This window comes from Evansella sp. AB-P1 (assembly GCF_029688925.1).
Lineage (GTDB): Bacteria > Bacillota > Bacilli > Bacillales > Salisediminibacteriaceae > Evansella.
On record NZ_JARUKY010000009.1, the window covers coordinates 1 to 57438 of the forward strand.

The 57438-nt window shown below is 36.1% G+C and carries 60 protein-coding genes, 11 tRNA genes and 1 pseudogene (1 of these 72 only partly in view); 19 read left to right on the forward strand and 53 right to left on the reverse strand.

Going from position 1 to position 57438, the window contains the following annotated elements; translation table 11 throughout:
• Window positions 1-6: 6 nt before the first annotated feature.
• From QA612_RS10505 to QA612_RS10560, 12 genes are all read right to left on the reverse strand, one after another.
• A tRNA-Ile gene (locus QA612_RS10505) sits at window positions 7-83 on the reverse strand.
• A 56-nt stretch (window positions 84-139) separates the two neighbouring features.
• Window positions 140-213: transfer RNA gene (locus tag QA612_RS10510), tRNA-Gly, on the reverse strand.
• Window positions 214-220: 7 nt separating this feature from the next.
• A tRNA-Pro gene (locus QA612_RS10515) sits at window positions 221-297 on the reverse strand.
• Window positions 298-396: 99 nt separating this feature from the next.
• A tRNA-Arg gene (locus tag QA612_RS10520) sits at window positions 397-473 on the reverse strand.
• A 27-nt stretch (window positions 474-500) separates the two neighbouring features.
• Window positions 501-587: transfer RNA gene (locus tag QA612_RS10525), tRNA-Leu, on the reverse strand.
• 131 nt (window positions 588-718) lie between these two features.
• Window positions 719-803 (reverse strand) — tRNA-Leu (locus QA612_RS10530).
• A 10-nt stretch (window positions 804-813) separates the two neighbouring features.
• Window positions 814-889: transfer RNA gene (locus QA612_RS10535), tRNA-Asp, on the reverse strand.
• A 54-nt stretch (window positions 890-943) separates the two neighbouring features.
• Window positions 944-1019, reverse strand: a tRNA-Val gene (locus tag QA612_RS10540).
• A 79-nt stretch (window positions 1020-1098) separates the two neighbouring features.
• A tRNA-Glu gene (locus tag QA612_RS10545) sits at window positions 1099-1173 on the reverse strand.
• A gap of 19 nt (window positions 1174-1192) precedes the next feature.
• Window positions 1193-1283 (reverse strand) — tRNA-Ser (locus QA612_RS10550).
• A 5-nt stretch (window positions 1284-1288) separates the two neighbouring features.
• Window positions 1289-1364: transfer RNA gene (locus tag QA612_RS10555), tRNA-Asn, on the reverse strand.
• A 145-nt stretch (window positions 1365-1509) separates the two neighbouring features.
• The gene (locus QA612_RS10560; RefSeq protein ID WP_278283778.1) at window positions 1510-1971 is read right to left on the reverse strand and encodes a SprT family protein; all 462 of its coding nucleotides are present in this window, start codon (window positions 1969-1971) and stop codon (window positions 1510-1512) included.
• Window positions 1972-2236: 265 nt separating this feature from the next.
• Here QA612_RS10560 and cmpA point away from each other — a divergent pair, with 265 nt between their 5' ends.
• A complete protein-coding gene (gene cmpA, locus QA612_RS10565; RefSeq protein ID WP_278283779.1) occupies window positions 2237-2368 on the forward strand; it encodes a cortex morphogenetic protein CmpA in 132 nt (43 codons plus the stop codon).
• 426 nt (window positions 2369-2794) lie between these two features.
• Here the strand turns inward: cmpA and QA612_RS10570 are convergent, their stop codons facing one another.
• The 10 genes from QA612_RS10570 to QA612_RS10615 form a co-directional block, all read right to left on the reverse strand.
• A complete protein-coding gene (locus tag QA612_RS10570) occupies window positions 2795-4984 on the reverse strand; it encodes a Tex family protein (protein WP_278283780.1) in 2190 nt (729 codons plus the stop codon).
• Window positions 4985-5200: 216 nt separating this feature from the next.
• Window positions 5201-5806, reverse strand: coding sequence for a SpoIIE family protein phosphatase (locus QA612_RS10575; RefSeq protein WP_278283781.1), 606 nt, complete (start codon window positions 5804-5806; stop codon window positions 5201-5203).
• A gap of 2 nt (window positions 5807-5808) precedes the next feature.
• Window positions 5809-6597 carry an RNA polymerase sigma factor SigB gene (gene sigB, locus QA612_RS10580; protein WP_278283782.1) on the reverse strand — a complete coding sequence of 263 codons (789 nt, stop codon included), beginning with the start codon at window positions 6595-6597 and terminating at the stop codon, window positions 5809-5811.
• Entirely contained in the window at window positions 6560-7051 is a 492-nt protein-coding gene (gene rsbW, locus QA612_RS10585; RefSeq protein ID WP_278283783.1) for an anti-sigma B factor RsbW, read from the reverse strand. Before rsbW ends, sigB begins: the two co-directional genes overlap by 38 nt.
• Before the next feature lie 2 nt (window positions 7052-7053).
• Window positions 7054-7383: an STAS domain-containing protein gene (locus tag QA612_RS10590; protein ID WP_278283784.1), complete on the reverse strand. Its 330-nt coding sequence runs from the start codon at window positions 7381-7383 to the stop codon at window positions 7054-7056.
• Window positions 7384-7440: 57 nt separating this feature from the next.
• A complete protein-coding gene (locus tag QA612_RS10595) occupies window positions 7441-8454 on the reverse strand; it encodes a PP2C family protein-serine/threonine phosphatase (RefSeq protein WP_278283785.1) in 1014 nt (337 codons plus the stop codon).
• A 15-nt stretch (window positions 8455-8469) separates the two neighbouring features.
• Window positions 8470-8871 (reverse strand): anti-sigma regulatory factor, encoded by a 402-nt coding sequence (locus tag QA612_RS10600; RefSeq protein WP_278283786.1) that lies wholly within the window; start codon window positions 8869-8871, stop codon window positions 8470-8472.
• A gap of 2 nt (window positions 8872-8873) precedes the next feature.
• The gene (locus QA612_RS10605) at window positions 8874-9230 is read right to left on the reverse strand and encodes an STAS domain-containing protein (protein WP_278283787.1); all 357 of its coding nucleotides are present in this window, start codon (window positions 9228-9230) and stop codon (window positions 8874-8876) included.
• Between the two features lie 15 nt (window positions 9231-9245).
• The gene (locus QA612_RS10610; protein WP_278283788.1) at window positions 9246-10070 is read right to left on the reverse strand and encodes an RsbT co-antagonist protein RsbRA; all 825 of its coding nucleotides are present in this window, start codon (window positions 10068-10070) and stop codon (window positions 9246-9248) included.
• A 186-nt stretch (window positions 10071-10256) separates the two neighbouring features.
• Window positions 10257-10526 (reverse strand): hypothetical protein, encoded by a 270-nt coding sequence (locus tag QA612_RS10615; RefSeq protein WP_278283789.1) that lies wholly within the window; start codon window positions 10524-10526, stop codon window positions 10257-10259.
• Between the two features lie 27 nt (window positions 10527-10553).
• On the opposite strand from QA612_RS10615, the gene QA612_RS10620 reads away from it, so the two are divergent.
• Window positions 10554-10856 carry a hypothetical protein gene (locus tag QA612_RS10620; protein WP_278283790.1) on the forward strand — a complete coding sequence of 101 codons (303 nt, stop codon included), beginning with the start codon at window positions 10554-10556 and terminating at the stop codon, window positions 10854-10856.
• Window positions 10857-11084: 228 nt separating this feature from the next.
• On the opposite strand, the gene QA612_RS10625 is transcribed toward QA612_RS10620, so the two are convergent.
• The 6 genes and pseudogenes from QA612_RS10625 to acpS all read right to left on the reverse strand — a co-directional run bounded on the left by QA612_RS10625 (window position 11085) and on the right by acpS (window position 16267).
• Entirely contained in the window at window positions 11085-11435 is a 351-nt protein-coding gene (locus QA612_RS10625) for a type II toxin-antitoxin system PemK/MazF family toxin (RefSeq protein WP_278283791.1), read from the reverse strand.
• 4 nt (window positions 11436-11439) lie between these two features.
• A pseudogene (locus tag QA612_RS10630) lies at window positions 11440-11586 on the reverse strand (antitoxin); the annotation flags it as partial.
• Window positions 11587-11752: 166 nt separating this feature from the next.
• Window positions 11753-12934 (reverse strand): alanine racemase, encoded by a 1182-nt coding sequence (gene alr / locus QA612_RS10635; protein ID WP_278283792.1) that lies wholly within the window; start codon window positions 12932-12934, stop codon window positions 11753-11755.
• Window positions 12935-13180: 246 nt separating this feature from the next.
• Complete coding sequence (locus QA612_RS10640; RefSeq protein ID WP_278283793.1) at window positions 13181-14236, reverse strand: LolA family protein; 1056 nt, start codon at window positions 14234-14236, stop codon at window positions 13181-13183.
• 49 nt (window positions 14237-14285) lie between these two features.
• Window positions 14286-15818, reverse strand: coding sequence for an NAD(P)H-hydrate dehydratase (locus tag QA612_RS10645; protein ID WP_278283794.1), 1533 nt, complete (start codon window positions 15816-15818; stop codon window positions 14286-14288).
• 92 nt (window positions 15819-15910) lie between these two features.
• Window positions 15911-16267: a holo-ACP synthase gene (gene acpS / locus QA612_RS10650; RefSeq protein WP_278283795.1), complete on the reverse strand. Its 357-nt coding sequence runs from the start codon at window positions 16265-16267 to the stop codon at window positions 15911-15913.
• A gap of 316 nt (window positions 16268-16583) precedes the next feature.
• On the opposite strand from acpS, the gene QA612_RS10655 reads away from it, so the two are divergent.
• A complete protein-coding gene (locus QA612_RS10655; RefSeq protein WP_278283796.1) occupies window positions 16584-17333 on the forward strand; it encodes a rhomboid family intramembrane serine protease in 750 nt (249 codons plus the stop codon).
• A gap of 112 nt (window positions 17334-17445) precedes the next feature.
• Here the strand turns inward: QA612_RS10655 and QA612_RS10660 are convergent, their stop codons facing one another.
• Window positions 17446-18504 carry an ABC transporter ATP-binding protein gene (locus tag QA612_RS10660; protein ID WP_278283797.1) on the reverse strand — a complete coding sequence of 353 codons (1059 nt, stop codon included), beginning with the start codon at window positions 18502-18504 and terminating at the stop codon, window positions 17446-17448.
• Window positions 18505-18971: 467 nt separating this feature from the next.
• Between QA612_RS10660 and QA612_RS10665 the strand changes: the two genes are divergently transcribed.
• The 4 genes from QA612_RS10665 to mgtE all read left to right on the forward strand — a co-directional run bounded on the left by QA612_RS10665 (window position 18972) and on the right by mgtE (window position 23052).
• Entirely contained in the window at window positions 18972-19127 is a 156-nt protein-coding gene (locus tag QA612_RS10665; RefSeq protein WP_278283798.1) for a cytochrome c oxidase subunit 2A, read from the forward strand.
• A gap of 24 nt (window positions 19128-19151) precedes the next feature.
• Complete coding sequence (locus QA612_RS10670; protein WP_278283799.1) at window positions 19152-19625, forward strand: cytochrome c oxidase subunit II; 474 nt, start codon at window positions 19152-19154, stop codon at window positions 19623-19625.
• Complete coding sequence (locus QA612_RS10675; RefSeq protein WP_278283800.1) at window positions 19622-21328, forward strand: b(o/a)3-type cytochrome-c oxidase subunit 1; 1707 nt, start codon at window positions 19622-19624, stop codon at window positions 21326-21328. Before QA612_RS10670 ends, QA612_RS10675 begins: the two co-directional genes overlap by 4 nt.
• Before the next feature lie 377 nt (window positions 21329-21705).
• The gene (mgtE, locus tag QA612_RS10680) at window positions 21706-23052 is read left to right on the forward strand and encodes a magnesium transporter (RefSeq protein WP_278283801.1); all 1347 of its coding nucleotides are present in this window, start codon (window positions 21706-21708) and stop codon (window positions 23050-23052) included.
• Between the two features lie 418 nt (window positions 23053-23470).
• Here the strand turns inward: mgtE and rocF are convergent, their stop codons facing one another.
• The 4 genes from rocF to pruA all read right to left on the reverse strand — a co-directional run bounded on the left by rocF (window position 23471) and on the right by pruA (window position 28257).
• Window positions 23471-24373, reverse strand: a complete 903-nt coding sequence (rocF, locus tag QA612_RS10685; RefSeq protein WP_278283802.1) for an arginase — start codon at window positions 24371-24373, stop codon at window positions 23471-23473.
• Window positions 24374-24400: 27 nt separating this feature from the next.
• Window positions 24401-25306, reverse strand: a complete 906-nt coding sequence (locus tag QA612_RS10690; RefSeq protein ID WP_278283803.1) for a proline dehydrogenase family protein — start codon at window positions 25304-25306, stop codon at window positions 24401-24403.
• Between the two features lie 126 nt (window positions 25307-25432).
• On the reverse strand, window positions 25433-26623 hold the full coding sequence (locus QA612_RS10695; protein WP_278283992.1) for an ornithine--oxo-acid transaminase: 1191 nt from the start codon (window positions 26621-26623) through the stop codon (window positions 25433-25435).
• Between the two features lie 83 nt (window positions 26624-26706).
• Window positions 26707-28257 carry an L-glutamate gamma-semialdehyde dehydrogenase gene (gene pruA, locus QA612_RS10700; RefSeq protein WP_278283804.1) on the reverse strand — a complete coding sequence of 517 codons (1551 nt, stop codon included), beginning with the start codon at window positions 28255-28257 and terminating at the stop codon, window positions 26707-26709.
• Between the two features lie 262 nt (window positions 28258-28519).
• Here pruA and QA612_RS10705 point away from each other — a divergent pair, with 262 nt between their 5' ends.
• A complete protein-coding gene (locus QA612_RS10705; protein WP_278283805.1) occupies window positions 28520-29926 on the forward strand; it encodes a sigma-54 interaction domain-containing protein in 1407 nt (468 codons plus the stop codon).
• Between the two features lie 76 nt (window positions 29927-30002).
• Here the strand turns inward: QA612_RS10705 and QA612_RS10710 are convergent, their stop codons facing one another.
• Together QA612_RS10710 and QA612_RS10715 are read right to left on the reverse strand one after the other, a co-directional pair.
• Window positions 30003-30224 (reverse strand): hypothetical protein, encoded by a 222-nt coding sequence (locus QA612_RS10710; protein WP_278283806.1) that lies wholly within the window; start codon window positions 30222-30224, stop codon window positions 30003-30005.
• A 9-nt stretch (window positions 30225-30233) separates the two neighbouring features.
• On the reverse strand, window positions 30234-30551 hold the full coding sequence (locus QA612_RS10715) for a hypothetical protein (RefSeq protein ID WP_278283807.1): 318 nt from the start codon (window positions 30549-30551) through the stop codon (window positions 30234-30236).
• Window positions 30552-31041: 490 nt separating this feature from the next.
• Here QA612_RS10715 and QA612_RS10720 point away from each other — a divergent pair, with 490 nt between their 5' ends.
• On the forward strand, window positions 31042-31236 hold the full coding sequence (locus QA612_RS10720; protein WP_278283808.1) for a hypothetical protein: 195 nt from the start codon (window positions 31042-31044) through the stop codon (window positions 31234-31236).
• Window positions 31237-31505: 269 nt separating this feature from the next.
• On the opposite strand, the gene QA612_RS10725 is transcribed toward QA612_RS10720, so the two are convergent.
• Together QA612_RS10725 and sigX are read right to left on the reverse strand one after the other, a co-directional pair.
• A complete protein-coding gene (locus QA612_RS10725) occupies window positions 31506-32726 on the reverse strand; it encodes a hypothetical protein (protein WP_278283809.1) in 1221 nt (406 codons plus the stop codon).
• The gene (sigX, locus tag QA612_RS10730; RefSeq protein ID WP_278283810.1) at window positions 32723-33271 is read right to left on the reverse strand and encodes an RNA polymerase sigma factor SigX; all 549 of its coding nucleotides are present in this window, start codon (window positions 33269-33271) and stop codon (window positions 32723-32725) included. The genes QA612_RS10725 and sigX overlap by 4 nt, the downstream gene beginning before the upstream one ends.
• Before the next feature lie 513 nt (window positions 33272-33784).
• On the opposite strand from sigX, the gene QA612_RS10735 reads away from it, so the two are divergent.
• A complete protein-coding gene (locus QA612_RS10735; RefSeq protein WP_278283811.1) occupies window positions 33785-34321 on the forward strand; it encodes a hypothetical protein in 537 nt (178 codons plus the stop codon).
• Between the two features lie 399 nt (window positions 34322-34720).
• On the opposite strand, the gene QA612_RS10740 is transcribed toward QA612_RS10735, so the two are convergent.
• The gene (locus QA612_RS10740; RefSeq protein WP_278283812.1) at window positions 34721-35278 is read right to left on the reverse strand and encodes a GbsR/MarR family transcriptional regulator; all 558 of its coding nucleotides are present in this window, start codon (window positions 35276-35278) and stop codon (window positions 34721-34723) included.
• Between the two features lie 321 nt (window positions 35279-35599).
• On the opposite strand from QA612_RS10740, the gene QA612_RS10745 reads away from it, so the two are divergent.
• From QA612_RS10745 to QA612_RS10755, 3 genes are all read left to right on the forward strand, one after another.
• Window positions 35600-36799, forward strand: coding sequence for a quaternary amine ABC transporter ATP-binding protein (locus QA612_RS10745; RefSeq protein ID WP_278283813.1), 1200 nt, complete (start codon window positions 35600-35602; stop codon window positions 36797-36799).
• Window positions 36792-37670 carry an ABC transporter permease gene (locus tag QA612_RS10750; protein ID WP_278283814.1) on the forward strand — a complete coding sequence of 293 codons (879 nt, stop codon included), beginning with the start codon at window positions 36792-36794 and terminating at the stop codon, window positions 37668-37670. The genes QA612_RS10745 and QA612_RS10750 overlap by 8 nt, the downstream gene beginning before the upstream one ends.
• Before the next feature lie 95 nt (window positions 37671-37765).
• Window positions 37766-38626 carry a glycine betaine ABC transporter substrate-binding protein gene (locus tag QA612_RS10755; RefSeq protein ID WP_278283815.1) on the forward strand — a complete coding sequence of 287 codons (861 nt, stop codon included), beginning with the start codon at window positions 37766-37768 and terminating at the stop codon, window positions 38624-38626.
• Between the two features lie 214 nt (window positions 38627-38840).
• On the opposite strand, the gene QA612_RS10760 is transcribed toward QA612_RS10755, so the two are convergent.
• A complete protein-coding gene (locus QA612_RS10760; protein WP_278283816.1) occupies window positions 38841-39959 on the reverse strand; it encodes a DUF4097 family beta strand repeat-containing protein in 1119 nt (372 codons plus the stop codon).
• A 25-nt stretch (window positions 39960-39984) separates the two neighbouring features.
• Entirely contained in the window at window positions 39985-40635 is a 651-nt protein-coding gene (locus QA612_RS10765) for a hypothetical protein (protein WP_278283817.1), read from the reverse strand.
• A 206-nt stretch (window positions 40636-40841) separates the two neighbouring features.
• On the opposite strand from QA612_RS10765, the gene QA612_RS10770 reads away from it, so the two are divergent.
• A complete protein-coding gene (locus tag QA612_RS10770) occupies window positions 40842-41405 on the forward strand; it encodes a flavin reductase family protein (RefSeq protein WP_278283818.1) in 564 nt (187 codons plus the stop codon).
• A gap of 331 nt (window positions 41406-41736) precedes the next feature.
• Entirely contained in the window at window positions 41737-42294 is a 558-nt protein-coding gene (locus QA612_RS10775) for a hypothetical protein (protein ID WP_278283819.1), read from the forward strand.
• A 46-nt stretch (window positions 42295-42340) separates the two neighbouring features.
• On the opposite strand, the gene QA612_RS10780 is transcribed toward QA612_RS10775, so the two are convergent.
• The 5 genes from QA612_RS10780 to QA612_RS10800 all read right to left on the reverse strand — a co-directional run bounded on the left by QA612_RS10780 (window position 42341) and on the right by QA612_RS10800 (window position 48306).
• On the reverse strand, window positions 42341-42958 hold the full coding sequence (locus QA612_RS10780) for a class I SAM-dependent methyltransferase (RefSeq protein WP_278283820.1): 618 nt from the start codon (window positions 42956-42958) through the stop codon (window positions 42341-42343).
• Entirely contained in the window at window positions 42951-44390 is a 1440-nt protein-coding gene (locus QA612_RS10785) for a HAMP domain-containing sensor histidine kinase (protein ID WP_278283821.1), read from the reverse strand. The genes QA612_RS10780 and QA612_RS10785 overlap by 8 nt, the downstream gene beginning before the upstream one ends.
• A 74-nt stretch (window positions 44391-44464) precedes the next feature.
• The gene (locus QA612_RS10790; RefSeq protein WP_278283822.1) at window positions 44465-45157 is read right to left on the reverse strand and encodes a response regulator transcription factor; all 693 of its coding nucleotides are present in this window, start codon (window positions 45155-45157) and stop codon (window positions 44465-44467) included.
• Between the two features lie 32 nt (window positions 45158-45189).
• Entirely contained in the window at window positions 45190-47433 is a 2244-nt protein-coding gene (locus tag QA612_RS10795; protein WP_278283823.1) for a heavy metal translocating P-type ATPase, read from the reverse strand.
• 267 nt (window positions 47434-47700) lie between these two features.
• Window positions 47701-48306, reverse strand: coding sequence for a hypothetical protein (locus tag QA612_RS10800; protein WP_278283824.1), 606 nt, complete (start codon window positions 48304-48306; stop codon window positions 47701-47703).
• Window positions 48307-48460: 154 nt separating this feature from the next.
• Here QA612_RS10800 and QA612_RS10805 point away from each other — a divergent pair, with 154 nt between their 5' ends.
• The gene (locus QA612_RS10805; protein WP_278283825.1) at window positions 48461-49369 is read left to right on the forward strand and encodes a DUF2628 domain-containing protein; all 909 of its coding nucleotides are present in this window, start codon (window positions 48461-48463) and stop codon (window positions 49367-49369) included.
• A 66-nt stretch (window positions 49370-49435) separates the two neighbouring features.
• On the opposite strand, the gene csaA is transcribed toward QA612_RS10805, so the two are convergent.
• A complete protein-coding gene (csaA, locus tag QA612_RS10810) occupies window positions 49436-49768 on the reverse strand; it encodes a chaperone CsaA (protein ID WP_278283826.1) in 333 nt (110 codons plus the stop codon).
• Window positions 49769-49985: 217 nt separating this feature from the next.
• On the opposite strand from csaA, the gene QA612_RS10815 reads away from it, so the two are divergent.
• On the forward strand, window positions 49986-50564 hold the full coding sequence (locus QA612_RS10815) for an NADPH-dependent FMN reductase (protein ID WP_278283827.1): 579 nt from the start codon (window positions 49986-49988) through the stop codon (window positions 50562-50564).
• Window positions 50565-50758: 194 nt separating this feature from the next.
• Entirely contained in the window at window positions 50759-52354 is a 1596-nt protein-coding gene (locus tag QA612_RS10820; protein ID WP_278283828.1) for a BCCT family transporter, read from the forward strand.
• A 544-nt stretch (window positions 52355-52898) separates the two neighbouring features.
• On the opposite strand, the gene QA612_RS10825 is transcribed toward QA612_RS10820, so the two are convergent.
• From QA612_RS10825 to QA612_RS10835, 3 genes are read right to left on the reverse strand one after another with little or no spacing between them, the layout of a single operon-like run.
• On the reverse strand, window positions 52899-53162 hold the full coding sequence (locus QA612_RS10825) for a hypothetical protein (protein ID WP_278283829.1): 264 nt from the start codon (window positions 53160-53162) through the stop codon (window positions 52899-52901).
• The gene (locus QA612_RS10830; RefSeq protein ID WP_278283830.1) at window positions 53159-53512 is read right to left on the reverse strand and encodes a hypothetical protein; all 354 of its coding nucleotides are present in this window, start codon (window positions 53510-53512) and stop codon (window positions 53159-53161) included. The genes QA612_RS10825 and QA612_RS10830 overlap by 4 nt, the downstream gene beginning before the upstream one ends.
• On the reverse strand, window positions 53499-53822 hold the full coding sequence (locus tag QA612_RS10835) for a hypothetical protein (RefSeq protein ID WP_278283831.1): 324 nt from the start codon (window positions 53820-53822) through the stop codon (window positions 53499-53501). The genes QA612_RS10830 and QA612_RS10835 overlap by 14 nt, the downstream gene beginning before the upstream one ends.
• 278 nt (window positions 53823-54100) lie before the next feature.
• Between QA612_RS10835 and QA612_RS10840 the strand changes: the two genes are divergently transcribed.
• Window positions 54101-55915 (forward strand): BCCT family transporter, encoded by a 1815-nt coding sequence (locus tag QA612_RS10840; RefSeq protein ID WP_278283832.1) that lies wholly within the window; start codon window positions 54101-54103, stop codon window positions 55913-55915.
• A 48-nt stretch (window positions 55916-55963) separates the two neighbouring features.
• Here the strand turns inward: QA612_RS10840 and crcB are convergent, their stop codons facing one another.
• The 4 genes from crcB to QA612_RS10860 all read right to left on the reverse strand — a co-directional run.
• The gene (gene crcB, locus QA612_RS10845) at window positions 55964-56344 is read right to left on the reverse strand and encodes a fluoride efflux transporter CrcB (protein WP_278283833.1); all 381 of its coding nucleotides are present in this window, start codon (window positions 56342-56344) and stop codon (window positions 55964-55966) included.
• Window positions 56341-56748 carry a fluoride efflux transporter FluC gene (locus tag QA612_RS10850; RefSeq protein ID WP_278283834.1) on the reverse strand — a complete coding sequence of 136 codons (408 nt, stop codon included), beginning with the start codon at window positions 56746-56748 and terminating at the stop codon, window positions 56341-56343. Before QA612_RS10850 ends, crcB begins: the two co-directional genes overlap by 4 nt.
• Window positions 56749-56932: 184 nt before the next feature.
• Window positions 56933-57130, reverse strand: coding sequence for a cold-shock protein CspD (gene cspD / locus QA612_RS10855; protein WP_278283835.1), 198 nt, complete (start codon window positions 57128-57130; stop codon window positions 56933-56935).
• Between the two features lie 270 nt (window positions 57131-57400).
• Window positions 57401-57438: the 3' portion of a hypothetical protein gene (locus QA612_RS10860; protein WP_278283836.1), read on the reverse strand. It continues 400 nt past the right edge of the window; 38 of the gene's 438 nt are visible here — the last part of the coding sequence; its start codon lies beyond the right edge, outside the window; it ends in the stop codon at window positions 57401-57403.

Below are 57438 nucleotides of genomic sequence, written 5' to 3' on the forward strand. Positions count from 1 at the left end.
ATATTATGGTGGGCCTGAGTGGACTCGAACCACCGACCTCACGCTTATCAGGCGTGCGCTCTAACCAGCTGAGCTACAGGCCCTCAAGCAACATTTACAACTATACTACTATTAGTTACAAGATGCAAGAGGTAATTATTGGAGCGGGTGATGAGAATCGAACTCACGACATCAGCTTGGAAGGCTGAGGTTTTACCACTAAACTACACCCGCATATAAATGGTCGGGAAGACAGGATTTGAACCTGCGACCCCCTGGTCCCAAACCAGGTGCTCTACCAAGCTGAGCCACTTCCCGTTCTTGTTTAAAACAACCTACGAATCTCTTCGTCAGATGCTCTCTTTCATTTCCTCACGTACATTTGCACATTCTGGCAGTCTTTTTCTAATATAATAATGGCGCGCCCGAGAGGAGTCGAACCCCTAACCTTTTGATCCGTAGTCAAACGCTCTATCCAATTGAGCTACGGGCGCATTTGAAATTAAAATTCTTATTTTGAATGGTGCGGTCGAGAGGATTTGAACCTCCACGGGGTTATCCCCCACTAGGCCCTCAACCTAGCGCGTCTGCCGTTCCGCCACGACCGCGACATTATAAGCTTCATCGCCATTAATAACGACAGGTTTATTATTTTAACATAACAATACATCGTCTGTCAATAACTTGTTATTTAATTTCTCCCTACAGAAAGGAAGCGTATACAAAGCTATAGTCTTACTGGTGCGGGTGAAGGGAGTCGAACCCCCACGCCCGAAGGCACTAGATCCTAAGTCTAGCGCGTCTGCCAATTCCGCCACACCCGCACATATATAATGGCGGTCCCGACGGGAATCGAACCCGCGATCTCCTGCGTGACAGGCAGGCATGTTAACCGCTACACCACGGGACCATAAAGTATTTAAGAAACAAACAAACGCCACATAGAAAGAAGCGTTCGATAGAATGGTGGAGGATGACGGGTTCGAACCGCCGACCCCTTGCTTGTAAGGCAAGTGCTCTCCCAGCTGAGCTAATCCTCCATTCTAGAGGTGAGAGGTTGGATGTTAGATATTTATTTCCATTTCTAACTTCACAATTCTAACTTCTAATATCTAAAATTGGTGACCCGTACGGGATTCGAACCCGTGTTACCGCCGTGAAAGGGCGGTGTCTTAACCACTTGACCAACGGGCCAATTCCGAAAAATCTAAACTGGCGGAGAAGGAGGGATTTGAACCCTCGCGCCGCTTACGCGACCTACACCCTTAGCAGGGGCGCCCCTTCAGCCACTTGGGTACTTCTCCAAATATGGCTCCACAGGTAGGACTCGAACCTACGACCGATCGGTTAACAGCCGATTGCTCTACCAACTGAGCTACTGTGGAATAGGAAAATTAAAAGGACTTTTTCTATTTTAATGATCGTACACAATGATGTCAATAGTATTTCAAAATTATTTGAAACCAACGTGACTTGTCTCATTAGCGACTTTTATAATGTATCATAATCTATTTTTATCGTCAATATCTTTTAAAAAATTGTTTCTACCTTTTTTATCCTCCCCTTGCACCTTCCACATACATATTTTTTCGTATCGAATTGACGTTTTCGTTTAAATTGCACACTACACTGTTTACATTCGTATATATGTATTTTTGTAGCTTGTTTTTTCTTCCCAGGAATTGTTTGACAAAAACGAGACCCTCCTACTTTTTTTAAAAGAACTTTAAAGTCACTATCCTTATGCATGTAACCTTTCTTTTCAAGATGAAGGTGATAATGACACAATTCATGCTTAATTATTTTTATTAATTCCTCCATTCCAAAGTGTTCATATTGTTTTGGATTTATTTCAATATGATGATCTGAAAGGGAATAGCGCCCCCCTGTAGTTCTAAGTCTTGGATTAAAAAAAGCTTTATGCTTAAATTTTTTACCAAATGATTCTTTCGATACAGATTCAACTAGCTCTTGCAAATCAAAATCATTCACCCAGCATTCACCCTTACATTTTTCTCTATCAATTATCCTCTCAATAACTGTATTACAGCATACCCCAACATTTGTCCACTATTCTTTCTACATCTAGCTTCAGTTTAAGACAAAGGAGATAGCTTATCAAAAGAGAAGAGCACAATTTTATTTAGATAAAATTCCTGTTCTTTAAAAGAAAGGATAACATAGACATACCTTTATTCATATAAATAATTATCACTACAATACGTTTGATTTGTGTAAGTTGAAAGGAGGGAATAAGATGCCTTCTTGGCTTCAACGGCAAATGCAGGAGGCCTATCAACAAAAAGACTTAAGGAGGATTCGACTGTTGAACCAGTGCTGGTTTTATTATAAAAAAACCTTGCCGCTTTCAACATCCGCGAAAGTTTAAAAAATATTTTAATTAGATTTCTAATTCTAATATATAGTTTTCATACTTTAACCGCTTTACTTGTATGTTCCTAAATCATCACTATATTTTTTCAATAACTAACACTACACCTTAAAATGAAGTTACATTTTCTATAAAAAATTGTATCTAATGTTCCAATTATTAAACAGGTACAGACGAAAAACTAAAATACAAGAAAGTAATTGGAATATACATGCAATTTAAATTTAACTCACCTTTTTTAATGCTGAGTTAATGGAAAGTTATGATTGAAAGGAATCAAACATAATGGATAAAAGTAAACACCATGCATAATAATTTTTGCCGCATCACGGAATAGAGCCAGTTTATTTCAAATTCCAACGAAAAAAGCACCCTTTAAAAGGGCGCTTTTCCTTTTTTCTATAACTAGTCTAAGCTTTTTTGTTAATTGGATACCGTTTGATTTGCTGGCTGAAGCATCGTTAAAGCAATTCTTCCCTTTTTCTCATCAACATCATCCACCCAAACAGTAACCACATCACCTACTGAAACCACTTCCATTGGGTGCTTCACAAATCGATTAGTTAATTTTGAGATGTGAACGAGTCCATCTTGTTTAACACCGATATCGACAAATGCCCCAAAATCAACTACATTTCGAATCGTCCCTTGAAGTTCCATACCAGGTGATAGATCCTCCATTGATAATACATCTGTCTTTAATAATGGTTTAGGTACATCGTCACGAGGGTCTCTTCCAGGTCTAGACAAAGCATCTAAAATATCGCGCAATGTTGGAACACCAATTTCAAAGCGTTCTGCTAACTGATCCACATTTACGTTTTCTACTTTCTTTTTTACTAAGTCTGTCCCTAATTCCTCTGGTGTTACCTCAAGAAATTTTATAATCTCCTTTGTTACTCCATAACTTTCTGGGTGTATACTTGTACGATCTAACGGTTCATTTCCGTCGATAATACGTAGAAAGCCAATACACTGTTCATATGTTTTTGCCCCTAATCGTGGAACTTTTTTCAACTGGCTTCTATTCGTATATTTCCCTTCTTCATCCCTTAACTTAATAATATTATTCGCTACCCCTTTAGATAGCCCAGATACATATTGGAGAAGTGAGGACGAAGCAGTATTAACATTAACTCCTACTTTATTAACAACAGTCTCAACAACAAAGGTTAAAGAGTCGTTTAATCTTGACTGTGTTACATCGTGTTGATATTGGCCAACACCAACAGACTTAGGATCAATTTTTACAAGCTCCGCTAGTGGATCTTGTAGTCTTCTTGCAATGGATACGGCACTTCTTTCTTCCACTTGAAGATTAGGAAATTCTTCTTTCGCTAGCTTTGATGCAGAATAAACACTTGCTCCCGCTTCATTTACAATCAAATAATACATTTTTCGATCTAACTCTTTCATTAAACTAGCTACAAACTGCTCCGTTTCACGAGAGGCAGTTCCATTTCCAATTGCAATCATTTCAACATTAAATTTTTTTATATAATCGATTACTTTTGCTTTCGCTGCTTCAACATCATTTTTTGGTGGTGTTGGATAAATAACATCAATAGCTAATACCTTACCTGTTTCATTTACAGCAGCAAGCTTACAGCCTGTCCGATATGCTGGGTCTATTCCGAGAATAATTCGATCCTTTAACGGAGGTTGCAATAATAAGTTCCTTAAATTTTCCGAAAAAATATGGATTGCTTGCTCTTCTGCCTTTTCATTTACCTCATTTCGAATCTCACGTTCAATAGAAGGCTCAATGAGTCTTTTATAGCCATCTTCCATTGCATGGATGAGTTCGTCCTTTGCTACTGTAGTTTTACCATCTATGACGTATTTTTCTAGCCATGAAAGAATTCGTTCACGAGGAGGAACGATAGAAACCTTCAATACTCCTTCTTTTTCCCCACGGTTTAATGCCAAAACGCGATGTGGTACTATACGTTTCACTTCCTCAGAATACTCGTAATACATTTCATATATGGATTTTTCATCTTCTGCTTTACTTTTCTTTTCGGATGTTATTTTACCTTCATTAAAGGTCAAATGACGGACTTGTTTTCTAATTTTTGCATCATCAGATAGATATTCACTAATAATGTCTTCGGCACCTTGGATAGCTTCGCCTACTGTATGTATTTCATGTTCCTCACTAAGGAACTTCTCAGCTTCTTCTTTAACAGAACCTTCAACCGGTAATGAAAACATCCATTGCGCTAACGGTTCAAGGCCTTTCTCTTTTGCAATTGTGGCTTTCGTACGACGTTTTTGTTTATATGGACGATATAAATCTTCTACCTCTTGAAGCTTTGTTGTTTTTTCAATACTTTCTTTTAGTTCTGGAGTTAATTTTCCTTGCTCATCGATTAATCGTAAAACCTCTTCTTTTCGATTAGAAAGATTCGTAGCATAACTCCAAGATTCTAAAATGCTTCTAATCTGTTCTTCATCTAAACCACCTGTTAACTCCTTTCTATAACGAGCAATAAACGGGACAGTATTTCCATCCTCTGATAGTTCAATGACACTTTTGACTCGTTCCTGCTTTAATTGTACTTGCTTAGTTACAAGGGACAATAATGTTTGCTGTTTTTCTGTCCATTCCATTTTCCATACCTCCATACAAGCTTCAATAGAACTAATTTTAATTAACGAACGGTTACACCATTATGATTATACTCGAATCTACATAGGATGTTAATTTCTGATCAAAAATAGGATACTTAAATCTAACATTAGGCAAGTAGTTATTTCATAGGAAAAGGTTAAGCCACCGATTATCTCGGTGGCTGTCCAATACTTGTTTTTTAAAAAATCTATGATTTAATCAAGAATTTTACCGATAACAATAGCTGTGTCGTCGTTCGATTCCTTCATATCATTCACAATATGCTCCATCATTAATTCAGGCGTATTCAGATCAAATAGACAGGAGTGATACGCTGGGTTGAAAATAAGTCCATCTGTATAAAGGATGAAAGACGTTCCCGGTTCATAATAGAGGTGTTGAATTTTGAATTTTTGTTGCTTTCCAGACAAGTAGCCTCTTATAGGAATTGGCCTCTCTAGTTTTCCTGAAGGGGGATAGAATGCACAGCCGATATTACCAACGTTACAATAAATAATCTCCTTATTAGGAAAGTTAATTTTTAATACACCAATAACAGTTCCTCGTTTATGAGCAAGGGTTTTATTACAATGAGACATAATTAACGCAACATCCAAATGATGGTTCATTTTTATTGACTCTATAGCTGCAGACGATGCATCCATCGCCTCTTCTCCACTTCCTAAACCGTCAGCTACAGCACAGAGTACATAGTCTTTCGTACTAACAGTAAATATTGAATCGCCAGAACACCAATTCCCTTTTTTCGCATTTTGGTAAAGACTAATATCAACTTTTTCTAAATGTTGGCGTTCAATCATATTTACAAGCACTCCGTTGGTTCTACTTTAATCGACTCTCTAAGTTTTTGCAGAGCCCTTCTTTGCAAGCGTGACACATGCATTTGGGATATACCTAATCTATCCCCTGTTTCCTTCTGACTTAAATTTTCAAAATACGTTAAATTTAATATTTCCTTTTCCCTGTCCGTTAAAACAGCAAAGGCTTTATCCAATAAAAGCTGTTGATTTGTTTTTTCATACCCATCTTCTGTGGATCCTACTAAATCTAATAAAGTAACAGCACTACCTTCGTCGTCCGCTTCAATGGAACGATCAACAGAGAGAGCCTGGTAACTTTTACCCATTTCCATCGTTTCTAGTACTTCTTCTTCTGAAACGCCAATGTAATCAGCAATTTCTTCCACCTTAGGGGAACGCTGAAGCTCTATAGTCAACTCTTCAACTGCATTTTTAATTTTTGGTCCTAATTCTTTAATTCTTCTTGGAACATGAACACTCCATGTTTTATCACGAATAAAGCGTTTAATTTCTCCAATAATTGTTGGTATAGCAAAGGATTCAAAGCTCCTACCAAACGCAGGGTCAAATCGCCTTAGAGCTGCTAATAAACCAATCATTCCAACTTGAATTAAGTCCTCATCATGTCTCTGCCCTTTAGAAAATTTTCTCGCAAGGGCGTGAACTAGGTTTTCAAATTCAAGAACAAGCTTTGTTTGAATTTCCTCATCACCATGTTCTTGAAACTCTTTAATCCACTCTAATACTTGGTCCTTACTGTTTTGGGTGTTGTGTCGAGATTCCGTTGTCATTTTGACCCACCTCACCTCTTTGAAGGAACTTCGTCATGACAATCATTACTCCTGAATCCCCGTATATTTCAACCTTGTCCATCAATGTTTCAATTAAAAAAAGTCCAAGACCTCCTTCCTTTAATTCTTCAATTGGCCGATCCATTTTCACAGGGCCTTTGCCTTTTTTAAAGGAGTTCACATCAATGTCCCCACCATGATCAGCTACTGTAATTTCCAATTTATCTTCAAATACACCACAAGTTATGGTCATCACTGGATCTTGGACCGTTTCGTCATATGCATGGCTTACTACATTGGTACATGCTTCAGCCACCGCTATTTTTATATCCTCTATATCATCATACGAATAGCCTATTCTATTTGCGATTCCAGAGATGGTTAAACGAACGACACCAACATATTCTGGTTTTGCAGGCATTTTCAAATCGATGAGATCAGATGTTTGTGCCATTACTAAACCTCCTTCCTCTGGTCTTCTTCCACATCCATCACTTCATTAAGACCGGTAATTTCAAATAATCTTTTAACTCTTGGATTTGCACCAGAAATTTTTAAATTACTACCTTTCTTGTCTACAGCCTTTAAAACACCAATAAAAACACCAAGGCCTGTACTATCAATATAATTAACCTTTGCTAAATCTACTACTATAGATTGATTAGTTCCTTCAGCCAAAGGGTTTAATTTTTCTTTAAGTATTGAAGCAGTATACACATCTACTTCCCCATCTAAAAATACTACAGTCTCATTATTATTTTCCTGTATATTTACGTTTAAATTCATGATTTCCCCTCCCACTAAGTCAATACATTCCGTTTAAATACCCTATTTTCTCGTAAATTAAACGTTTCGACGTAAAATTAAGAGTGTAAAATCATCCTTCAATTGAAAATTTTGCATTTTTTCAAGCTCTCGATATACTTGCTCTGTTAAAGCTTGAACAGGAAGATGCTTGTATTTATTAATAATTTCCGTGAGCTGTTCTCTTTCTATAAAATCTCCGTCCACCCTTGACTCTGTAACTCCATCTGATAGAAGTACAATAAAATCACCGGGAGATAATTGCAGTGAATACTCTTTATAATGAATTTTAGGAGATACACCAAGTACCAAACCTTTTGTTTCCATATCTTCAAATTCACCTGTTGAATTCCGATAAAAAAAACCAGGTTCATGTCCAGCACTTGCGAAGAAAAAACGATGTTCTCGGGGATCATAAGAGCCATAAACCATAGTGATAAACATATCACTATCTATGTTACGTTCTACAACACGATTTAAATTTTCTAATAATGCCGCCGGTTGAAGGCGTTGTTCTGGTAAACTATCCATTGCGTACTTAATCATTGACATACACATTGCTGCTGGCACACCTTTACCGATTACATCAGCAACTGCGACCCCAATATTTCCATGCTCATCCACAATATAATGATAATAATCTCCACTCATTTTACCAGCTGGTACACTTACAACGCCAAAGTCTAGAGATTCCACGTTAATCGGTTCATTAGGGAGTAATGACTTCTGCATTCTAGCAGCAACATTCAATTCTGATTCTAGTTGTCGTTGACGATCTCTTAAACTTAAATGCTCTCTATGAGCAAGTCCATACCCTATCATTACTTCCAATAGAAGGTCAAAGGAATCTACAACTTCTTTTGGTAGATCATCTACAATTTCTTTAATTACTGATAAATGAAGACTCACCATTTCTTCTGGAGACATATCCTTTTCAATCATTTCCATACTTAGTTTCTGCGCGGAATAAAGTGTGTGTTCACTTTTGTTTCTGATATAATCTGTAATTATTTCCTTATATAATTGATACATAGAAAGCTTCGTATCAGTCAAAAAACGTCCCTCCCTTTAACGAAGCCACTTAATAGCAGTGATCGTTGTACCGTTATTTAGTTCAGAATCAATATTGAATTCATCCATTAACCTTTTTACACCAGGGAGTCCTGCACCTAATCCTCCTGAAGTCGTAAATCCATCCTCCATTACTTTTCTTACATCTTTAATTCCTGGTCCTTGATCTATTGCAGAAACTTTTATCCCTCTCTTACCTGAGCTAACAACTTCTTCTATATGAATTTTCCCTTTATTTGCATATAGATATATATTCCTTGCAAGCTCAGATATAGCAGTTGTAATCCTTGCTTGGTCCACGGAACCAAATCCGATTTCACGTGCAAGTTTCCTACCTGCTTGTCTAGCAGCTACAATTCCCCATTCACTGTGTATATCCACATGGGTTTGAACTTGCATGATCAACCCTCCAATTCGAGCTGGAGTTTCTCCAACCCTTGTTCTAGGTCCAATGCTGTTGGGACTTCATTTAACATAATCCCCATATCAACAAGGGTTATAGCAACAGCTGGCCGAATTCCAGTTAAAACAACCATTGCACCCATTAGGTTAGACATATCCACTACGTCACCCAACACTTTTGCAATGAAAGAATCAATCATTTCAACAGAGGTAAGGTCAATTACAACACCACGAGAACCTTCTGCATGTATTTTACTTAGTACATCCTCTTGAAACTGTAATGCTGTTTTATCGTCTAACTCTACTTGAACAGATATTAATAAATAGTCGTGAAGTTTTAGAATTGGTATACGCAAAATCAATACCCCCCTTTACCCTTCAAACTCAATAATTTTACGATTCGTCAACTCAAGAGCAGATTCTATTCCTTTTTTTAATGTGCTTTTTGTTGGAAATTTACTTAGATCTATTCCAAGATTTACTATGGTCTGTGCTATTTCAGGGCGAATCCCCACTAGAATACAAGATGCTCCAACGAGACGGACCGCTTCTGAGGCTTGAATGATATGATGGGCAACCATCGTGTCTACTACAGGAACTCCTGTAATATCAATTAACACTACCTCTGATCGATGTTCAATAACTCCATGCAGAAGATTTTCCATAATATATTTAGCCCGTTCTGTATCAATCATTCCAATAAGCGGCATTACACTAATATTATCTACTACAGGAATTAGAGGTGCTGACAGTTCCTTTAAAGCCATTTTTTGTAAAAAAACTGTATTCTCCCAAGAACCTGAATACTCGTTTACTAAGATGTTAACAATCTCATCTATCCAATTCTCTATTTCTTGTAAAAAAAACAGACTTTGATATTGTTCATTTCCACTATTTGATAATGTTTTGACTATTTTTTTCCTAAAATCTTGTAACCCACGAATAATATAATTTAGCGGCCAACCTAACTGGATAAGTCGTTCTGTAAATAATATTAATGATTCTTGTCCAGTGTCCTCACCGTTTTTCACTGTTGAGAAAAGCTTGTCCACAAATTCGCGGTTCGTGTTTTCGTACATCGTATCTGTAATGTTTTGCAATGAATCTTCTGTTCTAAATTTCCGAATTTCTTTTAACCATTGTTCAACAATTTCATCTTGATGCTGGAAAATTGCGTCCTGTATTTTTGAGTCCATCCAATTTCTCCCCCACTTTACAGAATGAATGTTATTTCTATTATTCCACTGATTCTAATCTATTGCAATTAATCCAATACTAATTTCATTAAAAAACATACAATTATACGATAGATTAAAAAAGTATCTAATAGTATGGACGTTAGTTTTATTTTATTTATAATCCTTAGAGGAAGATTAGCGGTTCTATCTTCCTGTAAACCTTCTTTTCCCCTTTTGCAGACTTATTGGTTCGCTTCTATTTGCCTGCAAATCTCTTTTTCCTGTTTGCAGGCTCATTGGCGGCCTTCTATCTTCCTGCAAATCTCTTTTTCCTGTTTGCAGGCTTATTGGATCACTTCTATTTGCCTGCAAACCTCTTTTTCCTGTTTGCAGGCTTATTGGCGGACTTCTATCTTCCTGCAAACCTCTTTTTCCTGTTTGCAGGCTTATTGGCGGACTTCTATCTTCCCGCAAATCTTCTTTTTCCTGTTTGCAGGCTTATTGGATCGCTTCTATTTGCCTGCAAACCTCTTTTTCCTGTTTGCAGGCTTATTGGCGGACTTCTATCTTCCTGCAAACCTCTTTTTCCCTTTTGTAGGCTTATTGGACACCTTCTATATTCCTGCAAACCTTCCTTTCCCCTTTTGCAGGCTTATTGGCGGCCTTCTATCTTCCTGCAAACCTCTTTTTCCTGTTTGCAGGCTTATTGGACACCTTCTATATTCCTGCAAATCTTCTTTTTCCCTTTTGCAGGTTCATTGGACACCTTCTATGTTCCCGCAAATCTTCTTTTCCCTTTTGTAGGTTCATTGGACATCTTCTATGTTCCCGCAAATCTTCTTTTCCCCTTTTGTAGGTTCATTGGACATCTTCTATGTTCCCGCAAATCTTCTTTTCCCCTTTTGCAGGTTCATTGGCAACCTTCCATTTCACCGTATTTTCGCATTTCTATAATTTGTTATCAGCTTCGAACAATGAAAAAAGACTACTGATCACTTCATCAGTAGTCCTTCCCATTATGTACGGACGATGTCAAAAGTCAATCAAGCCTAAACTAATCTTTAAGGCATCATTCACTTTTGTCATCATATCATCGTCCAGATGTGTTATTTTGTCTGTTAAGCGTTGTTTATCAATTGTTCGAACTTGTTCTAACAAAATTACTGAATCCCTATCAAACCCATAGCGTTTCGCATTAATTTCTACGTGAGTCGGTAACTTTGCTTTCTGAATTTGTGCAGTAATCGCCGCTACAATAACTGTAGGGCTAAAACGATTACCGATATTATTTTGAATGATTAACACTGGTCGGATTCCACCTTGCTCTGATCCAACAACGGGTGAAAGGTCTGCAAAATAAACATCACCACGTTTAACATTCAATCCCTTACACCCCACTAACTAAGCGATCCAACGTGTGTTCAGCTTCCTCCTCGGCAAGAAAGGCTTCGGTCGCAATGTTTAAATTGATTTTAGCCATCTCCATATAGCCTTGTTGCATCGTTTCACGTATTTGTTGTTTTTTCTGCTCTTTCATGTTCAACATTATTTTTTTTGTGCTTTCTTCAGACACAAAAAACACCTCCAGCGCAGCATCAACGTTTTTTATCCTATCTAATCATATCACCTTGTTCACAATTTTGCAAAGTGACTTTTCTACAAAATACAAGGATATTTTCTCTTAAAATACAATAATTATCCTATTCTTTTACAAATACTTTATTTTTTACTCGTACTGGCTGATTATTTTTGATAATAACACGAGGTACACGATAACTAATTACACATGGAATTTCATAGTTTATTGTCTGTAACCGATTAGCAACCTCATCTACAGGAATGTATTCTTCCTTTTGTTTCCCTATGAGTGTTACCTTGGTACCAATTGGCACCTTCTTCTTTAATGAAATCATCATTTGATCCATACAGATGCGCCCTACGATGGGAGCACGTTCCCCGTTTACGAGTACATCTCCAGGTCTATTCATTCGAATCCAGCCGTCGGCATAACCGATTGGCACGGTTCCAATCCATTCACCTTCCGTTGTTTTATATTCGGCACCATAGCTAATTCCACAGCCCTCATGAAGTTCTTTAACATGCGTAATCCTACTATGCAAGGAAAAGGCCTCTTTTAATCTAAAAGGAAGAATATCTTTAATTTCCTCTGAGGGTGCTAACCCATACATAGATATTCCGAAGCGAACCATATTATAACACTGATCTCCAAAACGAAGTGCTGTTGCACTATTTCCACAATGTTTGAGTGGAATGGAAGAGCTCCATTTTGCTTCAAAGGAATCTATCATTGCTTTAAACTGTCTCTGCTGAGCTTTCAAATAAGAAGTTTCTAATTCATCTGCTGTGGCATAATGTGTATATATCCCTTCAACTTCAAAGTTAGGATATTTTTTCAAGGTATCAATTAAAGCATATCCTTCTTCTTCTGTTCTTATACCAATACGTCCCATTCCTGTATCTAATTTAACGTGACATGTAACCTTTGATTTGTCATTTTTTAAAAAATTTGCAGCTTCCTTTACCCATTCCTCTTGAAAAATTGTAACGGCTATATTTTTTTCAGCTGCAATTGTTACATTTTCTGGTCTAACGTAACCTAAAACTAATATCGGTGCATCTATCCCCGCATCCCGAAGAACTAGCGCTTCATCAAGTATCGCTACCCCTAAATACGTTGCACCAGCATCAAGGGCCCCATAAGCAACATCAACAGCACCATGTCCATATCCATTTGCTTTTACTGCGGCCATTACTTGGACTTCCTTTGGTAGAATACCCTTTAATTGGGTAATGTTTTCTTGAATAGCGTCTATATTTATTTCGGCCCATGTATCTCTGTAAAAATGATTTTTTATATTCATAGAAGGTTCCCCCAAAATCAGTCACTTGTACACAATCTATTCTCCATTATTATCCTCAAGTAGTAGTGTGTCAATGAAGTTACTTAGATAATTATTTATAATTAAACAATTCGTCAGATAAATATCGTTTTTCTTTAGGATTTTATTGTTTCCCCACTCCTAAACAACTTTCATTATATAAAAAATCTTTCCTTTGAACAAAAACAGGCTCAAGAATTTTTATCTTCATGAGCCTGTTTCCAATATTTATTTCTCTTCTGTTCCATATACACTTCTAGCAACTGCCATAATTTCATCCCGATCTAAATGGTTAGATGAAAGGAAGAAATCAGTCCCTTCATATGACCAGGAAATTGACAATGTTTCGCCATTTCTAGATAGGGCACCATAAGTAAAACCTAAATCAACTGGTTCTCCCTCATTAATATTCACAGGGGCGCTAGCTTCAACAAATTTACTTTGTTGCTGTACAATTGTAAAAGGCTCATCCCCTTCATAAGATATGATCACGCGCTTTCCATTTTCTGTATCGACTTCATTCACCTCTGGATAACCTGTCCCTTGTGGTGTATACATTGGGTAGAAAACAGTAAATGACTCATTCTCATTCTCATTTACTTCCTCTACCTCCGCATCATCCGCCAATGTAGGTATATCCATGTCTAATTGAGCATATGTCATATTTCGATCCATATCAAAATCCCCATCACTGAATGATGCATTTAATTCAAAGCTAGAGAATTCTAAATTAACAAGAACAGTTAGGTCAACGTCCATAATTTTTACAGAAGCTGGGGTAAGATCACTCTTATTTAACATGATCTCCTGCTGATTTAGATTTTTATTCGTATAGTTAGTATTTGTTTGAAAGACATAGTGTTCTTCTGTTGCAGAAAAAGATCTCTCTGGATCCATTAAAATGTCATCAATCAGCGATTCATAAAGATAAACCTGGCTATTATTTTCTGGCCAATCACTTTGGAATCTAAAGCTTTTATTCAATGCTGGGGTTAAAACAAATACCCCTTCCTCATTTCTTAAAATAATTTGACTCGGTTCATCTTCGTCATTACTTAATGCTACCCTATACGAGGAAGGAGATTTGTACCAAACCTCTACTTGATATTCTTGCGGCTCTTCCCCTGTTTGAATTGTCATTTCTGCTTCAGCCTTGTACCCTGTCAAATCATCACGAATTTTATCAAGCTCATCAATAACATCCTCTTGACTCTTCTCTCCACAAGCAGCTAGTACCAACAACAATGCGGCAATCACTACAAGTAAGGAAATAACTTTTTTCATTTACTCAACCCCTCTGTCTCATTTCGACGACAAAGGAGGGATGTAATTGTTACTGGTAACGTAGTGAACGAATAACCAAAGGTAACCTATCTACTATATCTGATGCATTCACACTCATGATATCGTGTGTTTTAATCATATCATCAGCAGATTTACCATGGATGTATACAGCATTTATAATTGCTGTAATGATATTATTGTGCTGTAAAAGAAATGCTAGGATCATTCCAGTTAGAACATCGCCAGAACCACCCTTAGCTAAAGATGCGTTCCCCGTTGTATTAACCCACTGTTCACCTAAAGGGGTTGTCACAATTGTCTTAGGTCCTTTTAAAACCACATACATATTGTATTTTTTTGCAAAGGCTTTGGATAGTGCAAAACGATTAGTCTCGATTTCTGCAATGGAAACACCTACTAACCTTGCCATTTCCCCCGAATGTGGTGTGATAACAGTAGGCCCACCAGGACGACCATTTAACCATTCTTCTAATTCCTTTGATAAGTGAAACAAACCATCTGCATCAATGACAAGTGGACCTTTAAAGTCTTTGAAAGAGGTAAACAAATCATGTTTCACATCTCTACCCATACCAGGTCCAATTGCAATTCCATCAAAACCGTCTAAGGATCTTTCACTTAAAAAATCATTTGTTAATTGTCCTTCATTACTTTTTAACGACCAAAATGTAGCTTCTGTCGTTTTTTGAGTTACAATGGGATGAATGACATCTGGAACAGCCAATGTTACTAAACCTACACCAGAACGGAGACATGCTTCGGTTGATAATACAGGAGCACCGATCATTTCTTGTGCTCCACCTATAATAATTGCTTTTCCAACCGATCCTTTATGGGCGTCTGGCATCCGCTTGGCAAGCGTATTTCTTACCTGATCTTCCGTGATAACCATTCTTTGAATATTCAATTGTTCAAAAGCTTTTAAAGGAATACCAATATCAAATATTTGAAGCTTTCCGTAATAATTTGAATACGGAAAACAATACGCACCTATCTTTGGCGCTTGAAAAGTATACGTCTCGTCAGCCTTTACAGCAATTGATATAGAATCACTTTCCCCCGAAGGAACACCACTAGGAACATCCACTGAAATAACCTTATTGCTACAAAGGTTAATTTCATCTATTAACTCCTTATAAGGAGTTCGTGGTTCACCTTTTATTCCAGTACCTAAAAGGGCATCTACAATGATTGCGTAGTTGTTTAATGAATACAATACTTGATCCTTTCGTTCAGAATAAGTAAACCACGCATGTCCTGAACGTTCATAAATTCTTAAATGAGTTAGTGCAGCACCACGGATTTTATGTTCCGGCGGAATTACCCACACGTCCACATTGTAGCCAGCTTCTTTTAAAATTCGACCAATAACAAAACCGTCTCCCCCATTGTTTCCCGATCCAATTAAGACAACTATCTGATCCTTTTTTTGTAACGATGGTAATAATTGTCTACAGAAGGCCTGCCCTGCACTTTCCATTAGGGCAACTTCATTCAGCCCAATAACATCCATGGTATAGCGGTCAATTTGGTGCATTTCATCACCTGTTACCACGTACATTAAAGATTCCCTCCCATCCGCACTAACACTATATGAGGCTGTCCTATACAATATGCAGACTAGCCATGACAAGCTTTAATTAAATTTAATTTTTATTGCTCTATAATCACTTGAGCCGCGGCATATTCAGCCGTATGTGTAATGGATAAATGAATTTTTCTTTGAGAAAATTTTTCCGATTCAACAACCGGTTTTCCTGCAGAATTATTAAGTATTTTTATATCTTTAAATGATAGGTTTTCTCCAATACCTGATCCTACCGCTTTTGCAAATGCCTCTTTAGCACAAAAACGCCCTGCTAAAAATTCAATCTTTCGTTTTTTAGATAAAGTTATATAAACCCCTTCTTCCTCAGACGTTAATATTCTGTTAACAAAAGCTGGTTGTCGGTCTACTAGAGCTTTTATTCTTTTTAATTCAATCAAATCTAAACCAATACCTATAATCATCTAAAATTTCCTCCATATGTACTTTGTCCCTATTTTATCATGAAGTCCTTTCACAGAACATTTATACAATGATAGATAGAATTCTTTTTATAATTTTCATTAATAGGCTTCCTTTTCTCTCATATGTTAAAATAAGGACGTGTTTTAGAAGGGGCAAGTTATGTTAATAAATAGTTTTATACAACTTTGAAGTTAATAGCTGTTTTCCTAATCTCATATACTTCAAGAAACCAAGAATCATTTAATAACGGAATGATATTACATTAAACCTAAATTACTTATTCCATGATGTCATTTTTTAAAAGGGGAACGAGAGATGTTTATTAGAAATGAGAGCTTCGGTCAATTTATTCGTGCGTATCATGTAGTAACTGCATTAATTATCATCCATATTATACTTTATTTATGGATCTATATGTTCCCGTACTTAGGTGGTAGAGAAATCAGGTTCTACGGGATCGGGAGTAACTTCCATATATATATGGGTGAATATTGGCGGTTGGTGACACCAATATTCTTACATGGTTCACTTGCTCACATGTTATTTAATTCTTTTTCCTTATTCCTTTTTGGTCCAGCTTTGGAGCAAATGTTAGGAAAAGTAAAGTTCATTTTCGTCTACTTCTTTACAGGAATTATAGCTAATATTGCTACTTATTTACTTGATGATCTTTATACTTTCCACTTAGGAGCTTCTGGTGCGATTTATGGTTTATTCGGAATCTATCTATATATGGTTTTAGCTCGTAAGGATTTAATCGACCAGACAAACTCTCAATTAATCATGACTATCCTAATTATCGGTATTATTATGACGTTTGTTGGAACGAATATAAATGTACTTGCTCATTTATTTGGCTTGATTGCTGGTGCTGCCATTGCTCCAGTAGCATTACGGAAAGTTTCACGTTATGGAAATTTTAGAAATGTACATGACACTGAAGAAATAGGCTTCGATCCGAACCGTTGGCAAAAGAGTGCTCGAAACAAAAAGAGGTTGAAAACGATCTTCATTGTTGCGGGAGTTGTACTTGTGTTATTATTTATCATTCAGTTTTTTATCTAACAAACGGGAACAATATTGCTCATTTTTAAGAATCATGTAAAAAAAGAAACGGTGGAATAATCCATCGTTTCTTTATTATTACAGGAATATATTTCTCATAAATACCGTTCATCTATTCCACCAACGCAATAAGCTCTGGTTTAATATCAAAGGATACAATTGTTCCAACTTCCACATCCTGTTCAATTGGAGCATAGATCAACATTGGTTCCTTTGAAAGGCTTGGTTCATTGTGGAGACGTACATAAAGCTCTTGATACTCCCCGCCATAGGTTACTCGTTCCACCTCACCACAATACTGCCCTTGTTCAGCAAGCTGGCAGCCTTCTGGACGGATAGATAGCTTTACAGAATCCAATTTATCCTTCCATTGTTCAGGTAGTGTAACCTTACCAATATGTGTATGGATATGCTTTAAATCCTCATCCATAATACCATCTAATAAATTTGTCTTTCCTACAAATTGGGCAACAAAGCAATTTTTTGGGCAACGGTACATTTCCTTTGGTGCAGCAATTTGCTGAATAACCCCATCCTTCATTACTACAACTTGATCCGATACAGCAAAAGCATCCTTTTGATCATGTGTAACTATAATAGCCGTCGTATTCGCTTTTCTTAAAATGTTCGTTACGTCAAAACGCATTTTTTCTCGTAAACCAGCATCTAAGTTACTGAATGGTTCATCCATTAAAACAACATTAGGCTTTGGTGCTAATGCTCTAGCCAATGCAATTCGTTGTTGTTGTCCACCAGATAGTTCAGTTGGATAGCGCTTTCCATACTCCTCTAATCCAACTAATTCTAACACTTCTTTTGCACGTTTCTTCTTTTCTCTCGTACTCCATTTATTCAAACCGAACATAACATTTTTCTCAATCGTCATATGTGGAAATAAAGCATAATCCTGAAATACCATTCCGATTCCACGTTTTTCAGGTGGCAAAGAATGAGTTTTACTAAACACCTCTTTTCCATCAATCAAAATGGAGCCCTCCGAAGGATGTTCAAAACCAGCTATCATTCGAAGTGTTGTTGTTTTCCCACATCCACTAGGACCTAATAAGGTTATAATTTCCCCTTTATTAATGGATAAGTTTAATGAACGTACTGCCGGATTAGCAGTCCCACTAAAGTATTTAGTTAAATTAGATAATTGAATAAAACTCATGCTAACTACCTCCCACTAATTCTCGGATGGTTTTATAATTTATGGACAAAACCTATAAAACTATTAAATCTACTTCAACTTTCATTTATTTAGAAGCTTTATAAAATAATAATAACTAAAATTTACTTGAGAATGATTTTCATTACTGAAGAAAGTATAGCACATCGTTTTTTTTCAATCAATAAGTTTCAATCTTTGTTAACACAATTTTCATACATTTTGTTTTATTTAGTTTAGATTACTTGATAAATTTCATTTTCCATTTTAGGACTAACTTTTTAATTAAATTTCATAAATTTTCCTCAAAAACGAGACTTAACAACACAACGACAGTGGTAAAGGTAATTTTTTTACATTTTTTCACGAATTAGTCACAAAATGATTCTCATCACACTTCCTTCATCTATTATGATTATTCCGTGGGGAGTCTTATTTAAGGAACATATGAACAGAGAGGGGGGCACAGAATGAGCAAATCCAATCTCGGTGTAAAGGAAAAGCATGTGTCTACGAATGAGGATGAAACATCATTAAAAGGAACATTTATTTTCGTTATGTTTGTTGGTTCCTTCCTTGTCATTTCGTGGATCGCTGTGTTTTTTCTATTTATTGGACGGACATAAAAAATTTAGGGGGGACTAAACTCGATGCATTTACACAAATACGAAAAAATTTGGTTAACCTTTGGGGTAGGTTCACTAATATTATTTTTAGTTGTTTTAGGATTATCAGCATTTGCTTTTGGGCATCAACCACCTAGCCATATGGGAAAAGTTGATTCTCAGAATTTAGACCAGGACCCAATATTCTCTGAACCTGGATTAGAACAAATAAATGAAAACACATATAAGGCTACGATTATTGCTCAGGCATTTGGTTATAGTCCATCTAGAATTGAAGTTCCTGAGGGTTCAACAGTGTTGTTTCAAGTAACAAGCTCTGATGTTGTTCATAGCTTTACAATACCTGAAACAAATGTGAACTTCATGGTAACGCCTGGTCACATAAATATGGCTGAGCATACGTTTGATGAAGCTGGAGAATACCTTGTGTTGTGTAATGAATATTGCGGTACAGGTCACCATTACATGTCAATGACAATCGAGGTGACTTCACCATGACACAATCGAACTTAGCTTATAAAGAAACATTAAATGAAGTAGAAGAAGAAATGGAAGTACACCCTAAAGATAAAAAGCTTGCTATGGCACATGTGTACGTTGCCTACGTTGCCTTTATTATTGGTGTTTTTGGAGGATTACTACAAGGTCTTGTTCGTGGAGGTATGATCGAACTTCCAGGATGGATTACTTATTATCAAATTCTTACTGTACATGGTGTATTATTAGCACTCGTATTTACAACTTATATTATTTTTGGATTCTTTTTTGCAGGTATGAGTAAGACACACGGCGCCTTTCCTAGTGGATTAAGAAAGCTTGGGTGGGTAGGGTTTACAATTTTATCTGCAGGAACTGCTTTAGCAGCAGTTATGATTTTAGCTAATGAAGCATCTGTTTTATATACTTTTTATGCTCCACTTCAAGCACACTGGCTTTATTATATTGGCTTAACTTTATTTGTAGTAGGTACATGGGTAATGGGCTCAGCACTCCTAGCTCACTTTTTCAATTGGAAAAAAGCTCATCCTGGCCAACCAACACCGCTGTTTGGCTATATGACTACTGCAACTCTTTTACTTTGGATTGTTGCTTCAATTGGAGTAGCAGTTACTGTTTTGGTTCAAATGCTTCCATGGGCATTAGGGTTAACAGATGAAATCAATGTATTACTAAGTAGAACATTATTTTGGTATTTTGGTCATCCACTTGTATATTTTTGGTTAATGCCTGCATACATGGTTTGGTATCTAGTTATACCAAAAATCATTGGTGGACGATTATTTAGTGGGTCTTTAGCAAGATTAGCATTTGCACTATTTTTACTTTTCTCTATTCCAGTAGGATTCCACCATCAATTAATGGAATCAGGCATAAGTGAATTTTGGAAGTTTTTACAAACGGTACTGACATTTGTCGTTGTTGTACCATCTTTATTAACTGCATTTTCAATTTTTGCTACATTTGAACAAACTGGCCGAGCTAAGGGAGGAAAAGGACTATTAGGCTGGCTGAAAAAGCTTCCTTGGGGTGATGCAAGATTCTTTGCTCCATTTATGGGAATGATTATCTTTATTCCTGCTGGAGCTGGTGGCTTAATTAACGCAAGTTTTCAGCTGAATGCTGTTATTCATAACACTTTATGGGTTGTTGGTCACTTCCATCTAACTGTTGGAACAACTGTATTGTTAACCTTCTTTGGTATGTCCTATTGGTTAATACCTGTTCTTACTGGTCGTCGCTTTACAAAGCATGCAAATAGATGTGGTATTGTTCAGACCTGGCTTTGGGCCATTGGGATGTTCTTCATGTCAGGTGCTATGCATTTACTTGGATTGTTTGGTGCACCGAGACGTACAGCATATGGCACTTACGGAGATCACCCTCAAGCGATGCAATGGTTTGAAGGTATCTTTACGAGTCACGTAACAGTTGCCATTGGCGGGGTTATCCTAACAGCAGCAGGGGTATTAATGTTCTATAACTTTATTTACCTAAGCTTCTTAGCTCCAAAAGGAAAAACGGAGTTCCCAATGACTCCAGACCCAATTGACACACCGAACACACCTAAGTTTTTAGAAAACTGGAAGCTTTGGATTGGAATTGCAATTGTGTTGATAATATTCGCATATACTATACCTATTTATCAAATGATTGTAGATGCACCTCCTGGCTCTCCTCCGTTTAATTTTCTAATAAAATAAAGTAAAGAAAGACAAGAGGCTATAATAAGCCTCTTGTCTTTTTTCTGTTCGAAACTTAAATGATAGTTACTAAAAATGAATAAAGACTTTCATTTTAAAGACCTTAAAGGTAAACACTATGTGATTGAATTTTTCATACCATGGAACATTTAATTTTTATCCCAAAAGTAGGGTGTAACGAATGTATAGTATATCTATATTAGGTATCGCTTTTTAAGGGTATGGTATATAAGTCCGAAAAAATTTTTGCAATATTAAATAGTCATTGATTATTATATATCTCATTCCAAAGTGCTAACTAAAATATGTTAAACTAATCAAAAGTTACCTAACTCAAATTTTTCATAAGACCTTTTAAAGGAAAGAGGGTTTAACGAATGAATATTGATCAGCTTACAGTTTTAATTATTAAATATTTAAGAGAAGGTAAAAAAGAATCCTTTAATAAATTGATTGAAGAATTTCACCCATATGATTTAGCTCAATTGTATCGTGATTTACCTGATAAGCATCATTTTAAATTTCTTACATATTTATCCTCTAAGCAAATTGCTGATTTAATAATGGAATTAGAGCAAGACATTCAAATGGAAGTATTACAAAAATTAGGAATCCAAAAGTCTTCTGAGGTTATGGACATAATGGACAATGATGACTTAGCGGACATGCTTAGTGAAATATCTGAAGAAAAATTAGAAGAATACTTTTCTGCCATGCAAAAGGATGAATCTAATTCTGTTAAACAGCTAATGAGTTACCCTCCTGAAACTGCTGGTGGAATTATGACAAATGAATTTGTCTGGATTAGAGATTATTACACCGTAAGAGAAGCAGTAGACAAATTTAAAAGCTTTGCTGAATTCACACGAAATATTTATTATTTATATGTCATAGATGAAAATAAAAAACTAGTTGGGGTTGTATCTTACAGAGATCTTTTGTTAGCTGATACCAACGATAAGATTCAAGATATTATGTTTAATCGGGTTATATCTGTTCCTTTAGACATGGACCAGGAGGATGTTGCTCAATTAATTCAACGATACGATTTCTTGGCAGTGCCTGTTGTAGATGAAAAAAATACGCTAAAAGGTATTGTAACTGTCGATGACATTATTGATGTTTTTATTGAAGAGGCTAATGAAGATATTGAAAAATTATCAGCTACTGGTAAATCCATTGATTTTAACACAAAAGCATCCGTTGCTTCATTTAGAAGACTACCTTGGCTTGTTTTACTATTATTTATCGGACTAATAACAGGTAGTATTCTTGATGGTTTTGAGGCAACATTGGAACAGGTTGTTGCTCTCATATTCTTTATGCCAATGATAGCAGGGATGACAGGGAATACAGGTACACAATCATTAGCTGTTGTTGTTAGAGGACTTGTAACTAACGTTCTAGAAAAAAGAACGATAATAAAGTTAATATGGCGAGAATTCAAGGTAGGTATCATTATTGGTATCACTTGTGGATTACTAGTTTTCGGTGTTGCCGCAATATGGCAAAGTAGTCTCCTATTTGGTTTTGTTGTAGGTATATCTTTGCTAGCTACTCTCATTATCGGCACAATGTCTGGAACAATTATTCCATTAATTTTATACCGTTTAGGGATAGACCCAGCAGTAGCTTCCGGTCCACTCATTACAACATTAAATGATATTTTTTCATTACTTATTTATTTTGGGATTGCCACTAGTTTAATTCATTATTTAATTTAAAATTAATGTTTGTTAAATATGTAGATGGATTGTGAGTTAGGTATTTTCAGGGGAGACCTCGATTCAAGTGAAAAATTTGCACCATGAAGGATGAAAATATTCTTTCTAAGGTATACTACCTTCCCGCAATTCTGCTTTTCGCTGTTTGTAGTAAGATAGACGTTTTTTTTCATCCAGTATTTCAACTTTTCCTCCATTTGCGGGCAGATAGGCGGCTTCTATCTTACCGCAAATCTTCTTCTTTTCCATTTGCAGGAACATTGGCCGCTTCTATCTTACCGCAAACCTTCTTTTTCTCCTTTTGCAGGAACATTGGCCGCTTCTATCTTATTTTCAGGGTAGACTTATAATAAATTAAATTAAAAATCACATGAATGTATTTGATTCATGTGATTTTTTGTCTTTAGTATTCTTCCTTCTATAATAACTTTTCACCAAATAACGATCCAATTAGTCCAACAGCCGCCTCAGCCGTTTGATTTTTTATATCTAAAATAGGATTAACTTCAACAAATTCAGCAGATGTAACGATCCTTCTTTCAGCCAACATCTCCATTGCTAAATGAGTTTCCCTATAGGTGGTTCCCCCAATAACTGGAGTTCCAACACCAGGGGCAGTTTGTGGATCTAAAGCGTCTAGATCTAGGCTAAGATGCAAGCCATCGGTATGACGACTAACATGTTTTATTGCTTCCTCCATTACATTCGTCATTCCTATTCGATCAATTTCATGCATGGTATATACTTTGATACCTTTTTCTCTAATTAATTCCTTTTCACCCTCATCCAAGGAACGTGCTCCAATTATTACAATATTTTCAGGTTTAATCTTTGGGGCGTACCCACCTATTTTCGTTAATCGACTATGACCTATCCCTAAGCTAATAGCAAGAGGCATCCCATGAATATTGCCAGATGGGGACGTATCCCCTGTATTTAGATCACCGTGAGCATCATACCAAATAACCCCAAGGTTTTCATATTTTTGAGCCACTCCAGCTAGACTTCCGATAGCGATACTATGATCTCCCCCGAGTACTAAAGGAAAATCCCCTTTGTCTACTACATCCGATACTTTTTCTGCCAGTTGTTCATTTGCTTTTACAACTTCATCTAAATCCTTTAAATTTTCATCGTTTGTGATATCAAATTGTGATGGCCGTCCAATTTCTATATCACCACGATCTACTACAATATAATTTAATTTTTCCAAACGCTGAATAATCCCTGCATATCTCATGGCGCTTGGACCCATATCCACACCACGCCTCGTTTGACCTAAATCCATTGGTACTCCTATTATTGATATCTTCTTTTTCATCTAGTAATCTATCCTTTCGAAGTAACATTACTTTGAATATAAACCTCGTAGGGCAAAACGCACATTTTGTGGCCGTTCAGCTAAGCGACGCATAAAATAACCGTACCAATCCTCACCAAATGGGACATATATTCTCATTTTATATCCTTCATTTGCAATTTGTTGTTGGAGCTCAGTTCTAAAACCGTAGAGCATTTGAAATTCAAATTGGTCCTTTGATATACCCTGTTCCTTGGTAAAAGCTTTTACTTGGTCAATAATTTTGTGATCATGAGTTGCAATTGCACCGTAGCTCCCATTCATTAAGTGAGTTTTTATAATATTTATGAAGTTCTGATCAATATCCTCTTGCTTTCGAAATGCAACTTCTGGTGACTCCTTATAAGCCCCTTTAATTAAACGAATATTCGTCCCTCTTAGCTTATGAATATCCTCTTCTGAACGAAATAGATATGCTTGAATAGCTGTCCCTACATTATCGAAAGATTCACGCAATTCAAGCAAAATTTCGAGAGTATCATTCAAATGTTCGTAATCCTCCATATCAATTCGAACAAAATTGTTATACTTTTTGGCTGTTCTAACAATTCTAATCATGTTATCTAGACATATTTTTTTATCAATATCTAGCCCTAAGGAAGTCAGCTTTAATGATAAATTGCAATGTACCTTTGTATTTTCTATTGCTTCTAACGTTCGAATACACTGATTAGCAGCTTCGATCGCTTCCCCTTGATTGTATACAAATTCCCCTAGATGGTCTACAGTACAAACAAGTCCTTTTTCATTTAATTGTCCCACTACTTCCATTGCCTCTGGAATGCTGACACCTGCTATAACTTGACTAGCTCCAAGCTTCGGTCCCCATTTCATTGCCTTTTTCTTTAATAGTTTGTTGTTAGACAAATAAAGAAAAAAATTCCGTGTAATCATCACTTAACCCCCTTCTCCATACAAAGGAAAGGTATATATAAGAGGAGGCTATTCATAGGAACCTCCTCTTAATTGTTCGTTTATAACAATTGGCTTGATATCTATAGATATATTACTAAGATACTTTTATTTGGATAATACCTTCTTGATTCGTTCTAATGCCCATGCTAGTTCTTCTTCACTAATAACTAAAGGTGGGGCAAATCGAATAACATTCACATGCGTTTCTTTACACAAAATCCCTTCTTCCTTCAAGCTTTCACAATAAGGACGAGCAGGACCGTGCATTTCAACGCCGATAAACAAGCCTCGTCCTCTAACCTCCTTTATTTTTTTATTATCTATCTTCTTTAGCTCCTCCATTAAGTGATTACCGAGCTTGAAAGATCGTTCAACTAATTTTTCATCTTCAACCACTTGGAGAGCTGCTACAGATACAGCACAAGCTAATGGATTTCCTCCAAATGTGGACCCATGTGAACCTGGATCAAAGACTCCTAATATATCGCGATTTGCTACAACTGCTGATATTGGCATGACACCACCACCAAGAGCCTTACCTAGAATGTACATATCTGGTTCTACATCTTCCCAATCACAAGCAAAACGCTTTCCAGTACGACCTAATCCAGTTTGTATCTCGTCAGCGATATATAAGACATTATTATGCACACATAAGTCATACGCTTCTTTTAAAAAACCAGTTGGAGGGATATTAATTCCTGCTTCCCCTTGTATTGGTTCGAATATAAATGCAGCTGTATTAGGAGTTATCGCAATTTTAAGTGCTTCTATATCTCCATAAGGAACAACTTTTACCCCTGGAAGCATTGGACCAAAATCTTTTTTATATTCTTCATTGGAAGATAGAGATACTGCTGTCATCGTTCTTCCATGGAAATTATCCTCACATACGATGATTTCAGCCTTGTTTGCTTCTACTCCTTTTACCCGATATGCCCACCGTCGAGCTGTCTTTACAGCTGTTTCCACTGCCTCTGCTCCCGTATTCATTGGTAAGACCATATTTTTCCCAGTTAATACAGTAACTTTTTCATAGAAATTGCACAATTGATCATTATGAAAAGCACGAGAGGTTAATGTTATTCGATCAGCTTGATCCTTAAGAGCTTCAATAATTTTAGGATGACGGTGCCCTTGGTTTAAGGCTGAATATGCACTCAGCATATCCATATACCGGTTACCTTCAGGGTCCTCCACCCATACTCCCTCTGCATTTGATATCACAATTGGTAAGGGATAATAATTTCTTGCTCCGTACCTTTCTGTTATATCAATAATTTGTGTCGTATTCATCATTCTTGTTAAATCCCCTCTCAATCCATCAATCTATTATTCATTTAATGTTTTTTGATTCTCTTAGCTTTTAACTGCCTGTTTTAAAACATATCACTTACTGTTTTTGGCTGAAGGAATTGAAGTAAATAGTCAGGTCCACCTGCCTTAGAATCAGTACCAGACATATTAAATCCTCCAAAAGGTTGATATCCTACAATTGCAGCTGTACATCCACGATTAAAGTATAGATTTCCAACATGAAATTCTTCACGGGCTTGCTCTAAATGACCTCGATTATTGGAAATTACTGCCCCAGTTAAGCCATACTCCGTATTATTAGCGATTTCAAGTGCATGATTGAAATCCTTTGCCTTTGAAAAGGCAACGATTGGACCAAATATTTCTTCTTGCATTAAACGAGCTTTAGGATCTACATCAGCAAAAATTGTAGGTTGAATAAAATAGCCTTTGGAAGAATCTCCTTCCCCACCAGTCATAAGGCGCCCTTCCTCTTTTCCGATTTCAACATACTTCATTACTTTATCAAATGCTCCCTGATCATTTACAGGACCCATATATTTTGAATTATCTTGATAGGTTGGACCTACCGTTAAGCGATTTGTTAACGTTACTACTTTTTCTAAAACTTCATCATAAACCTCTTCATGGATTACTGCTCTTGAACAAGCAGAACATTTTTGTCCTGAAAACCCGAAAGCAGATTGGGTAATAGCATCCGCTGCCAAATCAAGATCAGACTCATTATCAACAACGATCGTATCTTTACCACCCATTTCAGCAACAACCCGTTTTAGCCAAATTTGTCCTTCATTTACTTTTGCGGCTCTTTCATAGATTCTTAGGCCAACTTCTTTTGATCCAGTAAAATTAATAAACCTTGTTTTTGGATGGTCTACTAAGTAATCTCCAACAACAGCTCCGCTTCCCGGTACGTAATTTACTACACCTGCTGGAAGTCCAGATTCCATTAACACTTCCATAAATTTATATGCCACAACTGGTGTTGTACTTGCTGGCTTCAGCAAAACAGTATTTCCAGCAACGACTGGTCCAATTGTCGTTCCTGCCATAATGGCAAAAGCAAAGTTCCATGGGGAAATAGTAATACCCACTCCTAGAGGAATATAAGTAAAGGAATTATGTTCGTTTTCACGTGAATTGATTTCAATCCCATCTTTTAAACGAAGCATTTGACGTGCATAATACTCTAAAAAGTCAATGGCTTCTGCCGTGTCCGCATCCGCTTCTTTCCAAGGCTTCCCTGCCTCGTAAACAAGATATGCAGAAAATTCATGTTTTCTACGTCTAATTTTTGAGGCTGCACTAAATAAAATATTTGCCCGTGCTGCTGGATCCCATTTTTTCCATGAGGCAAATGATTGGTCAGCAGCTACCATCGCCTTCTCTGCTAACTCTTCGTTTGCTTTAGAAACATATCCTACAATTTCTTCTTTATTTGCAGGGTTCTCAGAAACAATTTTATCTTCTGTCATTATTTTTTCTCCACCAATAATGAGAGGATAATCTTTTCCAAGCTCACCTTTAACTAAGTTTAATGCTTCCATAAATTCGTTATAATTTTCTTCTAATGTAAAATCTGTAAATGGTTCATGTTTATACGGTACAACCATGGAATGATCCACTCCTTTTTAAATTTTTTTATTTGTTAAATTTCACTATATTTATTTGCAAAAATCATGCCAAACCTCCATCCATGAAGGAATATGGTTTCTTCCTCAAATAAATGCAAACTACCTTTGCACTGAAAACTTATTTTGCACGTTAACCGCAAAATAAGTTTGCGTTTATGCTAATATAAAAGTAGGAAGATCTATCTTTTCTTACTTCTATCACTAGCTTCAAAATATACCATGTAGAATTGGAGTGAATTCTTTGAAAAATATTTCTTTGCCTCAAATCCATCCCCTCTATAATCAAATTCTTGATGCAGTAGACGTAGGAATACATGTAGTAAACGAAGAAGGCATTTCAGTTATTTACAACAAAAAAATGTCCGAAATAGAAGATATGGATAAAACCGAAGTAATTAATAAAAAGATAATGGAAGTTTTTTTATTTCAAAGAGAAGAAGAAAGTCGCCTTCTCCTATCCCTTCGAAATGGTGATGTTTTAAAAAATGCAAAACAAACATACTTCAATTTAAAAGGACAAAAAATCACGACAATTAATGATACCTTTCCTCTCACACATGATAATAAAATTGTGGGGGCTGTGGAGGTTGCGAGAGATATTACAAAGTTAGAACGGCTCACGAAAGAAAACATTAGAAATAAAAATGAAGCAAATTATACTTTTGAACAAATAATTGGGAATAGTGCTTTATTGAATGACGTAAAACAAAGTGCCCAAAAAGCTACAAGAACTTCCTCCTCCGTATTAATCTATGGAGAAACTGGTACAGGGAAAGAACTGTTCGCCCAAAGTATCCATAATGCAAGTAATCGTTCTGCAAAACCTTTAATTAGTCAAAACTGTGCTGCTCTTCCAGAAACGTTGATTGAAAGTATATTATTTGGAACGGTTAAAGGGGCCTTTACAGGGGCTATAGAACACGCCGGACTTTTTGAACAAGCATGTGGTGGATCTATCATGCTTGATGAGATTAACTCCTTAAGTGCTCCTTTACAAGCAAAGCTTCTTCGAGTTATTCAGGAAAAAATGATTAGAAGAATTGGAGATTCAAAAGATAGGAAAATTGACGTTCGAATTATAGCAACCTTAAATGAAGAACCTATAGTTGCAATAAAACAAAATAAATTAAGAGAGGATTTATATTATAGGTTAAGCGTCGTATCCATAGAAGTGCCTCCATTAAGGAAACGAAAAGAGGATATCCCTCTTCTAGTAGAACATTTTATTAATAAATATAATAAACAATTCCAATTAAACGTTCCTTTCGTATGTGAAAACGTCATGGACATGTTTAAAAATTATGATTGGCCTGGGAATGTTCGGGAACTTGAACATATGATTGAAGGAGCAATGAATTTAATTCATTACGACGAAAAAATAGAGTACAGTCATCTCCCTCTTCATGTTCGTAATAAATTCTCGAGGTATGACATCCAACAATTGACACCGACTACTCTATATCCTAACGATCCTCCAAAAAGCCTTCAATCTTTCATGGAGGAAGGAGAAAAACTTTATATTAAACGTACTCTGGATTACTTTAACGGTAACATTACTCAAGCAGCAAACTCTCTTGGCATAAGCAGACAAAGCCTCCAATATCGTTTGAAAAAGTACCAATTAAAAGAAATTCACAAAAAGAGTTAGGTACCCCCCCCGTCAACCCTTAAATAAAATAGTTTTCGCAAAATAGAAGGAGGTAAAATAGAAGAAATCATTCTATTTAGCTCTCTGCAAACCTCTTTTTCTCTCTTTGCAGGAACGGTGGACCCTTCCTACGTTCCCGCAAACCTCTTTTTCTCTCTTTGCAGGAACAGTGGATCCTTCCTCCGTGCCTGCAAACCTCTTTTTCTCTCTTTGCAGGAACGGTGGATCCTTCCTCTGTGCCCGCAAACTCCTTTTTCACTCTTTGCAGGAACAGTGGATCCTTCCTCCGTTCCCGCAAACTCCTTTTTCACTCTTTGCAGGAACGCTGGCTACTTCCTCTGTGCCCGCAAACTTCTTTTCCACTCTTTGCAGGAACAGTGGATCCTTCCTCCATGCCTGCAAACTTCTTTTCCACTCTTTGCAGGAACAGTGGATCCTTCCTCCATGCCTGCAAACTTCTTTTCCACTCTTTGCAGGAACAGTGGATCCTTCCTCCGTTCCCGCAAACTCCTTTTTCTCTCTTTGCAGGAACAGTGGATCCTTCCTCCATGCCTGCAAACTTCTTTTCCACTCTTTGCAGGAACAGTGGATCCTTCCTCCGTGCCTGCAAGTAGCGTTTAGGCAATTTGCAGTATGATAGGATCCTACTATACGACTGCAAAGTTATAAGCTGTGATTACTGTGAAAGAGTATTTTCTTCCTTCATGGTGCAAGTATTATCTTGCATGATAAAACTACCCTATAGCCATTCTCCCTTTATATATCCAAAGTAATTTTCTATTTTCCACGAAATGAACAATAGTTCTCTTAATTTCTACAAAAAGATTTCCCGGGAAACAGCTATCGACTTATTACTTATAAAACATTCAAATTCCTCGCATTTTATATACTGAAACAAGAATACTTGTCCTATTCTGTAAAGACACGTGCGATTCTACTATTATCTTCATAGAAAATTCAGAAAAAAATTCTTGGCAATCAACACTAGCTTTTAACAGCACCTTTCATCGAAAAACGTCTTCGCAACTTTATTTATTGTTATAGTTCTAAAGAAAAAAATGAGGAGTAATATATAGTAAGAGGCCAATCCAATAAAAAATAAAGGAGATGTTATTATGCAAACTTCGTTGGCACTTCTCCTTGGAGTTGCTGCGGTTGCTGTTTTACTTTTAACTATTAATGCCATACGTAAAAAGGTTACGAAGAAACCTGATGAAAAGCCCATTAAAATTTGCAAAGAATGCCAAAATGAGATCCCTCTCGATTTTTCAAAGTCACTCTGTCCACACTGTAAAGCGTTCTTAACGTAAAAAAATGCTCTCAGCATTGTATTAATTCCTCATGATTCAACTTCCAAAAAAATTAAACATTTGATTCAGTATTCAACTTTATCCCACACAAATACAAAACAAATCTGAATTTAGTTGTTATCCTTTTTGTAGTATTCATTACTGAAGGAGATTAAATCTAATATTAATTTCATAACAAAACAAAAAGGGCTAAATTCATTGATTTAGTCCTTTTTGTTTTTGTGCCTTAATTCTATACTTTTAACATTTGAGTACACTTATTCAAAAGCTTAAAAGTCATTCACATGAATCATTTCCGTTTGCCTTACTTGACTCATTTCATCTATAAAATTACCAATAAAAGAAATATACTCAATCGAAAAATCGTTTGCAGTAAATGTTAGAGCTTCTACTAACAAATCAAATTCTTCAACTGTTGGGATAATTCCTGTATCATTCACAAATATAGCTGCATGAATATCTTCAATTACAACATCTTCAATCTCGATTGATTCAGGTATGGCAGAACGATACCAAGCACCTTCATTAACTACCAGCATTTCCCCAAGTGTTTCTTGAAATGAAAGTAATTCCCCGTTTTCCATTATTCGTTCTCCTACATAAGCTCCTCTTACAAAATAATGATTTCCCTCCTCATCCTCATGAAGATAATACCCACGGTTTTCATATGGTATATCCCACTCCTCAACAAAACCAAAAGGACCTATTAGCACACCAGGTTCATCATTAAATGTGAAGCGAATTTTTTCAAAATGAAAGTAACCAAAGTATTCTAAGATTGCTTCATAAAATGAAGTAGCTTCATTACTTGAAAGCCTTTCAATATTTATACTGTTAAAGAAGTCTATAGTAACAGCATTTTCTCGGTCATCAATGTTCACACTACTTATTTCATTATGCAAAGATCTAGAATCCTGTATGCCCCAGTCTACTTCATCTGATGTTAAAGTGTAATAAATTAAGTTCTCTAGACTACTATCTCTATTCTCTCCTATTGAAATAGGTTGACTTGTAATACCTGATTTTGTGTATAATCCTTCATCCCCGAACTCATTTACCGTTAAAACTTCAAAAAAGTGGGGAACAGGTAGCAAAATAGTGTTTTCTTCGTCACTTTCAGTATCTACTCCTCCATCATCACTAGGAGTTCCAGCAATATTAAAATCCCCATCATTACTGTTGTTCATATCATTTCCTGCACTAATATCTGCATTATTATCGCTGTTATAAGACATTTCATAATCTCCGTTAAAGAAGTATGGGAAGATTAGTACTATTAAAAACACTGCAGCTACACTAGCCATTAATGGCTTTAACCACGTTAGTTTATGTTTATTTTTGGTGTAGAGAGGTGAAGGTTTCTCATTTCTCTCCTGCATTTTTCTTTCAATCGCTTGAAAAAGTTCTTCTTTTGATTGTCGATCCTTAATAGGAGGAAGCTGCTTTAGGTGGTTCTCCACATCCTGATCGTCCCAAAGTCTCTTTGTCATTCTCCAACCTCCTTTACTTCATTGAAACTATCTATTTGGTTCATATACCGCTTTAATTCTTTAATTGCACGGTGCTGGGTGGTCTTCACCTTGCTTTGCGTCCAGCCAAGTACATCAGCAGTTTCCGAAATACTTAACGCTTGTATATAACGTAAAATAATAACCTGTTGCTGATCTTCCTTACAGCGCTTTAAAACGGAATAAATTTGATGAAGCTCATCCTTTTGCACGAGAATTTCATCAGGTAAAAGAGCATGATCTTTAATTTCAAACTCCCGTTCACTCCACTCAAACTGCTTTCCAACCCACTTCCTTTTCTTACGACTTTGACTTCTTATCCAGTCAATGCCTACATGTTTTGCAACAGAGTAAAGCCAAGTTTTCTCACTACTTTTCCCTTCGAAGGATTGATAGGAGTGAAGCACTTTTATATACACTTCTTGAACAAGCTCTTCTGCCACTTCCCGATTCCGAACCATGTAAAATAAATATTGGAAAAGGGTCTGATGGTACATCTCATACAAACGATCAAATTCCTCTCTCACGCTCTTCCCTCCCTCTCTAAATCGTTAGTCGATTTTTTATTAATAACGTTACAAAAAAAAGTGTCAAACTCTAATGATTGTTTGACACCTTCTCACCTGACATTTATTTTGAAAATACCCACACCCAATATAGGGCACCACCAATAAAGCCTATTATTAATAGATAAACCGCTAACATATAATTTCTTTTTCGCAAGTTACTCATTCCTTTAAATTACAACTGTTTTCTTTATTATACCAAATCCAGTAGTCTCCTTACTACCATGACACATATACCTAATTAAAAAATAGCTACAAACTTTCTATTATCAGTATTACTTAAATAGCATTTCGACCTTTGTTTAGCAATACTTTAATTTTATGTTTCAAATGTTTTCTCGAAATGAAAATAATTGTTTGATGGAAATGAACAATTATGTGTAAAAATAGTATTTTTTTACAAATAAGTTTGCTATACTTATAGTATCGAAAGAAATATTATCAATATACAAATAAGAGGTGCTAAATAAATCTATGAAAAAAATTATTTTAGTTTTATCTTTAGCTTTTATATTTACTCTTGTACTATCTCACAATTTATTATCTACTAGTGCAGAAATGAATCCAAAGACTATTTTATCTGAGGCACATGATGCTCTTTTAAAAGGTGATATTGTAACTTTTGCTAATCTAGTAATTGACAAACGTTTTAATACAAAAAAAGAAGCCTTATATGTATATATGAGTAATGAAGAAGATCCTTTAATTAACTACGAGATTCTTAATTTCAACCAAATTGACAAAAATACATATACATCTTTGGTTAAAAGTGTTTATCAATCAGGTATTGAATCGGAAGCACTTTTAACTTTACAATTTGATAAAAAAGAGTGGAAAATTGTAATACCTAATACTTCAAATAGAAACTATGAAATTCAAATGGAAAATGAAGTTATAATAAATAAGGTAGATAAGCTAATCGAAGATGAATTTTCAATTAATTCGTTTGGTTTTCAGTTAGTTTACTTGGAATATTTCACAACGTCATTGGCAAAATACAAGAACTTTTAACACACCAAGTGTTTCGGTAGTGATGATATTGAAGTAGGAGACAGAATAGTAAATGGGAATCGTACTAATTTTACTACTACAGTTAATCTAAGTACTGCTGCTGGTATTAACTATATGCAGATAAGAGGAGCAGGTAATTCGCGGGGGGAGCTTTATTATTAATTTTTATTAAATAATAAATAAGTGACTTCTAAATATAGATTTATAGATATTCTTTTGCCATTAAGGGCAATCTAAAGACTGCAATTAAGACAGTCTTTTTGTAGTTAGTTATAACATTATAGGAATGATTTTAATTCAGATTTCTTGTTGATAGATAAAAAAATAACCACCCTATGCTTTTAGCCGAGCAAGGTGGTTATTTTCAAAACCATTTTTAAGTGTATAGCATTATTTATCTTATTTCCTAGACCTTTTTGGAACAATATCAAATATCTTTCCAGTTTCAAATAATGCAATCACATCAATTAACCAATAATAATAATCCTCTGCTTCCGTGAGCTTTTCTAAATCTTCTTTAGCTTCATTACGAATTTCTTCGTATTCTGTTTCCTGAATCAGTTCATGTAACAGCTCTTTTGTTTCCTGAATTGCAGACATATTTAGTTCCGTTGCATTTTTCCATCGATTTATAAAAACATTTGAAAATGATTTATACCAATCACCTTCCACTTTGTACAAATCTTTACGTATACCTCTTTCCCAAACTCTTTCAACCATATGTGCATCTAATAATGAACGTATACCCGTACTCATACTCGTTTTACTCATTGCCATCGCTTTACTCATGTCATCTAGGGTCATTGGTTCTTTTGAAAAGAAAACAGTACCATATAATCGACCTGCTGACGGTGTAATATTATATAGATGAATATTCTTTGCGATTTCTGATATAAAACGATTGCGCGCTTCATCTAGTTTTGTACTATCCTTTGAATAATTATCATTGCTACGCATCGTTAGCCTCCTCAAAACTACTCGCTATTTTAAATATTAGCAAACCTTCTAATATAAAAGAAAGTGGTCTACCTTACCTCATTTAAGAGGAATATAGAGCATTTCATAGAATTCACTATATTTGTTACGTACAGTTTTTTCTGAACAAACTTTTTATACAATTTAGTGATTATATACTGTTTGATCAAAATTTATAAAAAGGATATAGTTATAAAGGTCGAACTAATGCTGTAAATTTTTTTGCTAAATTTTATAGATTCATAGTTAGTTTAAAAATTAAATTCACAGGCCTTGTAATTAAAATGAAGTAGGTGTAAATAAATGGCTAAAATAAAGGTTGAAAAATTAACAAAGGTGTTTGGTAAGCGTTCAAAGCAAGCATTAAAGTTGCTTGATGAAGGTAAATCAAAAGACGCCATCCTTAAAGAAACTGGTGCAACAGTGGGTGTTAACCAGGCATCCTTTGAAGTGGAAGACGGAGAAATCTTCGTTATTATGGGGTTATCAGGTAGTGGAAAATCAACACTAGTAAGACTACTTAATCGTCTCATTGATCCAACAACAGGTAACGTTTGGATTGATGGTGAAAACCTTGCAGAAATGAATAAAGAACAATTGCGAGGGGTTCGCCGAAAAAAAATGAGTATGGTATTCCAAAAGTTCGGTCTCTTCCCATTCCGTACCATTTCACAAAATGTGGAATATGGACTTGAAGTACAAGGAATCGAAAAAGGCAATCGCACGGAAAAAGCCATAGAATCTCTAGAACTAGTTGGACTTAAAGGATATGAACATCAATATCCAGATCAATTATCTGGTGGTATGCAGCAGCGTGTAGGGTTAGCACGTGCATTAGCTAACGATCCAGAGGTTCTTTTAATGGACGAAGCCTTTTCTGCATTAGACCCATTAATTCGTAAGGATATGCAAGACGAATTACTGGATCTACAACAAACGATGAAGAAAACAATCATCTTTATTACTCATGATCTTGATGAAGCTTTACGAATTGGAGACAGAATCGCATTAATGAAGGATGGATCTATCGTTCAAATTGGAACACCAGAAGAAATTTTAGTGAATCCTGCCAACGACTATGTAGAAAAGTTTGTTGAAGATGTAGATCGTTCAAAGGTTCTAACAGCACAGCACATTATGAAACGTCCTGAGACTGTAAACATTGAAAAGCATGGTCCTCGAGTTGCACTAGAGAGAATGAAAGAGGAAGGCCTTTCTAGTATGTTTGTAGTGGACGGTAATCGAAATTTAAGAGGGTACATTACCGCTGATGATGCTTCAGCAGCGAGAAAAAATGAGATTAAAAACTTAGAAGAAATTTTACAGAATGATATTCCGAAAGTGGAAAAGGACACACCAATGCATGACATATTTAATATCATTCACGACTCACCAATTCCAGTTGCCGTTATCGATAACAACAAATTGGTTGGGATCATTGTTCGCGGAGCAGTAATTGGTGCTCTTGCTAGTGATAGCGAGGTGAAATTAGAAAATGCTTAATAATTTGCTTAACTTTTTTCATAACATATTAGATTTTGTACCTAGAATACCTCTTTCTGAAGGTGCAAATGCGTTTATTGATGGAATAAAAGATATATTTTCATTTATCTTTAATCCCATTCGAACATACCTAGGTGCATTTATGAGTTGGTCTATTGATGTATTATCTGCTGTACCACCTATATTTTTCATCATATTGATTGCACTATATGCATTCTATATTTCCGGTAAGAAATTTGGCTTAGCAGCATTTTCAATTGTTGGTCTCTGGTTAATTTACAATCAAGGTTTATGGGTTCCTTTAACTCAAACTTTCACTCTCGTTTTAGTATCTAGTATACTTGCAGTCTTAATTGGAGTACCATTTGGAATCTTAATGTCCAAAAGTAATCTAGCAGAAACAATTATGAAGCCAGTCCTTGACTTTATGCAAACCATGCCAGCCTTTGTTTATTTAATTCCAGCTGCCGCTTTCTTTGGAATCGGGTTGGTACCAGGTGTGTTCGCATCACTTATTTTCGCTGTACCACCAACGGTACGCTTAACAAACCTAGGTATACGCCAAGTATCCACAGAACTAGTGGAAGCTGCTGATGCTTTCGGTAGTACCGGTCCACAAAAGCTATTTAAAGTAGAGCTTCCAATGGCAAAAGCAACTATTATGGCTGGAATAAACCAAACTGTCATGCTCGTACTTTCTATGGTTGTTATTGCTTCTATGATTGGTGCACCTGGTTTAGGTCGACAGGTTGTATCAGCTTTACAAGGAGCAAATGTAGGTTCTGGTTTTGTTGCAGGACTTAGTATCGTTATTCTAGCAATCATCATTGATCGATTTACTCAAAGCTTTAATGTTAAAAAGAGAGGTTAATAATAGCCTTTCCGTAATCAAAACATTTGTTGGTACCTTTTCAATTTGAAAAGTTTCCATATATATTAAATGAGAAAAAAGGGGAGATTTTCGTTATGTTTAAAAAGAACTTAAAACGTCTTGGGCTTGCAGCAGGACTTTCATTATCATTACTTGCAGCTGGCTGTGGTTCCGATGACGACAAAGCAATTGAACTTGTTTACGTAGAATGGGATTCTGAGGTTGCATCTACTAACGTCATTGGAAAGGTATTAGAAGATCAAGGGTATGATGTAACATTAACACCGATCGATAATACACTTATGTGGGATGCTGTAGCTACTGGTGAAGCTGACGGTATGGTCGCAGCTTGGTTACCTGCAACACACGCTGCTCAATATGAAGAGTATGCGGACAGCATGGTTGAACTAGGTGCAAACCTTGAAGGTGCAAAAATTGGCTTAGTTGTTCCTGAATACATGACAATTGATTCTATCGCTGATCTTGATCAATATGCAGATGAACTAGGTAGTGCGATTACAGGTATTGAAGCTGGATCTGGTGTTGTTTCAGCAGCAGAAGCAGCTGTAGAATCAGATTATCCTAATCTAGAAGGTTGGGAAGTAGTACCGACTTCAAGTGGTGTTATGGCTGGTGAATTAGGTTCTGCAGTTGAAAATGGAGATCCTATCGTTGTTACTGGTTGGACTCCTCACTGGAAGTTCGCATCTTATGACCTTAAATATTTAGAGGATCCAGAAGGTACATTTGGTGAAGCTGAACATATTGCTACATTCGTTCGTGAAGGATTAGAAGAAGATGATGCAGAAGCATTTGCAATCTTAGACAATTTCTTTTGGACTGCCGCTGACATGGAAGAAGTAATGCTAGCTATTACAGAAGGTGCTAGTGCTGAAGAAGCTGCTGCAGCTTGGGTAGAAGCTAACGAAGATAAAGTTGCTGAATGGTTAGAGTAAAGTAAACAATAAGGGTATTCCTAACGTCAACTTGACATTAGGAATACCTTTTTTTGTTAATTACCAACGCTGAAAATACGAAAGTTTCCGCAAATAGTGGGAAAGTGGATTAGCAGTATGGTAGTATACCTTAGATAGAAAATTTTCATACCCCATGGTGCAACTCTCCACTTGCAAGGATAGTCTACCATATAATTAACGGAACCACTGGATATTATCGCGTATTAATCTGTAAGGAACCGTTTGTACCTTTTGCCTCAATTCTGTACGTTCCATTATTTAAAACGAATGAACCTTCCCTATTTTCTCTACTTGTACCTTCGTGCTTTCGACTGAAATTAACATTCCCTGTTACGCTTCCGAGTGTCGTTTCCCCCACAACGGAAGCATCCGCATCATTCGGTACTTCCAGTCGTATACGCCCATTCGTTGTAGTAGCACTCCAATCTCCAGCTACTGTAACACTACTTATATCAATTGCTCCATTTGTCCCTCTTGCCAATATCTCTCCTGTTACATCAAAGATATCAATCTTTCCATTCGTCGTACGAGCTTCTACATTTCCTTGAATATTCTCAATTGTTAATGCCCCGTTCGTACTTTCTACAATGGTATTTCCAATAATATTTTGGATATTTATTCTTCCATTCGTCGTTTTTACTAGAACATTTTCTTCCAGGTCTTCCACCGTCAGACTACCATTCACAGCATCTAACTCTATGAAAACTGTTTTTGGAACAGTAATAACTAAATCCAGGCTAAATCGATTATTTTGCGAAAAGAAAGATGGGGGACTCTCCTTTACTTTGTAATAGAAACTACCATTCCCTTCCTCTACATTCATAGCATTTCCGTATGCCTTTTGTAAATCTTCCTCACTATGAAAATTAGATTTTGCAACACCAGTGATACTAATTTCTTCTGCACTACCCCCAACTACTTGAACCGTTCCATTTATAAATTCCAACCTTATTTGCTCCAGATCGTCAACCTCATATTGTTCATTTATATCAATTGATGTATCAAATGCTCCAGAAAAGAAAGGTAGGCTACCAGCAAAACCTGAATTTTGAAAGGAGAAAAAACCTCCACTAATTACTAAGATTGCTAGAATAAAGCCTATAGCCACTCCATCATATGCCAATTTCTCATCCTCTTCCTTTTTTCGATAGCGTATAATAATTTCTAAACCTAAAGATATAAGCAGTAACGGCCAAACATAAGAAAACAATTGATAAATGGATACTTCAACCCAATTACTAGCAATCCACATAACACCAATGAAAATAAAAAATCCTCCTGCAGATAAACGACCAATCTTAAATCGTTCCATTTGACTAGCCACCTTTCATGTTTTATTACTGGTAGTATTGTTTACTTCGTTTTTTTCGAATCGCTTGAACAAATTTTAGATTTAACAATGTGGATAGGAGGATTTTTATTATTAAACCATGAAGAATCACTCCATAGATCGTTAACAACGTAATGATTAACGTACCAAACGCTGTCTGAGGGGCTATTTGTGAATATCCGAAAAAAACAAGTGATGCTAATCCACCTATAAATGCTTCTAAATAGGTAGTTACATTTGGTTCAACGATATAAAGGGGAATAACACTAATAAACAAGAGAAGAAAGCAACCGGGAATTAAGTATGTAAACCTCTGTTTCTGTAGCTTTTCTATTAATGGTTTTGTGTAGTATTTAGTGATAGCTTTTAAGCGTAAAAAATGAAGAAGTCTCGCTATACGAGCTAATTGAAATACAGCATCTAATGGGATGATTGCAATAACGATAAAAGGATTAGATTTTATAAATTGCCACTTTTGATTTGTATTAAAAAAACGGTATAAGAAGTCACTAAAGAAAATCGCCCACGTCCCCCATACAATGTATGAATTATACTGTGTTTGATACCATATAGTAGCAACTGCCGAAAAGGCTAGTATGAACATTAAACCTTCATAAATAAACTCAACTAAAGATTTGTTTTGTTGTTCTCCTCCCATGTAAAATCCTCCATTAACTTCCTTCTTATTAAAATGTATCATAGTTTTTCCAGGATGGGGGCAATCACTTTTACAATATTCTAGCTTTTTTGTTTCGTACCACTTTATAATTTTGAAATTTTCATTACTTTTTCTAACAAATTAACGTAAGTTTCCTTCAATCGTTTATACTAAACCTTAGAATTTAAAGATGAGGAGAATTTTATATGCTAAAAAGTACAGATCAAACGGTTTTACACTGCTACCCTGGATTAGTAGCACTAGTAACTGCAAAGAATGAAAATGTTCAAAACATCATGGCTGCCGGGTGGCATTCATACATATCTTTCGACCCAGCTATTTATGGGGTAGCAGTAGCAAAGGAAAGATTTACACACCACCTAATAAAAGAAAGCAATTCTTTTGCTATTAATTTTGTACCTGCAGAGTATGCTCACTTTATTGAAGGGGCAGGAAAAATGACAGGGGCAGATGGTGATAAGCTTGAACGAATTGGGGCAAAGTGGAAAATCGGTGAAACGGTTCCTTCTCCAATCTTAGATGTGGCTTATGTAGCCTATGAATGTGAAGTAATTGACATTCAAAGCTACGGTGATCACGATTGGATCGTAGGAAAAATTACGAAATTCCATAAAGATAATAGTAAATTTGGAGAAAATGGACTACCTAATTTTGAAAATATTCAACTACCACTATATATCGGACAATCGAAGTATTTGATTGGTGACAAATCCAGTGTAATAAAAGAAGTGAAACAAGAGGAAAAGTAAAAACTTTTTCTTTCTAAAAGAACTTTTGGAGTTTGGTTAAGTTATGTCAGAAGAATTCGTGCTCTGCAATGAATTCTTCTTTTTTGATTAGACTTCCATAATTATTTAAACATCCTCCTTTTTTGTATTCGTTATAGATGGAAACAAAGACAAATTGACTCTTTAATAATTCGATGGAAAACGAATATAATGGTATAAGTCAATCCAATTTTTTCAAACAAACGTTTATTTTAAAAAAATCTACTTCTACATCCCCTCCTTTCTGAATACTTTGTATAAAGCTTGTCTATATTATCTCTTTTTATGATTACGAAAAATGGGGGACCAACCGATGTATATTTATAGCATATTTTTAATTCTTCCTTTACTCTTCTACTTTTCAGGAATTAAAAATCAAGATAAAACAAGAACAAAAATGGAAAAAATGATGTTAACAATGGGCGCATCCATGCTCGTAGGTTTAACATTTGGGTTATTTATTGGCGCTATATACCATGGAGCATATTTCAATTCGTTTATAATTAGTCTGATTGTAACGACAATTGTAGGATTCCTTATTGGATTACCCCATGGTAAAATTACCGTTATTGAAGGTGTGTTTTCTGGAGGAATGGCAGGTATTATGGGAGCTATGACAGCTGAAATGTTATCTGTTCCTGAAATTCGAACCATCATGTTACTGTTGATATTACTTATGAGCTTAGGTGGATTCTGGTGTATGCACTTTTGGAAAAATGGTTTTTTATATAATAAAACCTATAAAGTCTTTATCTTCCATATAGCAACAATTCTATATTTACTGTTTATTACTTACTTATTTATCATGTACCCACCATTTCAACAAGGAAATGAGGCTCCACACGTTCACACTTCTTTGTTAAATAATTGAATTGTGCTATGACAGATCGATATATTTTACATGTATTTCCAAAGGTTCATTGTCTTACTTTCTTAAATTTCAACTCTTTCATGATAGATCCCATAAGCAGTTTTTCTGAAACAAGATGGAAACCAACATTTTGTACATTGAATATCGTTTTTCGATTAATATTTGCACCAATAATATTTACAACCAATGGATTTATGACATCCATCATTTTTCCTAATACTCGGTTATCACTCCTCATATGCTCTAGCATGACTAAGCTACCATCCCTTTTCAATACCCTTTTAATTTCCTCTAGCCCTTTTATGGGATCAGGCACGGAGCAAAACACACATGTACTTACAACATAGTCAAATTGATTATCTCCAAAATCCATGTTCTGTACGTCCATCTCTAGAAATTGTACAGACTTATTGTGTTTTGTTGCCACTTTTTTAGCATAGCTTAACATTTTTGGACTAAAATCAATTGCTGTAAAAGTGCTATTGTTTGGATAATAGGGAAGGTTGGCTCCAGTACCAACCCCAACCTCAAGAACATTTCCATGAAGGGTGGAAAAAAGCTCTTTTCTCCAACTTTCCTTTACCATGTGATCCATCCTCGAATAAAAAGGGGCAATCCGGTTGTAGCGTTTCTTTATTTTTGCTGTTTTATGATCTTCAGTCATTAGAATCACCATCCGTACCATGTATAATTAGGTGTATGGAAAAAGTTGTCCCCTCCCCTAGCTTACTCTCTACGGAAACGTATCCACCATGTGCCTCTACAATTTCTTTTACAATTGCTAAACCTAACCCTGTCCCACTATCATTTTGACTTCGGGCAGCATCTACTTTATAGAAGCGGTCCCAAATATATGGAAGTGCCTTCTGTTCAATGCCAGGTCCAGTATCTGTTACAGCGAATCTAACTTCATTTTCTCTTTTTATTAGTGACAATTCAATTTTCCCATTATTCGGCGTATGTCTTATAGCATTTTCAATAATATTTATTAACGCCTGCTCCATTCGGTAAGGGTCTATTTTGATCGTTAAATCCTCTACATTTTTTGAGATCACAAGGCTAGTTTCAATAGACTTTTGATCAAACATAATCATTCGACTTTCGTATAAAGACCTCACCCATGACGGAAGATACACTGTATCTATGTTCAATTTTATTTTCCCTTCCTCTAGCTTTGTAAGTAAGAACAAATCACTAACAAGATGCTCCATTCTCGTAGCTTCTTGATAGATAACATTTAAGTTTCTTTTCCACTCATTCTGCTTATCTGGAGGCATCTCCTTCATTACAGCGGAATACCCTTTTATATACGTTATAGGTGTTCGTAAATCATGTGAAATATGAGTAATAAATTGTCTCCGAGAATCTCTGTAATCTTTTAATTGTTTTGTCATGGACTGAATGTTAGCAGCTAACCTTCCCACTTCATCCTCTCCATGAACTTGAAGTTCTATATCTAAATCCCCATCTGCTATGTTTTTGGTCATTTCACTAATATGATCAATAGGCTTAGAAATTCTCTTCGTTAAATAGATCGTGAAAATATTACCAATAATCAAAGTAATGATACCCATTGCAGCAAACAAATATAAGAGTTTAATCTGAGCTTGATTCAAATCACCAGTATCTTGGTCTAAAAAGACATAACCTGTTATCTCATCATTATTATAAATGGGCATTAACGACCATACATGAGGTATGTGAAAGAGCATTGCTGTATCTACGTGTTCTAAAAACGGATCCTCCACTCCCTCTACCCTATCTTGGTTTTCATTAATCCAGCTTTGATAGTGATGTAGTATCGTTTCATCTATATTTTCTGATTGATAGGAAACGTTTATGTTCGAATCTAATATTAATAAATGACTTGATTTCCCTACTTCTATTTCTTCAATATATTCAATCACATGCTCTTGTACATCTTTTTCAAGAAGATGAGCATGGGAAACGATTCGAGCTTCAACCTCATTACTCAAATGATTTTGATAAAAGGTTTTAGTAATCCAATTGGCTCCACTTATTAAACTAATTACTGCAATAAATAAAATAACCATAACCCATGCGGTAATTCTAGATGATAATTTTTTAGGAAACATAAGAAACCCCCCCCATCCATACAATATCCTATAAAAAAACTCTTCAAGCAAATCACTTGAAGAATTTTTTAAATTTATTTTTCATCTAGAACTTTATATCCTATTCCCCATACCGTTTCAATGATAGGTTCATGATAATTTGTGGCTTTTAACTTTTCTCTAATATTTTTTATGTGTGTATCTACTGTACGGTTATCTCCTTCATAATCCATTCCCCACTCTAATTCCAACAAATGCTCTCGACTATATACTCTCCCTCGATTGCTTGAAAGACGCTGAAATATTTGAAATTCCTTTTTCGTTAGGGGTATAACATTATTATTAAAGGATACTTGATAACGTGATGGTTGAAAAACTAGATCTTTTACTATATAGGTTTCATTTGGTTTGTTTATTTTTTTCGATCTTCTTAATACTGACTGAACCCTTGCAATAAGCACTTTCGGTTCAAATGGTTTAACCATGTAATCATCTGCACCAATTCGCAAGCCTTCAACAACACGTTCTGTATCTCCTAAAGCAGTTAATAAAATCACTGGCGTTTGATTATCCAAATGGTTTCTAAGTTTCTTCAATAATTCAAAGCCATCCATTTCTGGCATCATTATATCTAAAATAATAATGTCATAATGATCCTTCGTAATTTTGTTTAATGCTTCTTCTCCGTTTGGTGCTTCTTCTAACAGATATCCTTGAGGTGAAAGACATACACGAAGTAATTTTCTCATTTCCGATTCATCGTCTACTAATAGTATTCGTTCTTCCATACTTCATCCACCTTTTTTAGCCCTGCAGACCTTTATGTGGCCGGAATAGACTTAAATTTTTTCAGACGTAATGTATTTAATACGACAGAAACGGAGCTAAACGCCATCGCTGCACCTGCTAGCATTGGATTAAGGAGTAAACCAAAAAATGGATAAAGTAAACCTGCTGCAACAGGAATCAAAATAATATTATATCCGAAAGCCCATCCTAAGTTTTGCCAAATCATACGCATTGTTGCTTTTGATAAACGGAAGGCGGTCACCACATTCATGATTTCTCCTTTGATTAATGTAATATTTGCTGTTTCCATGGCAACATCCGTTCCAGTACCTATTGCAATACTAATATTTGCTTGTGCTAAGGCTGGAGCATCATTAATTCCATCCCCCACCATAGCAACCGTTTCCCCTCGGTCCTGTAGCTCTTTCACATAGTTTGCTTTATCCTCTGGTAGAACCTCTGCTTCGAAACTATCAATGCCAGCTTCAAGGGCAATTGCTTCTGCGGTTCTTTTGTTATCTCCAGTTAGCATAACCACTTTAATTCCTAGATTTTTCAGTTCCTTAATTGCCTTAGGAGACTCTGCTTTTAATTTATCTGCAACTACAATCAGTCCAATAAACTCCTGTCCTTTTGCTACATACATTGGCGTCTTCCCTTGACTAGCCATTTCCTCAGCCTGCTCTTTAAAATCCTTTACATCAATATTATTATCAAGCATCCATTGATAGTTACCAACTAGACCTTTTTCACCGTTAATCGTTCCATAAATTCCTCTTCCACTTACAGCTTTAAAATCCTCTGGAGTCATCAACTTTAGGTTCTTCTCCTTTGCTCCTTGAACAATGGATTCCCCAAGAGGATGTTCTGATACACTTTCTAATGAGGCAACCCAAGTTAAAAGGTCCTCTTCGCTTGTTTTTCCTTCAGGTAAAATATCTGTTAATGAAGGTTTTCCTTCTGTAATGGTTCCTGTTTTATCCAAAACAATCGTCGTTACACGGTGAGCTTGTTCAAGGCTTGCTGCATCCTTAATTAAAACACCATTTTCAGCCCCTTTTTCTGTTCCTACCATAATGGCAGTTGGAGTTGCTAACCCTAGTGCACATGGACATGCGATAATTAATACAGCAATAAACGTAGTTAATGCAAAAATAAACGATGGTTCTGGTCCGAAAAATAACCAAATAAGAAAACTAATCGTCGCTAATATAACGACTGCTGGCACGAAATATGCTGATATAACATCAACCATTCTCTGGATTGGGGCTTTTGAACCCTGTGCATCATTTACCATCCGAATGATTTGAGACAATGTAGTATCTTTTCCTACTTTTGAAGCTTTAAAAGTAAAGCTTCCAGATTTATTTATCGTTGCTCCAATTACAGGGTCATCAATTTTCTTATCTACTGGAATAGGTTCCCCTGTAAGCATAGATTCATCAATGCTTGATGATCCTCGAATAATTGTTCCGTCAACAGGAATTCTTTCTCCAGGACGAACAGTAATTTCGTCACCTACTAAAACATTTTCAACTGGAATTTCTAACTCTTCTCCATTACGAATGACCCTAGCAGTCTTTGCTTGAAGCCCCATCAGTTTTTTTATTGCTGATGACGTTTCTCCTTTCGCCTTCGCTTCAAAGTATCTTCCTAATAAAATGAGAGTTGTGATAACGGTGGTTACATCATAATACAGCTGATAAGGAAAACCAGCATTCGTTAAAAACTCAGGGAACAACGTCATTGCACCACTATAAAGCCAAGCAGAGGTTGTACCCATAGCAACAAGTACATTCATATCTGCAGATCGATTTTTCAGAACTTTATAGCTATTTTTATAAAAACGCCAACCTGGTACGAGTTGAACATACGTCGTTAATACAAGTAGAAAGAAAGGGTTTTGTAACCATGCTGGCACCCATGCTCCCCAGCCGTGCATCATATGAGGAATGCTTCCAATTAAAACAATACTTGTAACAATTGCCGCAAGAGTAAAATCCTTCATTAATTTTTTTGATTCTTTTGCTTGCTTTGCAGATAAATCTTCCTCTTTATCATCATGAAGTTGTTTTGCACCAAAGCCTATTTTTTCAACAGATTGAATCATACTCTCAATTGTTTCATCATCAAATTCACCAACAACTTGAGCTTGGTGTGTTGCAAGATTTACATTTACTTTTTCCACACCGTCCACTTTCGAAATCTTTTTTTCAACCCGATTAACACAAGATGCACATGTCATCCCTTCAATCGCTAAACGGACTTTCGCCATATATACCCCTCCAGTATAAAAACTGTCTATTTTACTTATACCTTAATATGAAATAATTATGCATCTACAATATTACCATACTCCTGTAGGGTATACAACTTCTATGGATTCGTATATATCTTTTCATAAAAATTTCACAATAATTCGCCTCAATTCTCGCCCAGCCCCCCCTGGAGGTGTAACTTCGAAGAACGAGCTAGACGAGACACCGCAGGCACGAAGAAACACATCTTGCTCTACTTATCAGCTATTTTCAGGGTAGCCTTTTTATAAAAACATATATTCTAAAAGTTCTTCTAATTCTTCTTGATTTGATATATTTGCATCAGAAAGTATTAGTAAATCATAATAAGTGCCATTATTATACCAATTTACCGCCCATTCACTTTCTTGATTTAGCACAAGGAAATCTTCTCCTCCTAGCTTCCATTCTTCTGTGTCTTCATGATTAATGATAAGTCTTGTAAAACCATTCTTACTTATTTCTAATGATCCAAATTCTTCATTATATGTATGGTAAAGCTTTTGTCTATTCGTATGACCAATTAAGCTCTGCTGCTCATTGTATTCTCGAAGATCTTCCTCTGTTACCTCGTTCTCCTCACTTAACTTACCAAATGTAATTGTGTATCGATAAGGGACTTGGGCATAACGATGGTTTTCTGGCTCCCTCCAATCAATAAATTGGTGCTTCACATCATAACCAACAGCAACTACATCCCAATTCTCTGGTATAAGAAAGGGAGTATAACTAAATTCCTCATGGATAAAATCATATTGCTTTTCCTCTAGTGCCTCCTCCTGGGAATTACTTTGACACGCTGCTAGTAATGTAACGACAAGGAATAATATATAATAATGTTGCCTTCTCAACACACTCATCTCCTTACTTTAAAAAATCAAATAAACGTTTGTTTAAAAAACACTTTTTTATTACTATTAACATTCACATCGAATCATTTCTTTTTCAACTATACAATATTTCATGATACGATAGTTTATAATTCATCAAAGGGAGATTATATAAATGGAAAAGAACTATTTCATCCAACGGTTTAATAATGACGAACATTTTTCATCTGAAATTACATCTTTCATAGGAGAGAATTCAACATACTATTTAAATAAATGGAAGAGAAGTAATAACCCTACGAAATATGCTGGATGGAACTGGGCTGCATTTATCTTTACTCCTTTTTTCCTTGCATATCGTCATATGTATGTCTTATCTTTTCTTTATTTTTTATCTATTTCCTTTATCTTATTGTTAAACCCAAGTATCTCGTACTTCATTTACATAAATGTTTTTCCAGAAATAATTCAGGTGATGTGGATTGATATAATCCCTTTCTTTATACACATCTTCTTTGGTTTTAAAGCCAATGCATTTTACTTAAACCACGTTATCCGCCGATCAAGTTCAGAGGAAACAAATAGGAAGACTAACGTCCCTTTATTTAATCGATCTGGGAGGTCATGGATTAGTGCTATATCACTGCCATTAGCATTAATGATATTTTTTATTCTACCTATTTACGGTGTCGGAAATTGGATAGATAAACAAATGATGCCAACCGGTGTCTATGTTTACCCTGGTGGGCTATTAGATCCACCTGAAACGATAACAGATGTGAGTCGATTGGGACATATACCCACCTTTAAAAAATATGAAACTAACATTACAATTCAATTATTATATATGGGTGATAGGAATGTGGAAAATAAAGAATTTCACGTTGTTTTACATCATCGTCAAAAGGATCAAACGGAATGGGAGACCATTCAAAGTCAAACATATACATTCTTTTCCTCTAACAGCGTAGTATTAACTCTCCTTGAAGCTGATGATCCCTTAACAGAAGTTGGGGAGTACTTAGTTGAAGTGTATATAGAAGACATTCATGTTGGAGAGAGACGTTTTATAGTAGAAATGTAAAAAAAAGTGGTTCCAATGAACGTAAAAATACGCTTTGGAAACACTTTTTTAGTTTGTTACTATAACTTATGAAATCCTCGTCCCATTTGGAACTTCTTCATCCACATTTAACAAAACAACATCTCCATCCCCTGGTATTCCTCCCATAACAAGAACTTCCGATTTAAAACCAGCCACTCTTAGTGGAGGGAAATTTACAACTGCAACTACTTGACGATCAATTAATACTTCTGGATTATACCTTTTTGTGATTTGAGCACTAGATTGCTTTATGCCTATTTCCTCACCAAAATCAATGGTTAGTTTTATTGCTGGAGTTCTTGCTTCAGGAAAAGGTCCTGCTTCTAGTACAGTACCAACTCTCATATCAAGCTTAATAAAATCTTCGAACGTTGCCATTCCATCACCTCATTTACACCTATTCTATTCTTACTTTTCTTTTATTTATATAAAAAGTCCTTCTTTTTATTCACTAACCAGTAGGTTGAAGATGTTTTTTTCGCTTCACGAAATAACCTTTGCTATAATAATTATAAGAAAATGAATACCTTTTTAAACGTACTCTAAGCTTATCCTCATCTTTCATAAAACAAGACATGGAGGAGGAAATATTAAGATGAATAAGGAAAAGACAGTTATTTTCATTAATGGAAGCATGAATAAAAAATCCTTTACAAAAAAACTTCTGAAAAATGTAGAAGAGAGAATGAAGAAAAATGGTACAAAGACAATTTTTGTTGACATTCGAGAACTTGAGTTACCTGTTTATGATCCTGATCTAGAACTTCCTGAAATACTAAAAAATATTTCAACACAGTTGATTGAAGCAGACGGACTCGTTGTAGGTGTACCAGAGTACCATGGCTCTTATACAGGAGCAATTAAAAACTTTTTAGATTACTTTGGATTTCAAGAATTTGAAAAAACTCCTATTGCCCTTTTAACTACAACGGGAGGATTAAAAGCAGGTACAAACACGTTGAATCACCTTAGACTTGTTTTTAGAAACCTCCATGGCATCGTTATTCCACAGCAATTTGCCATTTGTAAAAAAGAAACAACGAATAATTTAGATTTAGATGATGCAACGGACTTAAGATTAGAAAAATTAGTCCAAGGATTAGAGACAGAAGTTCAAAAGAAAGTACTTTTTGAAGCGTTTGAAAAACAACAATTGCAAATTTCATATGAATAGTTGCAAAAAACGACCATAATATCATGGTCGTTTTTTTTACTCTAATCAAGACTAATCTATTTTATCTATAAATATTGTTAAAGATTATTAAATTATCATTCCTTCGTATTCTTTTGTTTAATTCATAACGAGCTAGGGGAAAGTCTTTATAAGTGTTATGAGAAAAAGATTTATTTGAAAGGATGGAATTAACTTTGGCACGGAACCATTATCACTTTGAAACAAAGAAACCTAGCATAATTTTTTTTATTTCCGCACCATTAGTTGGTCTATTCGTTATTTGGGGAGCCATAGGTCCAGATACATTAGAATCCTTCTCTGAATCTACATTAAATACTATCCTCGATCATTTCGGATGGTTCTATATGCTTGCCACTACATTTTTTATAGCCTTTGTGTTATTTTTAGCAATTAGTCCTTTTGGAAAGTTAAGGCTTGGAAAACCGTCAGAACGACCAGAATATAATTTTTATACATGGCTCGGTATGCTGTTTTCTGCCGGAGTCGGTGTAGGTTTTGTTTTTTGGGGTGTTGCTGAACCTGGTTTATATTATCTTGACCCTCATCCAGGTTACGCTGATGCTCCTGAAGAAGTAAGAGCAGCTGCTGGGCTTCGTTATGCTGTATTCCATTGGGCATTACACCCATGGGCTATCTTTTCTTTAATTGCGTTAACATTAGCTTATGTACAATTCCGAAAGGATCAGCCTGCCCTTATAAGCTCTGCCTTTCAGCCATTACTAGGTGATAGAAAATATAGTTATTTGTCAAAAGGGATAGATACATTTGCGGTACTGGCAACCTCAACTGGTGTAGCCACAACATTCGGATTGAGTGCACTTCAAATTACAGGGGGCTTATCACACCTTTCAGAAAACATACCGAATAATGCTATTACACAATTTATTGTTATAGGCATTGTTACATGTTTATTTATTATCTCTGCAGCAACCGGAATAAATAAAGGGATTAGAATATTGAGTACCATTAATTTAACAATCGCATCGATTTTACTACTGTTTGTCATTATTGTTGGCCCTAGTTTATTCATTGCTGAAAGTGCAGTTACTGCAATTGGTAGCTACTTAACAAATGTTACTCAAATGAGTCTCGACTTATATCCCTTCGGAAATGGTGATTGGTTAGGTGAATATACAATCTTTTTTTGGGCTTGGCACATATCTTGGGCTCCTTTTATGGGGATATTTATCGCCAGAATATCTCGTGGTAGAACAATTAGAGAGTTTGTAGCAGGTGTATTAATTGTACCTTCTCTCATAGCTATTCTTTGGTTTTCTACCTTTGGCGGTACTGCACTTGATATGATTTTAGCTGGAAACGAACAAATAGGAGATCTGGTGTTAGATAATGTGGAGGTTGCTTTATTTGCAACGTTAGGTGAATTGCCTCTTGGATTCTTTATTAATATATTAGCAATTTGCTTAATTCTCATCTTTTTTATTACAAGTGCAGACTCAGCGTCATATGTTCTTGGAGCTATGACTAGTGACGGTAGCTTAGAACCGAAGCTTTTTGTCAAGGTTGCTTGGGGATTTTTAATTGCAGGTACTGCTAGTGTACTACTATGGAGTGGTGGATTGGATGGTTTACAATCAGCATCCATTATAGCTGCACTCCCATTTGCTATCATTATGATTGTAATGGCGATCTCCTTACTATTGATCATGAGGAAAGATTTAAAAGAAGATCAAAAGAAGAAAAGAGAGCAATTAAAGAAGGAGCTTAAACAGGAAGTATATGACGAAATGAAAGAATCAGAATCAGATTAATGTAGAATTTAAAATGGAGAAGTGACGGGTAATTATTTCCGTTGCTTTTCCCGTTGGAGTCGTCATCCTCCACTACTGAACTGTTATTATTTTCAGGGTAGACCACCCATGCAAGTGAAGATTGCACCATGGGGATGAAAATCTCTTTCTAAGGTGTTCATCCGTTGCAGGCAGGCGCTTTCCGTGGGGCACGACCTCAACTTCCTACTACTTACTCGGTAAGTGCTAGGGAATTTTCGGGTCGCACTGATCCCACTGGAGTCGCTGCCTTCCACTACTGAACCATTTCTATTTACAGGGTAGACCGCCCATGCAAGTGTAAATTTGCACCATGGGGGATGAATATCTCTTTCTAAGGTATACCACCTTCCCGCCGCATTTGTGATCTTCCGCCGTTTGTGGGAAGAATATCGGCTTCATCATCCCCCATTTCGGCTTTCACTCCATTTGCGGGAACGTTGGCGGCTTCTATCTTACCGCAAACCTTCTTCTTCACTCTTTCCAGGAACGGGGCGACCTTCCTCCGTTCCTGCAAACTTCTTTTTTACCTTTTCCAGGAACGGGGCGATCTTCCTCTGTTACCGCAATCCTCTTTTTCACTCTTTCCAGGAACGGGGCGACCTTCCTCCGTTCCTGCAAACTTCTTTTTTACCTTTTCCAGGAACGGGGCGATCTTCCTCCGTTCCTGCAATCCTCTTTTTTTCCCTTTCCAGGAACGGGGCGATCTTCCTCCGTTCCTGCAAACTTCTTTTTCACTCTTTCCAGGAACAGGGGCACCTTCCTCCGTTCCTGCAAACTTCTTTTTCACTGTTTCCAGGAACGGGGCGACTTCCTCCGTTCCTGCAATCCTCTTTTTTGCCCTTTCCAGGAATGGGGCGAACTTCCTCCGTTCCTGCAAACTTCTTTTTCACTCTTTGCAGGAACGCTGGCTACTTCCTCCGTGCCTGCAAACCTCTTTTTCTCTCTTTGCAGGAACAGTGGATCCTTCCTCCGTGCCTGCAAACCTCTTTTTCTCTCTTTGCAGGAACGGTGGACCCTTCCTACGTGCCCGCAAACTCCTTTTTCTCTCTTTGCAGGAACAGTGGATCCTTCCTCCATGCCTGCAAACTTCTTTTCCACTCTTTGCAGGAACGGTGGACCCTTCCTACGTGCCCGCAAACTTCTTTTCCACTCTTTGCAGGAACAGTGGATCCTTCCTCTGTGCCCGCAAACTTCTTTTCCACTCTTTGCAGGAACAGTGGATCCTTCCTCCGTGCCCGCAAACTTCTTTTCCACTCTTTGCAGGAACAGTGGATCCTTCCTCCGTGCCTGCAAACTTCTTTTTCACTCTTTGCAGGAACAGTGGATCCTTCCTCCGTGCCTGCAAACTTCTTTTCCCTGTTTGCAGGCTTATTGACTCACTTCTATACGCCTGCAAACCCACTTTCTCTGTTTGCAGGCTCATTGGCCCGCTTCTTGGATACCGCATTTGTGTTTTTCCCTGCTTTCCGGGCTTCAAGAACGCTTCTTATTTACAGGGGAGATACCCAAAAAATAATAAAGGAGTTCAGTAAAGATATACGACAACACAAGCGATGTGTTTTCCATTAGCATAGTTATCTATCATGATAAGATTTGCAATTTAATTTCAATTTGTACATAATTTAATCTAATGTGCAAAGTCTTATAACATAAACATTTATGATTCAAAAGGATGGAGCAATGTAAGAGAGGAGGACATTCGTTTAACGAATGAGATGAATACCTATGAAAAATAACTATGAATACGAAACAAGGAAACCAAATATTGTTTTTTACATATCTGCTACATTGGTAGCACTTTTTGTTCTCTGGGGAGCAATAGGACCACGATCTTTAGAAGCATTTTCTAATTCAGCATTAGCATCAACATTAAATAACTTCGGCTGGTTCTATATGCTTTCTACAGCTTTTTTTATTGTGTTCGTTCTCTTTTTAGCCATTAGTCCTTTTGGAAAATTAAGATTAGGGAAGGCAGATGAGAAACCGGAGTATAAATTTTATACTTGGTTAGGAATGTTGTTTTCAGCAGGTATCGGTGTTGGTTTTGTTTTTTGGGGAGTAGCGGAACCAGCTTTGTATTATTTAGATCCTCACCCAGATTATATTGGAGCAGAGCCAGCTGTAATGGCTAGTGCAGGACTTCGTTATGCTGTTTTTCATTGGGCACTACACCCTTGGGCTATTTTTTCCTTAGTTGCATTGACATTAGCCTATGTACAGTTTCGAAAGGATCAGCCAGCCCTTATTAGTTCAGCCTTTCAGCCCCTTTTAGGAGATCGCATTAGAGGGCCCTTCGGAAAAGGGATTGATGTTTTAGCAGTTCTAGCTACTTCAACTGGGGTTGCAACCACTTTCGGACTAAGTGCAATGCAAATAACAGGTGGGTTATCACACTTAATTAGTGGCATTCCAAATAATGCAATAACACAATTAGTAGTCATAGCTATCGTTACAATACTATTTATTTTTTCTGCTGCTACTGGAGTAAACAAGGGAATCCGTATTTTAAGTACAATTAATTTAACTGTTGCATCTATATTACTTATTTTTATGATCACATTCGGTCCTACCTTATTTATTGCAGAGAGTATTGTTACAACAATTGGTGGGTACATTGCGAATGTGACGCAAATGAGTCTCGACCTTAATCCGTTTGGTGACGGAGAATGGCTTGGTATATACACAATTTTTTTCTGGGCATGGCACATTTCATGGGCACCTTTTATGGGTATCTTCATTGCACGAATTTCCAGAGGCCGAACAATACGGGAATTTGTTGCAGGTGTACTCATCATCCCTTCATTACTAGCTGTCGTTTGGTTTACTGCTTTTGGTGGAACTGCTCTAGATATGATAATGAATGGTAATGAACAGCTAGGTAACCTTGTTATGGATAATGTAGAGGTTGCTTTATTTGTAACATTGGATGAATTACCTTTTGGTATAATTATGAGTATATTAGCTGTTATCTTAATTGTTATTTTCTTTATAACATCAGCGGACTCTGCTTCTTACGTCTTAGCTGCATTAACAAGTGAGGGAAGTTTAGAACCTAAATTAGGAGTAAAAGTAATATGGGGATTCCTTATTGCAGGCACAGCAAGTGTTCTTTTACTAAGTGGAGGTTTAACAGGACTTCAAACTGCCTCGATTGTAGCTGCATTACCCTTTGCTATAATTATGGTTGTTATGATCTTCTCTCTCCTAATTATGATGGGACGAGATATGGAAGCCGAACAACTATGGAAACGCCGACGTCGCACTAAAAAAATGAAAAAAGAAGTACATGATGAAATGTACGATAAAATGAAAGAAAACATGTACGAGGATGTAAAAGAAGAAGTTTATGATGAAATGAAAGAAGACATATATGAACACGTAAAGCAGGATGTGTATGAAGAATTAAAAGAAGAAGTATTAGAAGACTTAAAAGATGAAGTTTACGATGAAATCAAAGAAAAAATTTACGATGATTTAAAGGATTTAGGAAAAGATTCCTCTCCTTCAAAAGATCCAGATACCGATAAGCATAATAAATAAATAAATATTAGAAGGATTACCTTTCCAATATGGGTAATCCTTTTTTCCTCAGAGTGCAATAAAACCTACCAAAAAGAACAATATACTTCCACCTATTGAAAACAGTATATAAGTAATAAATGGCACCAGCTTTTTCTTTTTGAGTAATGTTGCCGCTTCTACTGAGAACGTAGAAAAGGTTGTAAAAGCTCCAAAAAAACCAATTCCAAATATAATGTAAAGTTTTTCGTTATTTTCTGCAGATGGAATTTCTCCATATAACAAGTTAAAAAGCAATCCCAATCCGAATGACCCTAACAAATTAACATATAGCATGGCAGTAGGAATGAATCTTTCTTTTGTATGACTCTTAATCCATACCCCGAGGAGATATCGTCCGACTGCCCCTATACCTCCACCAATAGCTACTATAAGCATATTTCCAATCATTGTATTTCATCAGCTCTTTTCTTTCGATGCACAAAAGCTGTGCTCATTGCCATTCCAATGACCGCTAAAAGAATACCCCCAAATAAGGAAGATACTAAATATATTACAATAGAAGGAGAGGAAGCCTGACCAAATAAAAAAATCGTATCAGCCGCTAAGGTAGACATGGTGGTAAATCCTCCACAAAAACCAACTCCAATCCCCTCTTTTAATATTGGAGAGAATTCTTTATTTAATATGTATCCTGTTAATAATCCTAATAAGAGACTACCACCAAGGTTTTCAATAACAGTCCCTAAAGGGAAAAGAATAGAAGAAACTTCAGTATTGATCAAAAAGCGAAATATTGTTCCTAATGCTCCTCCAATAAAAATTGCTAGAAGTATTAGACCATGATTTTTCATTCGTTATACCTCTTCCTTCTCGGTATTGCTTTTGAATATTCATTTTATTATAGCAAACGTTACGATTTAATGTTCTATAGACTTAGTATGAAGGCTATTCATTTTATTTAGACCGAAAAATATAATAAGGCTTATCCTCAGAAGATCTAAGGATAAGCCTTTGTTTATTAATATCCGTTTGGAATTAAAGTTTTACTACGTTTGCAGCTTGAGGACCACGGTCGCCTTCGACGATTTCGAATTCAACTTCTTGGCCTTCTTCTAAAGTTTTGAATCCTTCAGATTGGATAGCTGAGAAATGTACGAATACATCGTCTCCACCTTCGCGTTCGATGAATCCAAATCCTTTTTCTGAATTAAACCATTTTACTTTGCCTGTCATGTTAACGGCCTCCTTAAAAATAAATAGAAAAGTTAAATCTTTGAACACCGCAAAAACCATTTCATGCCTTACAAGAACATACTTCTGTGGCCGAAAACGTTTTTCAGTTTCAAAACATTTACTTGATGATCATATCATAATGACCCTACGGATGCAAACACATTTTTCCATTATTGATGAGTAAAAAGGAGGGTATTATAGGTTTTTCGATCATATATTTATATAAAATTAAAGTGATAAGTTCTTTATTTATCAAAATTATTTGAATTATTACTTCACTTCAATTGTTTGAATTATCTTTTGATTAT

Excerpts from the sequence above, each read along its gene's own strand:
- QA612_RS10690 (WP_278283803.1), bottom strand. The coding sequence starts at position 25,306 with ATGATTACACGGAATTTTTTTCTTTATTTGTCTAACAACAAACTATTA.
- QA612_RS10815 (WP_278283827.1), top strand. The coding sequence starts at position 49,986 with ATGAATAAGGAAAAGACAGTTATTTTCATTAATGGAAGCATGAATAAA.
- alr (WP_278283792.1), bottom strand. The coding sequence starts at position 12,934 with ATGAATATAAAAAATCATTTTTACAGAGATACATGGGCCGAAATAAAT.
- QA612_RS10780 (WP_278283820.1), bottom strand. The coding sequence starts at position 42,958 with ATGACTGAAGATCATAAAACAGCAAAAATAAAGAAACGCTACAACCGG.
- QA612_RS10770 (WP_278283818.1), top strand. The coding sequence starts at position 40,842 with ATGCTAAAAAGTACAGATCAAACGGTTTTACACTGCTACCCTGGATTA.
- QA612_RS10835 (WP_278283831.1), bottom strand. The coding sequence starts at position 53,822 with ATGCGGTATCCAAGAAGCGGGCCAATGAGCCTGCAAACAGAGAAAGTG.
- QA612_RS10745 (WP_278283813.1), top strand. The coding sequence starts at position 35,600 with ATGGCTAAAATAAAGGTTGAAAAATTAACAAAGGTGTTTGGTAAGCGT.
- QA612_RS10740 (WP_278283812.1), bottom strand. The coding sequence starts at position 35,278 with ATGCGTAGCAATGATAATTATTCAAAGGATAGTACAAAACTAGATGAA.
- QA612_RS10850 (WP_278283834.1), bottom strand. The coding sequence starts at position 56,748 with ATGAAAAATCATGGTCTAATACTTCTAGCAATTTTTATTGGAGGAGCA.
- mgtE (WP_278283801.1), top strand. The coding sequence starts at position 21,706 with ATGAATATTGATCAGCTTACAGTTTTAATTATTAAATATTTAAGAGAA.
- QA612_RS10600 (WP_278283786.1), bottom strand. The coding sequence starts at position 8,871 with ATGCAAGTTCAAACCCATGTGGATATACACAGTGAATGGGGAATTGTA.
- csaA (WP_278283826.1), bottom strand. The coding sequence starts at position 49,768 with ATGGCAACGTTCGAAGATTTTATTAAGCTTGATATGAGAGTTGGTACT.
- rsbW (WP_278283783.1), bottom strand. The coding sequence starts at position 7,051 with ATGGCACAAACATCTGATCTCATCGATTTGAAAATGCCTGCAAAACCA.
- QA612_RS10640 (WP_278283793.1), bottom strand. The coding sequence starts at position 14,236 with ATGAAAAAAGTTATTTCCTTACTTGTAGTGATTGCCGCATTGTTGTTG.
- cmpA (WP_278283779.1), top strand. The coding sequence starts at position 2,237 with ATGCCTTCTTGGCTTCAACGGCAAATGCAGGAGGCCTATCAACAAAAA.
- QA612_RS10790 (WP_278283822.1), bottom strand. The coding sequence starts at position 45,157 with ATGGAAGAACGAATACTATTAGTAGACGATGAATCGGAAATGAGAAAA.
- QA612_RS10590 (WP_278283784.1), bottom strand. The coding sequence starts at position 7,383 with ATGAATTTAAACGTAAATATACAGGAAAATAATAATGAGACTGTAGTA.
- QA612_RS10670 (WP_278283799.1), top strand. The coding sequence starts at position 19,152 with ATGCATTTACACAAATACGAAAAAATTTGGTTAACCTTTGGGGTAGGT.
- QA612_RS10570 (WP_278283780.1), bottom strand. The coding sequence starts at position 4,984 with ATGGAATGGACAGAAAAACAGCAAACATTATTGTCCCTTGTAACTAAG.
- QA612_RS10675 (WP_278283800.1), top strand. The coding sequence starts at position 19,622 with ATGACACAATCGAACTTAGCTTATAAAGAAACATTAAATGAAGTAGAA.
- pruA (WP_278283804.1), bottom strand. The coding sequence starts at position 28,257 with ATGGTTGTACCGTATAAACATGAACCATTTACAGATTTTACATTAGAA.
- acpS (WP_278283795.1), bottom strand. The coding sequence starts at position 16,267 with ATGATTATAGGTATTGGTTTAGATTTGATTGAATTAAAAAGAATAAAA.
- QA612_RS10575 (WP_278283781.1), bottom strand. The coding sequence starts at position 5,806 with ATGATTGAACGCCAACATTTAGAAAAAGTTGATATTAGTCTTTACCAA.
- QA612_RS10720 (WP_278283808.1), top strand. The coding sequence starts at position 31,042 with ATGCAAACTTCGTTGGCACTTCTCCTTGGAGTTGCTGCGGTTGCTGTT.
- QA612_RS10665 (WP_278283798.1), top strand. The coding sequence starts at position 18,972 with ATGAGCAAATCCAATCTCGGTGTAAAGGAAAAGCATGTGTCTACGAAT.
- QA612_RS10760 (WP_278283816.1), bottom strand. The coding sequence starts at position 39,959 with ATGGAACGATTTAAGATTGGTCGTTTATCTGCAGGAGGATTTTTTATT.
- QA612_RS10765 (WP_278283817.1), bottom strand. The coding sequence starts at position 40,635 with ATGGGAGGAGAACAACAAAACAAATCTTTAGTTGAGTTTATTTATGAA.
- QA612_RS10750 (WP_278283814.1), top strand. The coding sequence starts at position 36,792 with ATGCTTAATAATTTGCTTAACTTTTTTCATAACATATTAGATTTTGTA.
- QA612_RS10660 (WP_278283797.1), bottom strand. The coding sequence starts at position 18,504 with ATGAGTTTTATTCAATTATCTAATTTAACTAAATACTTTAGTGGGACT.
- QA612_RS10775 (WP_278283819.1), top strand. The coding sequence starts at position 41,737 with ATGTATATTTATAGCATATTTTTAATTCTTCCTTTACTCTTCTACTTT.
- QA612_RS10725 (WP_278283809.1), bottom strand. The coding sequence starts at position 32,726 with ATGACAAAGAGACTTTGGGACGATCAGGATGTGGAGAACCACCTAAAG.
- QA612_RS10645 (WP_278283794.1), bottom strand. The coding sequence starts at position 15,818 with ATGTACGTGGTAACAGGTGATGAAATGCACCAAATTGACCGCTATACC.
- QA612_RS10735 (WP_278283811.1), top strand. The coding sequence starts at position 33,785 with ATGAAAAAAATTATTTTAGTTTTATCTTTAGCTTTTATATTTACTCTT.
- QA612_RS10805 (WP_278283825.1), top strand. The coding sequence starts at position 48,461 with ATGGAAAAGAACTATTTCATCCAACGGTTTAATAATGACGAACATTTT.
- QA612_RS10610 (WP_278283788.1), bottom strand. The coding sequence starts at position 10,070 with ATGGACTCAAAAATACAGGACGCAATTTTCCAGCATCAAGATGAAATT.
- crcB (WP_278283833.1), bottom strand. The coding sequence starts at position 56,344 with ATGATTGGAAATATGCTTATAGTAGCTATTGGTGGAGGTATAGGGGCA.
- QA612_RS10695 (WP_278283992.1), bottom strand. The coding sequence starts at position 26,623 with ATGAATACGACACAAATTATTGATATAACAGAAAGGTACGGAGCAAGA.
- QA612_RS10785 (WP_278283821.1), bottom strand. The coding sequence starts at position 44,390 with ATGTTTCCTAAAAAATTATCATCTAGAATTACCGCATGGGTTATGGTT.
- QA612_RS10795 (WP_278283823.1), bottom strand. The coding sequence starts at position 47,433 with ATGGCGAAAGTCCGTTTAGCGATTGAAGGGATGACATGTGCATCTTGT.
- QA612_RS10840 (WP_278283832.1), top strand. The coding sequence starts at position 54,101 with ATGAAAAATAACTATGAATACGAAACAAGGAAACCAAATATTGTTTTT.
- sigB (WP_278283782.1), bottom strand. The coding sequence starts at position 6,597 with ATGACAACGGAATCTCGACACAACACCCAAAACAGTAAGGACCAAGTA.
- rocF (WP_278283802.1), bottom strand. The coding sequence starts at position 24,373 with ATGAAAAAGAAGATATCAATAATAGGAGTACCAATGGATTTAGGTCAA.
- QA612_RS10655 (WP_278283796.1), top strand. The coding sequence starts at position 16,584 with ATGTTTATTAGAAATGAGAGCTTCGGTCAATTTATTCGTGCGTATCAT.
- QA612_RS10755 (WP_278283815.1), top strand. The coding sequence starts at position 37,766 with ATGTTTAAAAAGAACTTAAAACGTCTTGGGCTTGCAGCAGGACTTTCA.
- cspD (WP_278283835.1), bottom strand. The coding sequence starts at position 57,130 with ATGACAGGCAAAGTAAAATGGTTTAATTCAGAAAAAGGATTTGGATTC.